40 protein-coding genes and 1 tRNA gene (1 of these 41 running past the window's edge) are annotated in these 57,671 nt (G+C 33.2%); 28 read left to right on the forward strand and 13 right to left on the reverse strand.

Annotation, left to right across the window (positions count from 1 at the left end):
- The 4 genes from ACFX5D_RS14955 to ACFX5D_RS14970 form a co-directional block, all read right to left on the reverse strand.
- Positions 1-4,232, reverse strand: a 4,232-nt coding sequence (locus tag ACFX5D_RS14955) for a beta strand repeat-containing protein (RefSeq protein ID WP_379859011.1), incomplete at its 3' end; no start/stop codon positions are given.
- A 662-nt stretch (positions 4,233-4,894) separates the two neighbouring features.
- A complete protein-coding gene (locus tag ACFX5D_RS14960) occupies positions 4,895-6,913 on the reverse strand; it encodes a protein-disulfide reductase DsbD family protein (protein WP_379859012.1) in 2,019 nt (672 codons plus the stop codon).
- Positions 6,913-8,223, reverse strand: coding sequence for a tRNA lysidine(34) synthetase TilS (tilS, locus tag ACFX5D_RS14965; protein WP_379859013.1), 1,311 nt, complete (start codon positions 8,221-8,223; stop codon positions 6,913-6,915). The genes ACFX5D_RS14960 and tilS overlap by 1 nt, the downstream gene beginning before the upstream one ends.
- A gap of 27 nt (positions 8,224-8,250) precedes the next feature.
- A complete protein-coding gene (locus ACFX5D_RS14970; protein ID WP_379859014.1) occupies positions 8,251-9,537 on the reverse strand; it encodes an anthranilate synthase component I family protein in 1,287 nt (428 codons plus the stop codon).
- 363 nt (positions 9,538-9,900) lie between these two features.
- Here ACFX5D_RS14970 and ACFX5D_RS14975 point away from each other — a divergent pair, with 363 nt between their 5' ends.
- Positions 9,901-10,278, forward strand: coding sequence for a DoxX family membrane protein (locus ACFX5D_RS14975; RefSeq protein WP_379859015.1), 378 nt, complete (start codon positions 9,901-9,903; stop codon positions 10,276-10,278).
- 78 nt (positions 10,279-10,356) lie between these two features.
- Here ACFX5D_RS14975 and lpdA read toward each other — a convergent pair whose 3' ends face one another.
- Complete coding sequence (gene lpdA / locus ACFX5D_RS14980) at positions 10,357-11,760, reverse strand: dihydrolipoyl dehydrogenase (protein WP_379859016.1); 1,404 nt, start codon at positions 11,758-11,760, stop codon at positions 10,357-10,359.
- 345 nt (positions 11,761-12,105) lie between these two features.
- Positions 12,106-12,564: an Lrp/AsnC family transcriptional regulator gene (locus ACFX5D_RS14985; RefSeq protein ID WP_379859017.1), complete on the reverse strand. Its 459-nt coding sequence runs from the start codon at positions 12,562-12,564 to the stop codon at positions 12,106-12,108.
- A gap of 303 nt (positions 12,565-12,867) precedes the next feature.
- On the opposite strand from ACFX5D_RS14985, the gene ACFX5D_RS14990 reads away from it, so the two are divergent.
- Together ACFX5D_RS14990 and ACFX5D_RS14995 are read left to right on the forward strand one after the other, a co-directional pair.
- Positions 12,868-14,094, forward strand: a complete 1,227-nt coding sequence (locus tag ACFX5D_RS14990; protein WP_379859018.1) for an aminotransferase class I/II-fold pyridoxal phosphate-dependent enzyme — start codon at positions 12,868-12,870, stop codon at positions 14,092-14,094.
- Between the two features lie 361 nt (positions 14,095-14,455).
- Positions 14,456-16,612, forward strand: coding sequence for a prolyl oligopeptidase family serine peptidase (locus tag ACFX5D_RS14995; protein WP_379859019.1), 2,157 nt, complete (start codon positions 14,456-14,458; stop codon positions 16,610-16,612).
- Between the two features lie 138 nt (positions 16,613-16,750).
- On the opposite strand, the gene ACFX5D_RS15000 is transcribed toward ACFX5D_RS14995, so the two are convergent.
- Both ACFX5D_RS15000 and ACFX5D_RS15005 read right to left on the reverse strand, forming a co-directional pair.
- The gene (locus ACFX5D_RS15000) at positions 16,751-18,682 is read right to left on the reverse strand and encodes an amino acid permease (RefSeq protein WP_379859020.1); all 1,932 of its coding nucleotides are present in this window, start codon (positions 18,680-18,682) and stop codon (positions 16,751-16,753) included.
- Between the two features lie 304 nt (positions 18,683-18,986).
- On the reverse strand, positions 18,987-21,902 hold the full coding sequence (locus ACFX5D_RS15005; RefSeq protein ID WP_379859021.1) for an FAD-binding and (Fe-S)-binding domain-containing protein: 2,916 nt from the start codon (positions 21,900-21,902) through the stop codon (positions 18,987-18,989).
- A gap of 249 nt (positions 21,903-22,151) precedes the next feature.
- Between ACFX5D_RS15005 and ACFX5D_RS15010 the strand changes: the two genes are divergently transcribed.
- From ACFX5D_RS15010 to ACFX5D_RS15120, 23 genes are all read left to right on the forward strand, one after another.
- On the forward strand, positions 22,152-23,684 hold the full coding sequence (locus tag ACFX5D_RS15010; protein ID WP_379859022.1) for a glycoside hydrolase family 10-like protein: 1,533 nt from the start codon (positions 22,152-22,154) through the stop codon (positions 23,682-23,684).
- A 29-nt stretch (positions 23,685-23,713) separates the two neighbouring features.
- Complete coding sequence (locus ACFX5D_RS15015) at positions 23,714-24,991, forward strand: MFS transporter (protein WP_379859023.1); 1,278 nt, start codon at positions 23,714-23,716, stop codon at positions 24,989-24,991.
- A gap of 158 nt (positions 24,992-25,149) precedes the next feature.
- Positions 25,150-26,760 (forward strand): glycoside hydrolase family 3 protein, encoded by a 1,611-nt coding sequence (locus ACFX5D_RS15020; protein WP_379859024.1) that lies wholly within the window; start codon positions 25,150-25,152, stop codon positions 26,758-26,760.
- 126 nt (positions 26,761-26,886) lie between these two features.
- Positions 26,887-27,525: a peroxiredoxin gene (locus tag ACFX5D_RS15025; RefSeq protein ID WP_379859025.1), complete on the forward strand. Its 639-nt coding sequence runs from the start codon at positions 26,887-26,889 to the stop codon at positions 27,523-27,525.
- Positions 27,526-27,603: 78 nt separating this feature from the next.
- Positions 27,604-27,912, forward strand: a complete 309-nt coding sequence (locus ACFX5D_RS15030) for a thioredoxin family protein (protein ID WP_379859026.1) — start codon at positions 27,604-27,606, stop codon at positions 27,910-27,912.
- A 125-nt stretch (positions 27,913-28,037) separates the two neighbouring features.
- Entirely contained in the window at positions 28,038-28,295 is a 258-nt protein-coding gene (locus ACFX5D_RS15035; RefSeq protein ID WP_073211635.1) for a DUF6952 family protein, read from the forward strand.
- Positions 28,296-28,520: 225 nt separating this feature from the next.
- Positions 28,521-29,018: a thiol peroxidase gene (tpx, locus tag ACFX5D_RS15040; RefSeq protein WP_379859027.1), complete on the forward strand. Its 498-nt coding sequence runs from the start codon at positions 28,521-28,523 to the stop codon at positions 29,016-29,018.
- A 9-nt stretch (positions 29,019-29,027) separates the two neighbouring features.
- Positions 29,028-29,402, forward strand: coding sequence for a diacylglycerol kinase family protein (locus tag ACFX5D_RS15045; protein WP_379859028.1), 375 nt, complete (start codon positions 29,028-29,030; stop codon positions 29,400-29,402).
- An 18-nt stretch (positions 29,403-29,420) separates the two neighbouring features.
- Positions 29,421-31,868 carry a DNA translocase FtsK gene (locus tag ACFX5D_RS15050; protein ID WP_379859029.1) on the forward strand — a complete coding sequence of 816 codons (2,448 nt, stop codon included), beginning with the start codon at positions 29,421-29,423 and terminating at the stop codon, positions 31,866-31,868.
- 49 nt (positions 31,869-31,917) lie between these two features.
- A complete protein-coding gene (lolA1, locus tag ACFX5D_RS15055; RefSeq protein WP_465254661.1) occupies positions 31,918-32,562 on the forward strand; it encodes an outer membrane lipoprotein periplasmic chaperone LolA1 in 645 nt (214 codons plus the stop codon).
- 7 nt (positions 32,563-32,569) lie between these two features.
- Positions 32,570-34,003: an LptF/LptG family permease gene (locus tag ACFX5D_RS15060; RefSeq protein ID WP_379859031.1), complete on the forward strand. Its 1,434-nt coding sequence runs from the start codon at positions 32,570-32,572 to the stop codon at positions 34,001-34,003.
- A gap of 9 nt (positions 34,004-34,012) precedes the next feature.
- Positions 34,013-35,146 (forward strand): 3,4-dihydroxy-2-butanone-4-phosphate synthase, encoded by a 1,134-nt coding sequence (gene ribB / locus ACFX5D_RS15065; protein WP_379859032.1) that lies wholly within the window; start codon positions 34,013-34,015, stop codon positions 35,144-35,146.
- 166 nt (positions 35,147-35,312) lie between these two features.
- A tRNA-Ser gene (locus ACFX5D_RS15070) sits at positions 35,313-35,397 on the forward strand.
- 249 nt (positions 35,398-35,646) lie between these two features.
- Positions 35,647-36,894: a site-specific integrase gene (locus tag ACFX5D_RS15075; protein WP_379859033.1), complete on the forward strand. Its 1,248-nt coding sequence runs from the start codon at positions 35,647-35,649 to the stop codon at positions 36,892-36,894.
- A 99-nt stretch (positions 36,895-36,993) separates the two neighbouring features.
- A complete protein-coding gene (locus ACFX5D_RS15080) occupies positions 36,994-37,845 on the forward strand; it encodes an RteC domain-containing protein (protein ID WP_379859034.1) in 852 nt (283 codons plus the stop codon).
- A gap of 303 nt (positions 37,846-38,148) precedes the next feature.
- Positions 38,149-38,451, forward strand: coding sequence for a helix-turn-helix domain-containing protein (locus tag ACFX5D_RS15085; RefSeq protein ID WP_379859035.1), 303 nt, complete (start codon positions 38,149-38,151; stop codon positions 38,449-38,451).
- Positions 38,452-38,550: 99 nt separating this feature from the next.
- Positions 38,551-39,531 carry a transcriptional regulator gene (locus ACFX5D_RS15090; RefSeq protein WP_379859036.1) on the forward strand — a complete coding sequence of 327 codons (981 nt, stop codon included), beginning with the start codon at positions 38,551-38,553 and terminating at the stop codon, positions 39,529-39,531.
- The gene (locus ACFX5D_RS15095; protein WP_379859037.1) at positions 39,515-40,174 is read left to right on the forward strand and encodes a P-loop NTPase family protein; all 660 of its coding nucleotides are present in this window, start codon (positions 39,515-39,517) and stop codon (positions 40,172-40,174) included. Before ACFX5D_RS15090 ends, ACFX5D_RS15095 begins: the two co-directional genes overlap by 17 nt.
- A gap of 135 nt (positions 40,175-40,309) precedes the next feature.
- On the forward strand, positions 40,310-41,674 hold the full coding sequence (gene dndC / locus ACFX5D_RS15100) for a DNA phosphorothioation system sulfurtransferase DndC (RefSeq protein ID WP_379859038.1): 1,365 nt from the start codon (positions 40,310-40,312) through the stop codon (positions 41,672-41,674).
- Complete coding sequence (gene dndD / locus ACFX5D_RS15105; protein ID WP_379859039.1) at positions 41,671-43,770, forward strand: DNA sulfur modification protein DndD; 2,100 nt, start codon at positions 41,671-41,673, stop codon at positions 43,768-43,770. The genes dndC and dndD overlap by 4 nt, the downstream gene beginning before the upstream one ends.
- Positions 43,754-44,146 (forward strand): DndE family protein, encoded by a 393-nt coding sequence (locus ACFX5D_RS15110; RefSeq protein ID WP_379859040.1) that lies wholly within the window; start codon positions 43,754-43,756, stop codon positions 44,144-44,146. The genes dndD and ACFX5D_RS15110 overlap by 17 nt, the downstream gene beginning before the upstream one ends.
- A gap of 22 nt (positions 44,147-44,168) precedes the next feature.
- Positions 44,169-44,699: a hypothetical protein gene (locus tag ACFX5D_RS15115; RefSeq protein ID WP_379859041.1), complete on the forward strand. Its 531-nt coding sequence runs from the start codon at positions 44,169-44,171 to the stop codon at positions 44,697-44,699.
- Between the two features lies 1 nt (position 44,700).
- Entirely contained in the window at positions 44,701-45,933 is a 1,233-nt protein-coding gene (locus ACFX5D_RS15120; protein WP_379859042.1) for a DGQHR domain-containing protein, read from the forward strand.
- Positions 45,934-45,987: 54 nt separating this feature from the next.
- Here the strand turns inward: ACFX5D_RS15120 and ACFX5D_RS15125 are convergent, their stop codons facing one another.
- Genes ACFX5D_RS15125 through ACFX5D_RS15145 form a run of 5 tightly spaced genes read right to left on the reverse strand, consistent with a single transcriptional unit; the run spans position 45,988 to position 55,575 of the window.
- On the reverse strand, positions 45,988-46,941 hold the full coding sequence (locus tag ACFX5D_RS15125) for a hypothetical protein (protein ID WP_379859043.1): 954 nt from the start codon (positions 46,939-46,941) through the stop codon (positions 45,988-45,990).
- Positions 46,942-46,983: 42 nt separating this feature from the next.
- Entirely contained in the window at positions 46,984-52,164 is a 5,181-nt protein-coding gene (gene dptH / locus ACFX5D_RS15130) for a DNA phosphorothioation-dependent restriction protein DptH (protein ID WP_379859044.1), read from the reverse strand.
- The gene (gene dptG, locus ACFX5D_RS15135) at positions 52,136-53,608 is read right to left on the reverse strand and encodes a DNA phosphorothioation-dependent restriction protein DptG (RefSeq protein ID WP_379859045.1); all 1,473 of its coding nucleotides are present in this window, start codon (positions 53,606-53,608) and stop codon (positions 52,136-52,138) included. The genes dptH and dptG overlap by 29 nt, the downstream gene beginning before the upstream one ends.
- Entirely contained in the window at positions 53,605-55,347 is a 1,743-nt protein-coding gene (gene dptF / locus ACFX5D_RS15140) for a DNA phosphorothioation-dependent restriction protein DptF (protein ID WP_379859046.1), read from the reverse strand. The genes dptG and dptF overlap by 4 nt, the downstream gene beginning before the upstream one ends.
- A gap of 15 nt (positions 55,348-55,362) precedes the next feature.
- Complete coding sequence (locus ACFX5D_RS15145) at positions 55,363-55,575, reverse strand: helix-turn-helix domain-containing protein (protein ID WP_379859047.1); 213 nt, start codon at positions 55,573-55,575, stop codon at positions 55,363-55,365.
- An 803-nt stretch (positions 55,576-56,378) separates the two neighbouring features.
- Between ACFX5D_RS15145 and ACFX5D_RS15150 the strand changes: the two genes are divergently transcribed.
- A complete protein-coding gene (locus ACFX5D_RS15150) occupies positions 56,379-56,717 on the forward strand; it encodes a hypothetical protein (protein WP_379859048.1) in 339 nt (112 codons plus the stop codon).
- Positions 56,718-56,726: 9 nt separating this feature from the next.
- On the forward strand, positions 56,727-57,671 hold the 5' portion of the coding sequence (locus ACFX5D_RS15155; protein ID WP_379859049.1) for an AAA family ATPase. The gene runs 1,425 nt beyond the window's last position; the window shows 945 of its 2,370 coding nt (coding positions 1-945); the start codon lies at positions 56,727-56,729; its stop codon lies off the right edge, out of view.

Raw genomic sequence — 57,671 nt, forward strand, 5'->3', positions numbered from 1 at the left:
CCTGTATAAGTGAATGGTGCTCCTGCAGCGATAGTAACCGTGGTAACACTTGGCGCTTTTGCGATGGCAAAGTCCTTGGTGTCCGTGCTGCCTTCATGGTTCGCATCACCTGTGTAGCTGTAACTTGCATTGGCCGTTCCAACATTGATGTTGTTGGTATAAACCGGAGTTGGTGTCAAACTCAATCCGCCTGCACCTGTTACGCTAACCGAAGCTTGGCTAATAGCCGAACCTGTATAAGTGAATGGTACGCCGGCAGCGATAGTAACCGTGGTAACACTTGGCGCTTTTGCGATGGCAAAGTCCTTGGTGTCCGTGCTGCCTTCATGGTTCGCATCACCTGTGTAGCTGTAACTTGCATTGGCCGTTCCAACATTGATGTTGTTTGCATAAACCGGAGTTGGTGTCAAACTCAATCCGCCTGCACCTGTTACGCTAACCGAAGCTTGGCTAATAGCTGAACCTGTATAAATAAATGGTGCGCCGGCAGCGATAGTAACTGTGGTAACACTTGGCGCTTTTGCAATTGTTACCTGAGCTGTTCCACTTGCATCATTATAGTTTGTTCCTCCTGTAAATGACCAGCCAGTGGAACCTCCAAGTACATTCGTGTATGAAGTGGCAAAGCTTAATCCTGATGATAAATTTACAGAACCAACACCCGTTGCTGTTCCGCTTGCAGTGTGTGCTGCAGCATCATAAACCCCACTGTAATCTGTTATGGCTATCAAAGCGGTTGCTTTATTTACAGTCACCGCTGTTGAAATATCTTGAATTAAACCAAAGTTATTGTCACCATTATATTCGTACTTAATGGCATAAGGAACCGCACTAGCATTGATTGAAGAAGTATTAAAAATTAAATTGAATGTTCCCACAACGTTTGAACCGCCTGTTTGCTTAATTGCTACCGAAGAAGATATTCCATTAATTGAAATAATTATTGACCCAGTTGGTATTGAAGAACCCGCACTTATTTTTCCGCTTAGTGTGATAGTACTTGTACCATAAGTAATGCTTTGGCTTGCGGTAATAGCAGAGAAACTCGGTGCAGCTTTATTAATTACCAAAGTTCCTGTAGTTGTGGAAGCAGTATAATTAATATTGGTTAAAGTAGCCGTCACATCATAACTACCTACATTGGTAGGAAATGGTACTGAAGAGCCACTTTGGCTATAAGAAATATTTACAGTATTCAGTCCACTAGGACTGGTACTTGCAGTTGCAACTTTCCCGATACCATCATACGTATGCGACAGGCTTCCTAAAGTGATAGTAGCGGTGGCTTTATTTACAGAAAGAGCAGTTGAGTTATCTAATTTTGCATTGAAATTATCAGTAGCTGAATAATTATAATTTATACTGTAAGGAGCGGCAGTGGCAGTTATTGCCGAAGTATTTACAAGTAAGCTAAATGTGCCATCGGAAGAGTTTATACTTCCTGTTTGACCTGTACCATCTACAGTGACACTTACCGATCCGGTAGGAATCAAAGTTCCTGCAGTAATCTTACCTGATAAAGTAATTGATGCAGTACCATAAATAATGTTTTGACTTGCGGTAAGATTCGAAAAAGTTGGTGTTGCTTTTGAAACTAACAATGTCCCTGTTGCATTTGCTACCTGATAGTTAGCATTGGTTAATGAAGCAACTATTGTATAACTACCTGCATTAGTAGGAGGAGTTGGCGATCCGTTGTAGGTTACCGATATTGCACCAAGACCAGAAGGGTTTGTAGTAGCAGTTATCACCCTAGCAGATCCGTCATATGTTTGATTAAGCGTGCTAACATCCAATGTTAAGGTAGCTGTCGCTTTTGCAATTAATAATATACCTGTTGCATTTGTGGCCTGATAATTAGCATTATTTAACGAAGCTATTACTGCATAAGAACCTGCATTTGTAGGTGGAATTGCCGAGCCGTCATAAGTAATGGACACTGCTGTGAGTCCGTTTGGAGAGGTGGTTCCCGTCGCTGATTTAGCAGACCCATCATAAATATGATTCAAATTGCTGAGCGAAATAGTAGCCGTAGCTTTATTTACAGTTAACGTTTTTGTGGCATCATTGATGGCATTAAAATTATTATCGCCCGGATAGGAATAGGTAATTGTATATGGTGAAGATGCCGCACCAAGTTCAGAAGTATTGTAAGTTACACTGAAGTCAGCAGTATTTGAGCCTGTTCCTCTTGAAGTATTATGTGCCGCTCCGTTAATAGTTGCCGTGATAGTACCTGTAGGCACCGTGCTTCCATTAATAGTACCAGATAAAGAAACCGATGAATTACCATACGTAATGATTTGGTTGACCGAAAGATTGCTGAATGTTGGGGTAGCCTTGTTGATTACCAATATACCCGTGGCATTTGTTGCCTGATAGTTAGCATTATTTAACGAAGCTATTACAGCATAAGAACCTGCACTGGTAGGTGGAGTCACTGAACCATTGTAAGTAATGGATAGAACATTCAATCCTCCTATTGGAGAAGTGATGGCTGTAGCTGATTTGGGACTGCCATCATAGGTTTGGCTTAAATTACTTAACGTGATCGTTTGGTCTGCTTTATTGACATTGATCTGTACTGTTGTAGGACCAGCTGCATTATAGTTTGGAGTCAACGCAGCATTTGCACTTAAAGTTTGATTCAATCCTGCATTTAATAAAGTACCTGATGCCGGAGTATAAGTTAATATACCTTGCGCTGTTGCGTTCAATTGTGTGGCACCCAATAATGTACCATAAGTGATGTCGGCTGGGTTTGACCAGTTAATAGTTTGGTTAGCCTTATTTACTACAAGTGTTACTTGCTTACTAGCTGCATTATAGTTTTTAGTTTGTGCTGCATCTACCTGCAGTAGCTGGTTTCCTGCATTTAGCAAGGTACCGGATATTGGGGAATAGACCAATGCACCAGGTACTGAAGCCCCTACTGTAGCAGAACCTGCAACCGTTGCATTCAGTTGCGTAACATTTAATGATGCGCCATAGATAATGGCGGAAGGAGCTACCCACGTAATGGTTTGGTTGGCTCTATTCACATTGATTAAAACCGTTGTCGGACCAGCAGCTTCATAATTTGCAGTTGCAGCAGCACTTACGCTTAAAACTTGACTTGTTCCTGCATCAAGTAAAGTGCCCAATGCCGGCGTATAGGTTAATACACCTTGGGCAGTAGCATTCAATTGTGTTGCACTTAATACTGTCCCATAAGTAATCGCGGCAGGAGTTGACCAGCTTATGGTTTGGCTGGCTTTATTGATAGTTCCGGTTGTATTTGTTTGGAACGTATACGCATAGTTATTTCCACTATTGCCATCTGAAACTGTTCCTGAAGGTGTTAAGGTCTTGTTATTCCCTACGTTATTGGTATCATATGTTTCAATGAAGTTTGCTACATCAGTTCCTGCCAAACTTCCCGAAGTAATTGCTGGCGTAGCAACTGCACTTGTTGTTCCATCATATGCTTTAGTATTTGTTTGTGCAGAAACAGTTAATGAACGCTTGTTGACCACATAAGCGGCATTGTTTGATGTTTTAGCTGGGGAACCCGAAGTTCTAACTGTAATTCCATTGATAGTTCCTGCTGTAGTCGTAATAGCATTAATTATTGTTAGTGTGACAATAATAGGCACATTACTTCCTGATGGTAAAGCAACGGGATTAGTTGAAAAAGAAGCATTAACACCAATAGGTAGAGTAGTTCCTGCCAGGCTAAGTGTAGTATTACCTGTGCCATTTGTCCCATTTGGAGTAATTGTAACTGTATATGTTGCATTATATGAGGTTCCGTAAGTAACAGTACCTGTCTGTGATGCTGCAACAGTAACAGTTGCTACGTCATTCGCCGCATCCGTAAACGTCCATTCTGCATGCGCGCCATTTTGTCCATCGGCAGTTAAAAGAAAAGTTGCCCCTAGAGCATCTCCTTCCGCAACTGTCGGAACATACCACGAAGTTGCAATATTTCCAATACTATCAGCAACAATTGTCCACGGCTGATGGTATTGGGGGTCAGTTCCAGCAGGTTCGACCCCAACATGTTCTACAAGTAAAATAACTTTTTCACCAGCCTGAAATCCAAAGCCCGTAATAATAGCCGTTGATCCAGGAGGATAATCCAATAAATCAGTTGAAACAGTCGCCTGCCCAAAAGCCACACTTGCAAAAAACAAATTGGCTAGTAAAAAAACAATCGATAAAAGTTGGGATTTGTGTAAAAATGTCTTCATAACTAATTGAATTAAAATAGTAAAATAATGAATTAGGGCTGCTTTACTTAGAAATCTGAATGGGAAGGAACTTTTTGAAGTGGTATGTATTTAACATAATTTTATAAAATTGATATCTTTTTTAAACAAAAAATCTTACAATAATCAACTAAATTTCAAATACTTACAGACTAAGTTAAATAATTAAGAATACATTAGTATTCTTTTTTTTACATTTCCGATTAACAGAGGAAAAAAAACTATGAACTACCTATTTTATGTTTTTTAGAAAAAAAAAAAAGTAAATCACAGAGGAATTTATCAACTTTTGAACCCTTCTTTCGATTCAAAAAAATTGAAATCTATTTTGATAATTAAATTAATACTACTTTTTTACTTCAAAATGAATGGTTTGTTATTAAAATCTATACTTTAATTTAGAGATTTAAGCATAAAAAAGACAGGAATACTGCTGTAAAGAAGAAATAAAGACAGTAGTTACGAATAAGAACAATACCATAAAAAACAGTCAAGATAAAGTTGCTGTAGTACTTCTTTTAAATCGTTGAAATAACATTTAAAATAGGGTGTGTAATTATCTACATCGCAAAAAAAAGAAATAAAAAAAACCTGTCCAGAGAAGTGAACAGGTTTTGAATATTTAAAAAAAATATTTTAAGATACTATTTTTTGAATTGGGAGATTCCGGTTTTTAGCCAACTTGCATATTCATCCACGCCTACATAACTAATCGTTGGTTTATCTACATTTAAACTATTCCCTTCCAGATCTGTTAAAACATACAAAGGCTGGGTATTGGTTTTATACTTCGAAATCATAAAATCAGTCCATTTATCCCCTATGGTTTCAATATCAGAGCCCGTTGTTTTAGAAACAAACTGTCCTTCTTTAGGTAATTCCCGTTTATCATCGACATACAATGAAATTAATACTATTTCATTTTTTAACTGGGATAAAACGCGAGTATCTGACCAAACATTATTTTCCATTTTTCTACAATTCACACAAGCATAACCAGTAAAATCTAGCATTATAGGTTTGTTTACCGTTTTGGCGTAAGCCAAGCCTCTCTCATAATCATCAAAAACTACCAAACCATGTGGTCCACTTTTTGCCCCTTCCGGTAAAGTACCTGCCGATTCCGTAACTCCTGAACCCCCAAAACCCATTGGACTCTCGCTGTATTCCATTGGTGGCGGAAAAGCATTAATCATTTTTAGTGGTGCTCCCCAAAGTCCGGGTATCAAATAAATGGTAAACATTAAAACAACCAACCCAAAAGATAATCTTCCCACCGAAATATGCGGCAAAGGACTATCGTGCGGCAAAGTAATTTTTCCGAATAAATAAAAGGCTAAAGTTCCAAAAATGGCAATCCAAATGGAAAGAAAAACTTCTCTTTCCAACAAATGCAATTGCAAAACCAAATCAGCATTCGACAAAAATTTGAAAGCCAAAGCCAATTCCAGAAAACCCAAAACTACTTTCACCGTATTAAGCCATCCACCTGATTTTGGTAAAGAATGCAACCAACCCGGGAACATGGCAAATAGCATAAAGGGTAAGGCTAATGCCAATGAAAAACCGAACATTCCTATAATTGGAGCGATACCTCCCTTAGAGGCGGCTTCTACCAATAATGTACCTACAATAGGTCCCGTACAAGAGAACGACACTATGGCCAATGCCAATGCCATAAATAAAATTCCAACTATTCCCCCTCTGTCTGCCTGACTGTCTACTTTATTAGCCCATGATTGCGGGAGCATGATTTCGAATGCACCAAGAAAGGAAAATGCAAAAACAATCAATAAAAGGAAGAAAATAACATTAAACCAAACATTGGTAGACAACGCATTTAATGCACCGGCACCAAAAATCCAGGTCACTAAAAAACCTAATACAACATAAATTAATATAATCGAAACTCCATATATAACAGCGTTTTTAATCCCTTTGGCCTTCGATTTACTTTGTTTGGTAAAGAAACTTACCGTCATAGGAATCATCGGAAAAACACATGGCGTAAGTAAAGCGGCAAATCCAGAGAAAAAAGCGATAAAAAATATCGACCACAGTCCTCTTTTAGTCACGGAATTAGCATCCGGCACACTAACTTTTGCAGGAATAACAGTTGTTTTTTCTACTTCAGTTTTTGCAACTGTTGAATCTGATTTTACAGTATCTGTTTTTATAGCAACTGTTTTAACAAGTGCAACTGAGGGTTTTATAAGTGAAGGGATCGAAAAAGTGAATTTTTTTTCTAAATTAATACACGCTTCTTTACAAACCTGATAATTCAAATCGACTTCAATTGTAGTAAGCTTTGGATTTGTAATGTTAACCTGTTGCTGAATTTGGGCCTTATCGTGAAAAAAAGTTTCATTCACTCCAAATACATCATTAAAAGCGGTCGTAGTTTTGCTTTCTTTGGCTTTGCCAACTAAGATAAAATTACCTTTTTTATTTTTGAAAATAACTTCTAATGCCAGCGGTCCTCCATCTGGTGTAAACTGTGAATACATATGCCAGTCTTTTTCGATAACTGCATTAAAAGTCAACAAATAATTGTTCTCCGATTTTTTCTCAATTTTGGTTGTCCATTTCGCGGGATCAAGAATTTGCGCATTTCCTTTGGCGGAAGCCAAAAAAACAAGTAGTAAAAAAATAATTTTCTTCATTATTCTAATTGTATTTTAAGTATATTTTTTGTTTTATTTTCTTTTCTAAAACGATCATCCTGACGAATTCCAATAACCCAAACTATTTTATTATTGGAGTATAAAAGCCACGCATTTTCTTTATCGATCAACGACAATTTTTCATCTTTAAAGAGCTTGCTCACCTTCTTAGATTTACCTTCCATCCCAAAAGGCTGAAAAATAGCTCCTTGATTCCAACGTCGCAAAACCAAGGGGAATTGTAATTTATCCGCATCAACAAATATAGTTGTATTTGAAACTAAACTTATGTCTGCTACTTTACAAAACGAAAGATTTATGGGAATCTTAACTTCTTGCTGATTTTCTTCAATTAAATACTCTTCCTCTTTATTTACGAAATTAATCGGACTTAGGATTAAGGAATCCCGGTCTTTCAACAATCGAAACTCGGAAGAATAAACCTGTTTCCCTGATTGGCTTTCGACCAAATCATAAATATCATCCCATGCGGCAAATCCAAATTCATTGAGCCATTGGTACAAATACGATTTATAATTGGGCAATTTCTTCAATTGATCCAAATCAAAATGAATTTCGTCCCCTTCTGGTTTTGCGACTTGCTGATAAACCATTATTGATGCATCTTCAACCATGTCTTGCGCTTCCTGTAAATAGGTTTGTGTTTTTTGAAAAGAAGTTATGAAATTTGGATTTAAATCTTTTAACATCGGAACTAAATGATGCCGGATTTTATTTCGAAGGTATTTATCAGATGCGTTACTGCTGTCTTCTCTCCATTTAATATTATTTTCTTTTGCATAATTTTCAATTTCTTGTCTTGAAAATTGTAAAAGTGGCCGAATTACATTTTCATTTTGCTCCGGAATTCCGGTCAAACCTTCTAATCCTGTGCCACGAGTAAGATTAATAAGAAACGTTTCTAAATTATCATCCGCGTGATGTGCAGTCAGAATATAGTTGTAATTTTCTGTTTCCAAAAGCTCGTAAAACCAATTGTACCGCAATTCACGAGCAGCAACTTGAGTAGATAATTTATAGTCATCGGCAAAAGCTTTAGTGTCAAATTGAGTTACAAAAAGAGCAATAGTATTCGCATCAGCGTATTCCTGAACAAATTTCTGATCTTCGAAACTTTCCATCCCCCGAAGTTGAAAATTGCAATGCGCTATGGCTACTTCATAATTTAGCTTATGAAACAAATGAGCCAAAACCATACTGTCTAATCCTCCGCTCGTGGCAAGAAGCAACTTTTTCCCTTTTAAAAACTGGAAATTATGATTCAGATGATCGAGAAATTTTTGCATCATTTTCAAAAGTAATTAATTCATTCCAATTTAGCTCAACACTTCAAGCATAGCTTTGGCTTTAAGCAAACATTCCTCATATTCTTTTTCAGGAACGGATTGTGCCGTAATCGCACTTCCCACTGAAAACGAAACGTATTTTTTTTCTTCGTTATACAAAATACTTCGGATAACTACATTGAAGTCAAAGTCGCCGTCTGGCGTAAAATAACCCACGGCACCGCTATACAAACCGCGTTTTGTTTCTTCCGATTCTTCAATAATTTTCAATGCCGAAATTTTAGGCGCTCCAGTCATGCTTCCCATAGGAAAAGTAGTTTTTATAGCATCTACAGCGGAGTATTGATTGTCTAATTTTGCCGTAACAGTGGAAATCATCTGATGCACTTGCATAAAAGAATAGATGGCACACAACTCAGTGACTACAACAGAACCTTTTTGAGCTGTTCGGGATAAATCATTCCGAACTAAATCAGTAATCATAATATTTTCAGCACGTTCTTTTGGGTCTGAAGCCAATTGATTTTTTGATTTTTCGTCTTCAATTGGATCTAAAAATCGTTTGCTCGTTCCTTTAATAGGTTGTGAAATTAATACTTCTCCTTGTTTCCTTAAATAACGTTCCGGTGAGGCTGATAGTAAAAAATGTTTATTGTTTTTAAAATAAATTGCAAACGGAGGCTGAGAAATTTCGTTGAGTTTTATAAATTTTTCTAATGGATTGATAATTGCATTTTCAGCAAAAAACTCCATACAAAAATTAACCTCATAAATATCCCCCTGATGGATGTGATCCCTTATTCTGGACGTTTTCTCAAGATAATTTTCTCTTGATATTCGCTGCTGAATTATTATTGTTTCTTCGGTTTCGATTTTCGACTTTCGACTTTCGATAATATTACCCAAATCTTCCTCTAATTCCTCATCACACATATTGAGATACTGAATTTCGAGTTCATTCCCTTTTAATAAAAATATTTTTTTAGGTTGAAAGAAAAACAAATCTGGAAAACCCAATCCATCAAAATTATTGGATTTTAAATGCTCCACATCATTTTTTAAATCGTACGACAAATAGCCAAAAAGCCAATCCTTGGTAATTTGCTGGTATTGTTTTAAATCCTCGAAAGCGTTATGATAGTCGGTTTTAACAGCAGTTAAAGCATCTACAGCAAGAATACAATCATAACTGGAATACCGTTGCGGATACTCATTGCTATCCATAAAAACGATTTCACGGAATTGTTGTCCCCAAAATAAAAGTTGTTGTTTAAACACCTTTGGATCCGAAATTTGCTTAAAAATTGAAGTTCTCAATTACTATATATCTTTAAAATTCAAAATTACAATAAAATATATCCTTCGATAAGAGATTACTGTATAAATTAGCTTCTTTTTTTGTAAATTTGTTATAGTACGTTGATCTTGAATACAATTATAATATCCATAAAAATACGAAAGTCTTTATGACCATTGATGCTTAGAGCAAAGAAAAGGTAGATGAATGTTAAAAACGCAATTGATATTAGTGGTACAATTTATAGAAAACGACAATCGGTGTCTAAACAGAAGGTATAGTTTGCTGATATAGACGGATTCCACTGGTCAGTTTTGTATAGGAATGAAAGTGCTATGTGATAATAGTATATTTTTAATGTGTAACCAATAAAACCATATATCATGAAAATTGCAATCATCATTATTCGATCTTTACTTGGCCTATTATTTCTCTACACCTCAATCAGTTTCTTTTTACACCTATCTCCTGAGGCCGAAACAACCGGAAACTTCAAAGCTTTTAATGTCGGTTTAATGGCGTCTACTTATTTGATACCTCTAGCAAAATCTTTAGAATTTCTTTGCGGAATTTCATTTATTACCGGTCGATTTGTAACGCTTGCTAACCTTATTATTTTGCCCGTTACTTTAAATATATTATTGATTAATTTTTTCCTAACCCCAGAGAACTTGCCGATTGCTTTATTTGTATTTTTTGGAAATATCTTCTTAATCTTTAGCCATTGGCAAAATTATAAAAGTGTATTTGTAGCTAAATAATTTAAGTCCAAATATTAAAAAAACCCTTCTTCTATTAAAAGGAGACGGGTTTCTTCATATTAAAATATACTTTTCTAGTTACACATGCAACGCTCTATTATCTGTAGCGGCAAGTGCTGCTTCTTTTATCGCTTCTGCAAATGTTGGATGCGCATGAGACATTCTAGAAATATCTTCGGCAGATGCTTTGAATTCCATTGCCGTCACTGCTTCAGCGATTAAATCCGCGCAACGAGCACCAATCATGTGTACGCCGAGAACTTCATCTGTTTTTGCATCAGCAAGAATTTTTACAAATCCGTCTAAATCTCCCCCGGCACGTGCACGACCTAAAGCTTTGAAAGGGAAACTTCCTGACTTGAAATCTACGCCAGCGGCTTTCAATTGCTCTTCTGTTTGTCCTACAGCAGCCACTTCTGGCCAAGTGTAAACAACACCAGGAATCAAGTTATAGTTAATATGCGGTTTTTGACCAGCTAATATTTCAGCAACCATTGTACCTTCTTCCTCTGCTTTGTGTGCTAACATTGCTCCACGTACCACATCACCAATCGCATAGATATTTGGAACGCTCGTTTGTAAATGATCGTTTACTTCTACCATTCCTCTGTCTGATATTTTTACTCCTGCTTTATCCGCATTCAATCCATCAGTGTACGGACGACGTCCTACAGAAACCAGCGCATAATTTCCTTCAAGTGTGATCGTTTCTCCTTTTGCATTTTCAGCTTGAACAGCAACGATATCGCCGTTTCTTTCTACTGATTTTACTTTGTGTGAAACGTAGAATTTCATTCCTTGTTTTTTTAATACTTTAGTCAATTCTTTAGACAATGAAGCATCCATTCCTGGAATGATACGGTCCATGAATTCTACTACAGAAACTTGCGCTCCCAATCGTAAATATACTTGTCCAAGTTCAATTCCAATAACTCCACCGCCAATAATTACCAAATGCTTTGGTACTTCCGGTAATTTCAATGCTTCAGTTGAAGTGATGATTCTTTCTTTATCAATTTTGATAAATGGTAAAGAAGAAGGTTTAGAACCTGTCGCGATAATTATATTTTTAGCTTCGATAGTTTCAGAAGTTCCATCTGCTTTTGTAACAGCAACGTGCGTAGCATCAACAAATGAACCCAATCCTTCGAGAACGGTAATTTTATTTTTGTCCATTAAAAATTTCACACCACCTGAAGTTTGATCAACAACCGCTTGTTTGCGTGCAATCATTTTTTCAAGATTCACTTTTACTTCCCCTGAAACTTCAATTCCGTGGTCGGCAAAATGAGCAATTTCGCTGTAATGATGAGAAGAAGCAAGTAATGCTTTTGAAGGGATACAACCTACATTCAGGCAAGTTCCTCCCAGCGTGGAATATTTTTCGATAATTGCTGTTTTGAAACCCAACTGCGCACAACGAATTGCTGATACATATCCGCCTGGTCCAGAACCTATAATGACTACGTCAAATGAACTCATAGTATATTTTTTTATGGTGTTTTTATAAAATGTTGCACAAAATTAAGGAATTAAGTTTTGTTTAAAGTTTAATTCAGCAGGTTTTTTGTTATGATTTTTCAGCAATTACGATTACATATTAATGCGAATTCATTTTTTGTACCGTTAGGCACTACATATAGGTAGTAATTAGATTTAAAATTCGTTAACGTGCCGTAGGTATGCGACAAAACGATAAATGTTACCTATCTACGGCACGCTAGATTCGTTCCGATTCATGTTTTCTACCAAAATTTAGTGCCTAACGGCACATTTCAACCCTTGATTCGCATCATTAATGAAATGCTTTCTAAATGTTTAATATTTCTAAATATCAACAATTGTAGTATTTTTTACTTCGCTAATCATAAAGGTACTGTGTGTGCTGCCAATATGCTGTAATGTAGTCAGTTTTGTAACCAAAAATTCCCGATAGGCTTCCATGTCTTTTACCACTATTTTCAGTATGTAATCGTAATCACCGCTCACATGATGGCACTCTAAAATTTCCTTTAGTTTCACTACTTCACTTTCGAACTTTGTAAGAAACTCTTTGGTGTGCTGTATTAATTTAAGGTGGCAGAAAACCACAAAACCTTTTTCTACTTTCGAACGATTGATTAACACGACGTATTTATCGATAATTCCTTCTCTTTCCAGTTTTTTAATTCGTTCGTAAACGGCAGTAACCGAAAGATTGAGTTTTAAAGAAAGTTCCTTAGTTGTTTTTTTACTGTCGGATTGTAATAAAAAAAGTAGTTTTTTATCGATGGTGTCTAGTGTCATTATTTTGAAGTATTTGAAGTGAAATAAAATCTATATAAATCTTATTTAGAAAGCTAATTTAGAAAATTAATTTACAAATACATGATTTTATAGTTTTAAAATCTAATGCCAAACAATAGTGTTGTTTATTAATCTACAATTATTTTATTTTGAAGTATATTTTATAAAGAGCGAAATTCCCTAGCCCTGATAAAATCGGCATCCTTTCTAGTCCTGACCTTGTTTCCCGATCCTAAAACAAGGTCAGGACTAGAAAGATACATCGGATAACAGGAATAGCTTCAAATAACAATAAACACAATTATGAAAAATTTCAATCCCGCAAACAACATTCAGGATTTACAGTATTTTGGAGAATTTGGTGGTGTAAATCCATCGATTTCTGATTCCTCAACGTACACTTTCCTTTCGGCAAAAACGATGTTCGATACTTTTGAAGGAAATATGGAAGGGTGTTACTTGTACTCCCGTCATTCTTCACCAAGTAATTTGTATTTAGACAAAGCCTTGGCCGCAATGGAAGGAACAGAAACTGCAAATGTTTCAGCCTCGGGAATGGGCGCGATCACTCCTACTCTATTACAATTATGTGGAACTGGTGATCATATTGTTTCGAGCAGAACAATTTATGGTGGAACGTATGCATTATTGAAGAATTTTACGCCTAGATTAGGTATCAAAACTACTTTTGTTGACATCACAAAACTGGATGTTGTGGAAGCTGCAATTATTCCTGAAACTAAAGTTTTATACTGTGAGACGGTGAGTAATCCTTTACTGGAAGTAGCTGATATTGAAGGATTGGCAAAAATCGCAAAAAAACATAATTTAACGCTTGTGGTTGACAATACTTTTTCGCCATTATCCGTTTCCCCTGCGCGATTAGGTGCTGATATTGTGATTCACAGTTTGACAAAATACATCAACGGAAGCAGTGATACTGTAGGTGGTGTAACTTGTGCGTCACAAGAATTTATCGACAATTTAAAAAACGTAAATAGTGGTGCCAGCATGTTACTTGGGCCAACAATGGATAGTTTACGTTCCGCTAGTGTGATGAAAAACTTACGTACACTACATATTCGTATGAAACAACACAGTCATAATACGATGTACCTTGCCCAACGTTTTGAAAAAGATGGACTAAAAACAGTGTATCCTGGATTAGAAAGTCATCCAAGCCACAAAATCTATAAAACCATGATTAATCCTGAATATGGTTTTGGAGGAATGATGACATTAGACGTTGGAACTTTGGCGAAAGCCAATGAATTGATGGAATTGATGCAAGCAAAAAATCTGGGTTACCTTGCTGTAAGCTTAGGATTTTACAAAACCTTATTTAGCGCACCAGGAACTTCAACATCTAGTGAAATTCCTATGGATGAACAAATAGAGATGGGATTGACTGATGGATTGATTCGTTTTTCTATAGGTTTAGACAACGATATTGAAAGAACCTATCAGATGATGAAAGCCTGCATGATGGAATTAGAAATTCTGAAAAGCGAATCTATTTTGATGGTATAATATTTTTTTAGTTTTTTTGTTAGAAGCCGTTTGAAGCCATTTCGAACGGCTTTTTTTTTATTTAAAATTCAGATGTTCCCAATTAAAAGCGAATTACATCTAATTTTAATAACAAGAATACCAAAAATACGCATTGTTCTTTTTTTACAAAAACACGATTATTCTTCCTAAATTTTAGTATATTTGATTATCCTACACTATAGATAATACCCTCAAAATCAAACCGATTCAAATTTTAAGTATTGTTACGAAAGTAGCGATGCACGAACCTACAATTAGGAGATAACTTCCCATCCCAAAAAAGAAGTTAATAACTAAAACACCTTAGAATTCTATTCTTAACCATAAAATTAATACTATTATGAAAAAAATCGCTTCCTCTTTGTTGTTATTAATGTTGAGCTCGACACTTTTTGCTCAATGGAATTATCCAAAAACTAAAACAAATGATACTACTGATACTTATTTTGGAGTGACTTACAACGATCCCTATCGTTGGTTAGAAGATTTAAAAAGCCCAGATGTCATCTCGTGGTTTAAAGAACAGGCAGATCTTACTAACAGTACAATGAGTAAAATTTCGGGTAGAGATGAACTTATTGCAGAATGGAAAAAATTAGACAAACTTCAGCCGCCAGTCTATTATTCTCCAATAAAAGAAAATGGGAGAATCTTCTATCAAAAAAGATTTCCCGGAGAAAAAGTAAGCAAAGTATATTATCGAGAAGGAATACAAGGAAAAGAACAGTTACTTTTTGACCCTCTAACTTTTATCCCTGGAAAAACATTATCAGTACAGCAAATCATACCCAGTTATGATGGTAAAAAATTAGTGATAGCCTATTCTGAAGGTGGTGCTGAAGTATCAACAATACAAGTTATGAATGTTGACACCAAGCAATTTCTGCCTGACATTATAACCGCAACCGCCGGACCGGGAAGTTGGACTTTTGATAATAATGCCTTCATGTATATGTGGATTAAATCAGCTGATAATGCAGACCCGACAGGCCGTTTAAACCCAAAAACAAAATTACATAAATTGGGTACAGATGTAAAAACTGATATTGATTTTTTTAGCAATGAAAGCTACCCTGCTTTAAACATTGAAGCTAAAGCCTATCCTTTTGCCTTTTTTGTTGAAGACTCAAAAGACTACATTTTTGCAGGAGAAGGCACAGTGCAAAGAGAAATGAAATTTTACTATGCTCCTATTGCTCAATTGTATTCTGGAAACATTCAGTGGAAATCACTTAGTGCTCTAGATGATAAATTAGTGCGCAGTGTGGATATGGCTGGTGATAACATATACTCAATAACATATAAGGATGCAAAAAACTATAAACTTATTGCTACCAATTTAAAAAATCCAAATTGGTCTACAGCTAAAACAATTGGAAGTGAGAAAGAATCTCAAACACTAGAATCTTTTACCCGTTGCAAGGATTTTCTATTGCTTAATTATAGCGATGGCATCAACAATCATGCATATAAGTACAATATTAAAGACCAAACAACTACAGAAATTAAACTACCTTACACCGGTTTGGTAAATATCTCTTGTATGGATACTAAAACCAATGATTGTTTTATATCCATTACTTCCTGGAACAAACCCTTTACTGAATTCTTGTACAATGCCAATACAAATACCTTTACTGAAAGTCCATTCAACAAACCTGCCGTTTACCCAAATTCCTATAAAGATTTAATAGTAGAAGAAGTAGAAGTTAAAGGGCACGACGGCGTAATGATACCACTTTCTATTATTTACAAAAAAGGGTTAAAAAAAGACGGTTCTAGCGTTTGTCTGATGCATAGTTATGGGGCTTATGGCATCAGCATGTCTCCTTGGTTTAATGTTTTTGAAAATTCATTAGCTGTAAAAGGCGTAGTGGTTGCTATTCCCCATGTACGCGGAGGCAGTGAAAAAGGCCAAGATTGGTACAAGGCAGGATACAAAACTACGAAACCCAATACTTGGAAAGATTTTATTAGTTGCGGAGATTATTTAGTAGCGAAGGGATATACATCATCAAAAAAATTGGCTGGAACTGGCACGAGCGCCGGAGGAATATTAATTTCAAGATCCATTACCGAAAGACCTGATTTATTTGCCGCCGCCATATGTAATGTTGGTGTTGCTAATGCGATGCGAGCAGAATTTTCTTCAAATGGCCCAGTCAATATACCCGAATTCGGCACTGTAAAAGACGAATCCGAATGCAAAGCCTTATACGAGATGGATGGAATGCAACACGTAAAAAATGGTGTTAAATATCCTGCAGTTATGTGTGTTGCTGGATGGAATGACCCCAGAGTTGTAGCATGGCAACCGGGGAAATTTGCAGCCGCAGTTCAAAACGCTTCAACTTCCGGCAAACCCGTATTGATGAAAGTGAATTATGATAATGGTCATTTCACAGAGGATAAAGATGTTACATTTGCCAACTTTGCTGACCAATTTGCTTTTGCATTATGGCAATGCGGACATCCAGATTTTCAGCTGAAGAAATAAACTTATAGTTTTTTTTTGTAAATTAAATGCAATTTACAATCAAACTATCCTTTCAATAAAAGCAATTGATTATAAAAAATAAAAAAGCGTTTTTGAAACATATTTTCAAAACGCTTTTCTATACTTGTTACTTAAAATTTAAACTTCTATCCTATTCAATTTACTGTTATTACGGCTGAAGCCAAAATAAATCACCAGACCTATTAACAACCATATCGTAAAGTAAATCCAGTTCCAAACACTTAGTTCTGCCATCATATACAAACAGCAAATCAATCCTAATAATGGAATCAATGATAAATTTTCTTTAAAAGACCACACGGATAATCCAACCAAAACGATCAGAAAAATCCACATTGGAATTTTATGTTTGAACAAACTAAAACCACTTTCATATTTAATGGAATCCTCAACTGGCAAATCAGAAATTACGGAAGCATATTTGGCATCATCTTGTTGGTATTGATTCAATAAAAGTTCTAAATCCGGCGTTCCTGTTGTCGCATTTTTAGCATCAACACTTACTAAATAATCATATACTTTTTGAGTTTCCTCTTTATTTAATGAGGTTATAATACCAGCTGAATTATTGATTTGAGTTTCATTAGTAATGAAATCCATTGTATTTTTTTTATTGTATCCAAAGGAAAAAACCAATCCGATAATCAATAAGACAGGCATGATAAATTTTGAATTCATGTAAGGTGTTTTGAATTTTCCTCGAGGAATATCCGTTCTGTTTTGCAAAGCTAAAACTCCTGCGCAAACCAAAACAAAGGCAAATAAAGTTCCTATACTGCATAAATCTGTAACCATCGTCAGATTCAAAAACAAAGCAGGAATTGCTACTACAAAACCGGTAACGATTGTAGCATAAGAAGGTGTTTTGAATTTAGGATGCACTTTCGAAAAACGTTTTGGCAATAAACCATCACGACTCATACTCATCCAGATACGTGGTTGCCCCATTTGAAATACCAATAAAACACTCGCCATAGCAATTACTGCACTTACTGCAATAATTCCCGACATCCATTTTAAATGCAATTTATCAAATACGAATGCTAAAGGATCTCCTACATTCAATTCGTTGTAGCTTACCATTCCTGTTAAAACTAATGCGATTGCTATATATAAAATGGTACAAATAATAATTGCCCACATCATCCCTTTAGGCAAATCACGCTGTGGATCTTTACATTCTTCGGCAGTTGTGGAGATAGCGTCAAAGCCAATGTAGGCAAAAAACACTGCCGAAACTCCTTTTAATACTCCTGTCGCTCCATTAGGTGCAAACGGATGCCAGTTATCAACATCTACATAAAAAATCCCAACAGCAATAACCAAAAGTACGATACATAATTTTACAACAACCATTATATTACTGGCGTTGCGAGACTCTTTCATACCGCGATATACCAGAGCAGTAATCAATACAATGATTAATAAAGCAGGTAAATCAGCCACTAGGTGAAAAGAACCAATAACCGGAGAAGTTGTCCATGCTGTATAAGCGCCTTGTGTTGCTAAACTTAAATTTTCAAATGTTTTTCCACCTTGCATCAAAGCAGTGGCGTCTTTAAAACCATTGGAAGCAGATAAATAATCCATTTGGGCATATTGTGGAAGATGAATTCCCATACTGTCGAGTAATCCTGTAAAATAATCACTCCAGGATATGGCGACCGTTATGTTACCGACGGCATATTCCATGATTAATGCCCAACCTATAATCCAAGCGATTATTTCTCCAAAAGCAACATAGGAATAAGTATAAGCACTACCAGATACGGGCACCATCGAAGCAAATTCCGCATAAGCAAAGGCTGCGAAGCTGCACGCTATGGCGGTAAATAAAAATAAAAAGATAACGGCAGGACCTCCATCAGCACTTGCTTTACCAATTGTACTAAAAATACCGGCGCCAACAATTGCTGCAATTCCAAAAGCGGTCAAATCGCGAGCGGTTAAGTGTTTCCCCAGTGCGTTATGTCCATCTGCATTATTCTTTTCAACTTGTTTTAAAATATCTTGTACTGTTTTCTTTCTGAATAAACCCTTTAATGCCATATTGTAAATTTTATCATTAAATATTAATATACCGTAATTTTTGAGCTTTAATTTTGCAAATAATGTAAATTTTATTCGAAAATCAAAAGCATTAAACAATTTTAATTACTAAATAAAAGTGCCCGATTTTTTAATTTGATTTTAACTTTAGTGCTAATTCAAAAATTTGACATTACCAAAAAGTCAAAACATTGTAAACAAATTGTTTGGAAATAACATTTTCAAATGTAATCTTATTTAAAAATAATCAATTGTAATTTTTATTTTTTTCGAGAAAAAAATTATTCACTAATTCCTTATCAATTTACTTCAAACAACTTTTTAGAATTGTAACCGGATGCAAGGCTTTTCTATTGGTCCCGTCAAAAATCTGATGACGACAACTTGTACCCGCAGCAGCAATTGAAATAGTCTCATCAGTAGCTCTTATTTTTGGAAATAAAGTATCTTCGCCCATTTGCATACTGATATCATAGTGTTCTTTTTCATAACCAAAAGAACCCGCCATACCACAACAACCCGAATTATAAATGGTAACGGAACTATTTACGGGTAAATTCAACATTGCAAAAGTCGCTTCAACAGAGCTCAATGATTTTTGATGACAGTGCCCGTGAATTTTTATGGTTTTTTTAATATCTGTAAATTGTCCGGAATGAATTTTATTTTTTGTGATTTCCTTCTTAAAAAACTCTTCTATAGTAAAAACATTCTTCGATAGTTTTTCAGCTGTTTCTTTATCATCTGCCAAACGTAAATACTCATCACGAAAAGTTAATATGGCTGAAGGTTCGATACCTATCAAAGGAATATCATCATTAATTACAGTTGAAAAAACAGCAACATTTTTATTTGCAATAACTTTTGCTTCTTCCAGAAAACCTTTGGATATAAAAGCCCTTCCACTTTCTTCATGGCCAATCAAGAGTACTTCGTAACCCAAATTTGTCAATAATTCATAGGCATCTATACCAACCAAAACATCATAATAATTAGTAAACTCGTCACAAAATAAATAGAGTTTTCCATTTGTAAAAGAAGTAGCTAATTGTTTGGACTTATTTTTCTCAATCCATTTCCGAAGGGTCATTTTTGCCAATAAAGGAACTTCCCTTTTTGCTGAAATTCCCATTACGCTTTTCACAAATGGAAGATTTACTATAAAATTAGTTACTGATGGAGCAATACTTCCTAGTTGATTCAATTTAGAATTGTAAGCAAATATTTTGTTTCGCAAAGAGAAACCGTTTGCTTTTTGGTATTGGTATAAAAACTCCGTTTTCAAAGCGGCTACATCTACATTACTTGGACACTCACTGGCGCAAGCTTTGCAACTTACACACAATTCAAAAACTTCGTACAATTCTTTATGGTTAAACTTATTGTCTTTTTCTGAATGCGTTAAATATTCTCTCAGCGCATTGGCACGAGCCCTGGTTGTATCTTTCTCATTGCGTGTAGCGCGATAACTTGGACATAAAGTACCGCCTGCAGAAGGCAATTTCCTGCAATCACCCGAACCGTTGCATTTTTCTGCTAATCTCAAAATCCCCATACTATCTGAGAAATCCTGAATCGTTTGAATATTCGGTTCTACTCTACCGGCTTCCACCCTCAGATTTTCATCCATTTTGAAAGCGTTAACTATTTTTCCTTCATTCAAAATAGTATTGGGATCAAAAGCGGCTTTTATTCGCTTTAATAATTCATAATTTTTTTCCCCAATCATAAATGGCAAAAACTCGCCACGGACTATTCCATCACCATGTTCTCCACTTAATGAACCTCTGTATTTTTTTACCAAATGTGCCACTTCAGTAGCAATGGCTCTAAATTGATATAGTCCTTCTTTTGTTTTTAAGTTCAATATGGGACGCAAGTGTATTTCGCCAGCACCGGCATGAGCATAATATATTGCGTCCTGACCGTGACTTTTCATCATAGCGGAAAAATCAGCAATATAATTAGGCAAATCGCTTAACTCAACAGCAGTATCTTCAATGGAATCGGCTGCCTTATCATCTCCAACAATACTTCCTAAAAGGCCAAGACCTGCTTTTCTTAACTCCACTGCTTTATCAATGTCTGCCCCGTAAATTTTAGGTAAAGCATATCCAAAATTATTATTTTCAAGATCAGCAATCAAAGCATTGGCTTGAAATTCTGCATCTTCCATACTAATAGCAGAGGCCACTTCAAGCATGATTACCGCCTTTGGTTCACCTTGTATAAAAAACCTGTTTTTGGCTTGTTCCCTATTAGTTTTGGTACAATTCAAAATGGTGTCATCCATCATTTCACACGTATACAAATGATGTTTCATCGCTGTAACCACTGCTTCTAAACTTTCCTGAATAGTATGAAAATGTGCCACGACCATAATATTATTTGTAGGCGGTAAATCATCTACTTTCAAGGTAATTTCGGTTGTAAAGGCTAAAGTACCTTCGCTTCCACAAAGAAGTTTTCCGAGATTTATCGTTTTTTCTGTACCTGAAAATAATTCCGATTTTAATAATAAATCGACTGCATATCCAGTATTTCTTCGGTGTATTTCAGGTTTTGGAAACTCTTTTACAATCTCTTTTTGGTTTTCTACATTCGAAAGTTCTTCATAAATTGTTTTATAAATTTTATTTTCGAGCGAATCGCCTTTTGTTTTCTCTATAAATTCTGATGTCGAAAGTTCCTTAAACACCACTTTCGATCCGTCGCTCAATACCACTTTTATTTCCACTATTTTATCACGGGTAACTCCATAACGAATAGAGGTTGTTCCGGAGGAATTATTTCCCACCATTCCTCCTATCATACATCGATTTGAAGTAGAAGTATTAGGTCCAAAAAATAAACCATGCGGTTTCAAAAACAAATTCAGTTCATCCCGAATCACTCCGGGCTGAACGGTTATTGTCTTTTTATCTGCATCAAAAGAAACAATTTTGGTAAAATTTTTAGATACGTCTACGATAATTCCGTTACCTACCGTTTGCCCCGCTAATGAAGTCCCGGCAGTTCTGGGCGTAAGCGAAATTTTATTTTCATTGGCAAACTGTATCAGTTTAATGATATCACTTTCGTTTTTAGGAAGTGCGACAGCGAGCGGCATAATTCTATAGGCAGATGCATCCGTTGCATAAATCGTTTTGTGAAGTTCGTCGTATAGAAGTGTTCCTTCTAATGACGCTGACAAATACTGTAATTGAAGAGCGGTCAACATGGTTGGTATATTGTTTAAAAAAACTGTTACTACAGCATTCTGTGACAAATATAAATATATAACGGATGAAAATTTTAAAATTCAAATAAGAAAAATCTAAATTTATGAATAGTGTATTTCATATAAATGAAAATTCAAAAAAAATGGCAAAGAAATTGCAGCACTAAAATAAGTCAAATTTTATCTGGATTTTAACGGGCTAATTTCACTAAAAAAACTATTTTTGAATACTTAATAAACACAACAATAATGAAGAATTACAAGCATATAGGATTATTAATTTTGTTTTTTTTACTTTCGGTCTTGAATGTAAAAGCACAAATGCAGGTTACAAATCCTAAAAATGAATTTAGAGCGGTTTGGATTGCTACCGTTGTCAATATTGACTGGCCTAAAAGCAGTATCGATAATGTCGCAAAGCAAAAAGCTGATTTTATAGAAATATTAGACACCTATAAAAAATTAAATTATAATGCTGTAATTGTTCAGATTCGAAGTGTTGGAGATGCTTTTTATCCTTCACAATATGCTCCTTGGTCCCGATTTTTAACCGGTAAAGAAGGAAATGCGCCAAAACCTTATTTTGACCCATTAGCCTGGATGATTGCAGAATCTCACTCCAGAGGTTTTGAATTTCACGCTTGGTTAAATCCGTATCGTGCCACAATGGATTTAAACACCGCTATTTTAAGTCCACAACATGATTATTTCAAGCATCCGGAATGGATGATTAAATACGGTGATAAATATTATTACAATCCGGCTCTTCCTGAAGTTAGCGATCGCTTGACAGCAGTAGTTGACGAAGTGGTTAAAAATTATGATATTGATGCCATTCATTTTGATGATTATTTTTATCCCTACAGAATAAAAGGCGAAGTTTTTAATGACATTGACTCCTACCAAAAATATGGAAATGGGCTAAGTATCGAAAATTTTAGACGAAACAATGTAAATAATTTGGTGAAAAACATTTCAATTTCCATAAAAAAAATAAAACCCTGGGTACAATTTGGCATCAGTCCATTTGGCGTCTGGAGAAACAAATCTGTAGATCCAAAAGGTTCTGAAACACAGGCTGGTCAAACTAATTATGATGATTTGTATGCCGATCCAATCGCGTGGATGGACAATAAATGGATTGATTATCTAGTTCCTCAATTGTATTGGAGCATTGACCATCCTAAAGCTTCTTATTCAAAACTATTGCGTTGGTGGTCAGAAAACTCAAAAAATACGGCAATTTACATTGGAAACGGTACCTATAAAATAAATACCGATTCGGACAAAAAATGGAGCAATCCTAATGAAATTCCAGATCAGATTAACATTACACGAACCTATAAAAATGTGCAGGGAAATGCTTTTTTTAGTGCCAAATCTTTTTTGAACAAAAATCAAAATGTCACTAAATTATTGCTGGAGAACCAATATAGATATCCTGCGCTACCTAATGTGGTCCCAAATTCGGTAAAAAAGATGGCTATCGTCCCTACAGCAAATAATATTCTTATCACCCCAATTTCTTCAAGCTTTAGTGTCAAATATCCTTTGTACAGTAAAGTGCGTTACGTAATGGTTTATGGCGCCAAATTTAATTCGAAAATTGATGTGAATGATCCAAGTCAAATTATTGATAAAATAGCATTTAAAGAGAATATTGATACCGTTGCAATTGTGATTCCTATTAATAAATTGGACAAAAACACAACCTGCGCCATTACATTCATTGATTTTTATGGTAATGAAAGCGAACCAACACTTGTAAACTTTACACTATAAAATCTGAATTGAAAAGTACCCCATCTTAAATGAGAAAAGACAGCAGCCCTTGGTTTTGGATTCCGTTATTAAATTTTGCATCTGGATTTCCGTATGCCATCATCATCTCCGTATCGGTGATTATGTACAAAAGTTTAGGTATCAGCAATGAAGACATCGGAGTTTACACGAGTTTATTATACTTGCCTTGGGTTCTTAAACCATTATGGAGCCCATTTATAGATTTATATGCAACCAAAAGGAAATGGTTTCTGGCCATGCAATTACTGATTGCCATTGCCTTTTTGATTGTAGGATTAACCATTCCTATGAGTAATTTTTTCGTGCTGAGTCTGGCAATATTTTGGGTAGCGGCATTTGCATCTGCATCAAATGATGTGGCTAGCGATGGCTTTTATATGTTGGCTTTAGCCAAAGAACAACAATCTTTTTTCCTAGGAATTCGAAGTACTTTTTATAGACTTTCCATGCTTACCGCCAATGGCTTAATCGTGATTCTAGGTGGTTTTTTGGAACATAAATACGGAGACAAAAGTAAAGCATGGTCCTACACCATGATAATTGTGGCTTTGCTTATGGTTTTTTTAACCATCTATAACTTTTTTACTACTCCAAAAGTAGAAGAAACTAAAATTACAACTGAAAGGGAAAACAATCAGAGTTTCGCAGTTGTTTTTAAAACCTTTTTTCAAAAAAAACAAATTGGGCTTGTATTAGCTTTCATATTACTTTTCAGATTGGGGGAATCCCAATTACTAAAAATGCTAACCCCTTTTTTAATCGATGAAAAAATTAAAGGTGGTATGGGATTAACGACGGAAGATGTGGGTATAATTTATGGAACATTTGGAGTTGCGGCACTGGTAATTGGAGGAATTCTTGGCGGAATTGCAATTTCAAAAGGAGGACTTCGCAAATGGATGTTACCTATGTTTTTAGCCATGCATTTACCTATTATTGGTTTTATTTTACTTTCCCATTTTCATCCTGAATCTATTTTTTACGTTTATGCGACAGTAATTGCGGAACAATTTGGATATGGTTTTGGTTTTGCTGCCTTTATGATGTATTTAATTTATGTTGCCGATGGTGAATCTAAAACGTCCCATTACTCTATCGCAACTGGATTTATGGCTTTGGGAATGATGCTTCCGGGAATGTTGAGCGGATTCATTCAGGAATATTTAGGCTACGCAAATTTCTTTATTTGGGTGTTTTTAGCAACAATTCCCGGATTAATACTTTCCCGATTCCTAATCTTTCCGGATGATTTTGGAAAGAAATCCGAACAAGAAAAAACAAACTAGTTTTTTTTAAAAACATATAAGTCATAGAAGTTTATTTAAGTAAGACCTCTACTAAAACAACTGTTTTTTTCTACAACCCTTTTTAAGTAACTATTTATTCTATATATTTTAACTTACATGACCTATCTGTTTAAAATTATTATCATATTCATCTCAAAATGACGTTAGAACAAAAAATAGGACAATTTTTCTTCCCAGCCGTTTTTATAAATGACACTGAAGAAAACATTCAGGAAACCGAACGATTAATCCGTGATTATAATATTGGTGGATTGACCTTTTTTCATAGTAGAGCCAGTGCTGCCACTAATTATGAAAGCAAGAAAAAAGTAATTCTAAACGACGATAGCTGCCAAAAGTTAAAAGAACTTATTGTTCGATATCAAAAGTGTGCTTCCACCCCATTATTAATGAGTATTGATGCAGAATGGGGATTAGCTATGCGTGTTGAAAAAACACCGCAATATCCCTATGCGATTACACTTGGAGCGTTGCCGTACAGTGAAAAACATTTGGTTTACGAGGTAGGAAAACAAATTGGTTTAGACTTAAGATCGGTTGGAATTCATTATAATTTAGCTCCATTGGCTGATCTAAATAACAACCCTAATAATCCCGTAATCGGATATCGCTCTTTTGGTGAGAATAAAGAAAAAGTGGCCGATTTTGCCCTTGAATACTTAAGAGGAATGTCAGACGCAGGCATATTAGGTTGTTTGAAACATTTTCCTGGACACGGCAATACAAATGTCGATTCGCATTTGGGATTACCTGTTTTAGAAGAAAATTTACAACAATTACTTGAAAATGAATTGTATCCTTTTATTAAAGGAATCGAAAACAATGTAGATTCGATTATGATTGGGCATTTGGCTGTTCCTTTGTTGAATAATGGCAAAAATACTTCAGCAACGCTATCAAAATCTGTGATTGAAACACTTTTGCGTAAGCAGTTGGGATACGATAGTTTAGTAATTTCGGATGCGTTGAATATGCGCAGTGTTTCGAGTTTATATGACAAAAAAGGACAATTGGAATGGGAAGCTTTTAACGCCGGAAATGATGTATTATGTTTTGCTGAAAACGTCCCCGAAGGAATTCAGGAAATCCTTAAAAATGCAACTCCAGCACGCATAGACGCAAGCTTTAACCGTTTAATGCAAAGCAAACAAAAAGCAGGAATTTTGGATTCGAAAGTTTCTTTGACAACTCTTTCCGAAAGCAATTTTGATTTTGAAACCACATCTATTTTAAACCAAAAAATAGCTCAAAACTGTATTACAAAAATAAAGGACAATAACAATACGCAATCTATTTTCGATGCAAAAAATAGCGGCAAACTTGCTAAATTGAGTCTCTATAAAAGCGCCGATAATACTTTTTTTAAAGCGTTGAATATCCTATTGTCTAGTCCAGAATTCGCTTATGAAAATGGTACAGATGTAGCAATAAAGGAATTAGGTAGAAGCATAAGCGAATATGACACTATTATTATTTCCTTGTTTGTTCCAAAAGCTAAGCCCTTAAATAATTTTGAAATCGAAGACAGTGTCCTTCAATTTTTAGGCAACTTATTTATTTCAAAAAAGTGTGTTCTATACGTTTTTGGAAATCCATATGCCTTGCAAGTTATACCTAATTTAGAATACACCTCAGGAATCGTTCAAATGTATCAGGATTTCGAAGAATTTCAAGAAGTAGCGGCGTTACAACTATTAGAAAATAGAGAATGTAAAGGCACTTTACCGGTACTTTTAAACTATATTTAATATAGTATCAGCATTATAGATCTATTCAATAAGAAAAATTTATTTATACTAAAAATTGATACAATAAACCTATTCTTTAAGTTACTTTTGCACGATCAAAAAAAAAAATAACTTAAAATAAAAAACATGTCATTAGTAGGAAAAAAATTCCCAAGTATTGCAGTTGATGCTATTTCAGAAATGGGTGATAATTTAAAAATCAATATTTTCGAAGAAGCTACAAAAAACAACAAAAAAGTACTTTTATTTTGGTACCCTAAAGATTTTACATTCGTTTGTCCAACTGAATTGCATGCTTTTCAAGCCGCTTTACCTGAATTCGAAAAAAGAAATACAATTGTTATAGGTGCGTCATGCGACACTAATGAAGTACACTTTGCATGGTTAAACACGCCTAAAAACAATGGTGGAATCGAAGGAGTTACGTATCCAATCCTTGCTGATACTAACAGAAATTTATCTAACATTTTAGGAATTCTTGATATTGAAGAAACGGGTTATAGCGAAGAAACAGATTCTATCATTATTGAAGGATCTAATGTAACATACAGAGCTACTTACCTTCTCGACGAAACAGGGAAAATCTTCCACGAAAGTGTAAATGATATGCCTTTAGGCCGTAATGTAAATGAGTATTTACGTATGGTTGATGCTTACACACACATTCAGGAAAAAGGAGAAGTTTGTCCTGCAAACTGGGAAGCTGGAAAAGAAGCGATGAGCGCTGACAGAATCAGTACTGCAGAATACTTAACACTAAACTAATAAAACAATAGCAATAGCAATTTCAATATTTTAAAATTGCCATTAAATTTTGTTATTGAATTTTAAAAAATAAAAACTATGTTAATCGAATTAAACGAAGATACATTAGCAGACTTAATTTCAAAAGACGAAAAAGTTGTAGTTCAGTTTTCGGCCTCATGGTGTGGAAATTGTCGTATCATGAAACCAAAATTCAAAAAATTGGCTTCAGAAAACGAAACAATTACATTTGCTTTTGTAGATGCAGAAAATTCTCCAGAATCGAGAAAGTTAGCTAATGTAAGTAATTTACCAACCTTTGCTACTTTCGTAAACGGAAAATTAGTAAACGAAACACAAACCAACAAACAAGAAGTGCTAATTGAATTAGTGAACGAAATCGTTTAATTTTTTTTTAGTTTAAAGCTGAAAGACTTGATAATAAAGTCAATTATTATACTTTATTACTAAATTTTCAACGACAATCTTGAAACCTTAAACTTTTTGAACATTAAACTTTAAACAAACAAATTATGAAATTACCCGTAATCAAGCATTTAACACAGTTTATAGAAGATAATGATCAAGATTATGTGATAGAAGCGATTGAAGTCCTGGAAGCAATGACTGAAATTTCTTCATTGAAAGACGAGGAATTAGATGTAATAGGTGAATTGATTTCTAATATGTATGGCGCATTGGAAGTTAACAAACTTGTAAAAAACGGAACGGATAAAAAAGAAGCTTTGAATACTTTTATGAAACGCGTTCTAGGTTCAATAGACAAATAATTATCCCGCGCAAACTATTAAAAATAGCATTCTAGGGACTCAGTAATTAAAATATTAGAAAACGTACTCGGTAATGAGTACGTTTTTTTTATTGGACTCCAATAAACGAGACCGTTATTTATTGCTGTTTGTTTTTGTTCCAAGACGGCAAACTTTATCCCAAATTTTCAGGACCAAATCTTAAATAATTTTCATACTTTTGAACCTCATTAAAAAACATCTATTATGGCTGCAATAACATTAGGCGGAAATCCAATACATACAACAGGAGAATTGCCACAAGTTGGCACAAAACTATCTGATTTTAAATTAATTAAAACTGATCTTTCAGTTGTAACATTAGGAGACTTTGCCGGTAAAAAATTAGTCCTTAATATTTTTCCAAGTGTCGATACAGGAACTTGCGCAGCTTCTGTTAGAAAATTTAACGAAAGTGCCAGCAATCTAAAAAATACAAATGTATTATGTATTTCCAGAGATTTACCTTTTGCCCAAAAACGATTTTGTGGTACTGAAGGACTTAATAACGTAGTTAATTTATCTGATTTTCCAGAAGGTAGTTTTGGCAAAGCAAATGGGTTGGAAATCACTGACGGACCTCTGGCAGGATTGCATTCAAGAGCAATAATTGTTGTTGATGAAAATGGAATAATTACGCATACGGAGCAAGTTCCTGAAATTGCAGATGAGCCTAATTATGAAGCTGCTTTAGCGGTACTTTAATATTTACGGATGGAATTTCAAAAAGATAATACTTTCGTTAGCGGAAGATTAAAAAGTGTCACTTATGCTTTTAAAGGAGCAGTAAAATTAATTACCACAGAACACAGTGTAATGGTCCAATTTTCCTTAGGAATATTGATGACTATTGCTGGATTTTATTTTGGTATTTCTAAAACAGAATGGCTTTTTCAAACTTTTGCAATTGGTTTAGTAATGAGTATTGAAGGACTAAATACTGCTGTAGAAAAAATTGCAGATTTCATTCATCCTAATTATCACGAAAGAATTGGTTTCATTAAAGATATTGCGGCAGGAGCAGTTTTTTTTGCGGCACTGACCGCAATCGCAATCGGTTTAATCATATATATACCACTATTCTTTTAGGTATCATAAAAATCAAGAATGGCAAAAACGACAAAAAAAGAACCTTTAGACAAAAAAAACAATTCTAAAACGGAGATAAATAAGACATTGCAACTGACCAAACAGCACAAAATAGTTTTGGGTTGCCTTTTGGTATTATTTTCTGTTGCTTTATTACTCGCATTTGTTTCCTTTTATATTTATGGGCAACAAGATCAAAGCGCAGTTGCGGAATTGAATGATAGATCTGAAATTGTTCGTAATTGGTTGGGGAAATTCGGTGCTTTTTTAGCTGATTTAATTGTGTACAAAGGCTTTGGTCTCGCTGCATTTATATTCGTCCGTTTGTTTTTCCTGACTGGAATATATATGGTTCTTGGATTGCCTTTAAAAAAATTGAAAAACATTTGGTTCTGGGATTTATTCGTAATTATTGTCCTATCCGTTTTATTTGGTTTTTTCGCCACTTCAGTTCCGGAGTTAGGAGGCACTATTGGTTATGAATTAAATTCCTTTTCGCAAGACTACATCGGAAAAACTGGAACTTTGTTAATTTTATTTTTCGGATTAATTATTTACGTAATTTTTAAACTAAAAATATCTCCTGAAAATATTCAGTCCTTTTTTGATACTACTAAAAAAGAAATCAAAGCTGAATTAGCGACTAATACAATCAGCAGTACTAAAAACGCTTACAATTTAGAAGAATTTGCAGTTGCTGAAGAGGAATTAGATGAAATACATTTAAAAACAAATGGTTCACAATTCGAAATTAACAAAGAAGCATTAAAACCAACAATCAATAATTCTTCGGAAATTAATTTAGATCCTATTGTAAAACCATTAAATATGGTGGTCACGCCCCCGCCATTTCCTGAAACCATTTCAACTCACAAAGAGGAATTTGTAATTGAAACTGCTCCTGACGAAGATATTATAGAAGAAAATCTAGCGTCAAGACTCGTTGCTGATTTTGGATTATTTGATCCAACTTTGGATTTGTCCAATTATAAATTCCCTACAATTGATTTATTAAAAGAATATTCAACGGGAGGAATTACTATAAACCAAGAAGAATTAGAAGAAAATAAAAACCGAATTGTAGATACACTTCGCAATTACAAAATAGAAATTGCTCAAATAAAAGCAACCGTTGGTCCATCGGTTACTTTATATGAAATTGTACCGGAAGCAGGAATTCGTATTTCAAAAATCAAAAGTTTAGAAGACGATATTGCACTATCCCTTTCGGCATTAGGAATTCGCATCATCGCTCCTATACCTGGAAAAGGAACAATAGGTATTGAAGTTCCTAATAAAAATCCCACTATGGTTTCTATGAAAAGCGTTATTGGCTCAGCCAAATTTCAAGAAGCCGAGATGGAATTACCGATCGCTCTTGGTAAAACTATTTCAAATGAAACTTTCGTTGTTGACCTTGCCAAAATGCCTCACTTATTAATGGCAGGCGCAACTGGTCAAGGAAAATCAGTTGGATTAAATGCCGTTCTGACTTCGCTTTTGTACAAAAAACATCCTGCGGAAGTTAAGTTTGTGTTGGTCGATCCTAAAAAAGTAGAGCTTACACTTTTTAATAAAATTGAACGACATTATTTAGCGAAACTTCCAGACATGGACGACGCGATTATTACTGATAACGCAAAAGTGGTCAATACGTTGAATTCCCTTTGTGTTGAAATGGATAATCGATATTCTTTGTTGAAAGATGCGATGGTACGAAACATTAAAGAATACAACGACAAATTTAAAGCTCGAAAATTGAATCCTGAAAACGGACACCGATTTTTACCATATATCGTTCTAGTTGTTGATGAGTTTGCTGATTTAATCATGACTGCCGGAAAAGAAGTAGAAGTTCCTATTGCCCGTTTGGCGCAGTTAGCACGAGCCATTGGAATCCACTTAATTATTGCCACACAAAGACCGTCGGTAAACGTAATAACAGGTTTGATAAAAGCCAACTTCCCAGCCAGAATTGCTTTTAGAGTTACCTCAAAAATTGATTCAAGAACAATTCTTGACACTCAGGGAGCGGATCAATTAATAGGACGTGGTGATATGCTTTACACTAACGGCAATGATGTAGTTCGCGTCCAATGTGCCTTCATAGACACACCCGAAGTTGAAAAAATTACAGATTTTATAGGTTCTCAAAAAGCATACGCAACCGCATATTTACTTCCAGAATTTGTTGGGGAGGAAAGTGGCATTAATCTTGATATGGATATCTCCGACAGAGATACTTTGTTTAGAGAAGCCGCTGAAATAATTGTAAATGCACAACAAGGATCGGCTTCATTGTTACAAAGAAAACTAAAATTAGGCTACAACAGAGCAGGCAGATTAATCGATCAACTCGAAGCTGCAGGAATCGTGGGCCCTTTTGAAGGAAGTAAAGCACGTAGTGTAAATATCCTAGACATGAGTTCTCTTGATCAATTTTTCAACAATGAACAAAACAATTAATACCATGAAATCAACGGATTCAGAATTCAAAAACAACAATATAAAAAACATGACTAAAAAGTACGTATTAATCACAGCCTTACTCTTTTTTAGCTTTTTGACTCAAGCTCAAGATAAAAAAGCGAAAGACCTTTTAGATCAGGTTACTGCTAAAGTTAAAAGCTACGACTCCATAATAATTGATTTTAAATATTCTTTAAACAATGCTAAAGAAAACATCAATCAGGACAGTAAAGGAAATGTAACCATGAAGGGCAATCAATATGTATTGAATTTTATGGGAATTACTAAAATTTTTGACGGAAACAAAACTTATACAATTGTACCGGAAGACGAAGAAATCACCATTTCTAAAGTAAATGAAAAAGACGATAATGCTATCACACCTTCAAAAATGCTTACTTTTTTCAACACTGGGTACAGATATTCGATGGATATTTTACAAGATATAAAAGGTAGAAAAATTCAATACATCAAACTTATTCCTACTAGCGGTAAAGACCAACGAAAAGAAGTATTATTAGGTATTGATGTACAAACAAAACACATCTATAATTTGATTGAAACGGGTAAAAAAGGTACTAAAACCACTTTAACGGTTAATTCTTTCAAAACGAACCAACCATTGTCAAAAAATCAATTTACCTTTACCCAAAATAAATATCCAAATTACTACATCAATAAATTAGATTAATTCTTAGGTGAAAATTCTTGATAAATACTTATTAAAAACATTTCTGACTACATTTACTACTGTATTTGTAATCCTTTTTTTCATATTTATACTTCAAACCATTTGGCTGTTTATTTCTGAATTGGCCGGTAAAGATTTGGATTTTCCAATGATTATCAAATTTTTAGCTTTTTCGATGCCAAGAATTATTCCGTTAGTATTACCGTTGTCTGTTTTATTGGCATCTATAATGACTTTTGGAGATTTGTCGGAGAATTATGAATTAGCAGCAATGAAATCCGCTGGTGTTTCGCTAAAAAGAGCGATGCAAAGCTTAACTGTTTTTATCCTCTTATTGAGTATTATTGCTTTTTTCTTTTCCAATAATGTAATTCCATTTGCTGAATATAAGTTCATCAATTTCAGAAAAAACATAGCACAAGCTAAACCTGCTCTTGCAATAACAGAAGGTCAATTTAGCGATGTTGGTTTTTATAATATTAAAGTTAATAAAAAATCCGGGGAGAATGGCAACACGCTTACTGGAATTACTATTCATAAAAAATCTGATCTTGGGGATGGAAGCAAAACGGTAATTAAAGCCAAAGATGGCCTGTTGATTAGCAATGAAAAATCCAGCATTCTACAATTAGTGTTGAATAATGGGTACTATTATGAAGACATTACTCCAAAAAAATATGAAGATCGCAGCAAAATGCCTTTTGCAAAAAGCACCTTCAAAAAGTATATCATTAATATCGATTTATCAAAATTGAATAAAACGGATACTAATGATGAAAGTATCGCTAATACAAACACGATGTTAAATGTAAACGAATTAAACTACACGCTGGATTCGCTTCATAAAACCTTCAAAGCTGATGTTATTTCGTTCTCTGAAAACATAAATCAACGAATTGGAATTCCAAAAGACAACGAGATACAGCCAGTCAAAAAAAATAAAAGACTTCCGGATAATATATTATCCTTATATACAAATGATCAGAAATTAAAAATACTGGACATAGCTATCAGTAATTTAGCGAGTACAAAATATTCAATTGATGCCAGCAATACTGAATTTAAACTGAAGCAAAAAAATATAAACAATCATATTTTGGCATTTTATGATAAGTTCGTAATTGCATTTGCCTGTTTTTTAATGTTTTTTATTGGAGCACCATTAGGAGCCATTATCAGAAAAGGCGGATTAGGACTTCCTATCATTTTTGCAGTTTTGATATTCATCACCTTTCATTTTATAAATACTTTTGGTAAAAGAATTTCTCAAGAAAATAGCTTGTCTCCATTTATGGGTGCATGGATGTCTTCTTTTATTTTGACACCATTAGCCGTTCTTTTGTCCTATCGAGCTACAAATGATATCGGATTAATAAATATGGATGTTATTTTAGCTCCATTTCAAAAATTAGTAAAAAAACTATTTCCATCTCAAAAATAAATACCAATCATGGTTACAAATAAAATACAACTCAATACTATAGAAGAAGCCATTGAAGATATTCGACAAGGTAAAATTATTATAGTTGTTGATGATGAAGATCGAGAAAACGAAGGTGATTTTTTGGCTGCAGCCGAAAAAGTAACCCCTGAAATGATTAATTTCATGGCAACACACGGGCGCGGATTAATTTGTGCGCCATTGACCGAAAGCCGTTGTAAAGAATTAGGTTTGCATGTTATGGTTAGTAATAACACGGATCCTATGGAAACTGCTTTTACGGTTTCGGTTGACTTAAGAGGAAATGGAGTTACAACAGGAATATCAGCAGCCGACAGGGCAAAAACTATTCTATCGCTGGTAGATTTGAAAACCAAACCACATGATTTAGCGCGACCAGGACACATTTTTCCTCTTATCGCTAAACAAGGAGGCGTGTTACGAAGAACAGGACATACTGAAGCTGCTATTGATTTTGCTCGATTAGCAGGTTTTAAATCGGCAGGAGTTATTGTAGAAATCATGAACGAAGATGGTTCCATGGCTCGCTTACCACAATTAGTAAAAGTGGCTAAAAAATTTGATTTGAAATTAGTTTCTATTGAAGATTTAGTAGCGTACAGAATGCAACATGATAGTTTAATTGTCAAAAAAGAGGATTTTGATTTAGAAACCCGTTTTGGCACTTTCAGATTGAGAGCTTATCAACAAACAACCAACAAACAAATACATATTGCATTAACAAAAGGAACCTGGAATTTGGGAGAGTCTATTTTAACCCGAATAAATTCATCACAGGTCAATAATGATTTATTAGGTACCTTAACAAATAATGCCGACCAACAACTTGATGATATGTTTAAAGTGATTAACGAGCAAGGAAAAGGTGCTGTTATTTTCATCAATCAGGATATGCAATCTGTAAATCTTCTTAGCCGCATTTCTGAATTAAAGAATTTACAGGCTGAAGGCACAATGAAAGCACCTAAAATTGTTATCGACAGTAAAGATTTTGGTATTGGAGCTCAAATATTACACGATATTGATATCTCAAAAATCAGATTAGTATCGAATGCTGAGCGAACCAAACGTGTTGGAATGATAGGTTACGGACTAGAAATAACCGAGTATGTAAAATATTAAACCCATTTTGAATTATTTTTTAAAAAAATTTTATTCTAAAGTCAAGTAAATGAAAGATTTAAAAAATAGCAATAAAAATAGATGCATTTTTTCTAAAAATACATTTGCATAACCAAAAAAGGTTCTTATATTTGCACTCGCAATCAGGTAATGAAAGCGACATACTGGAGAAATGGCAGAGCGGTCGAATGCGGCAGTCTTGAAAACTGTTGACTGTAACAGGTCCGGGGGTTCGAATCCCTCTTTCTCCGCTGGTTATTTCAAAATACCAACTAAAACCCTTTAAATCTTATGATTTAGAGGGTTTTTTAATTTACGGCCTATCCAAATTATTCATAGTTTCTCATTCTAAAGGGGTACAATTCGGTGCACTTTAAAATTTCAAAAACATTGTGCCCCGACCTTTGTCAACCCTTTTAAAATAAGAGGTTCATTCATTGAACATCTTGTTTTGAGTTGATAGTTTTTCTAAATTTCTATTAACTTAAAGGTTACCAATTATGGACACAACAATTTCAATCCTTTTTTATTTAAAAAGAGCCAAAGTCAATGCTCAAGGTTTGGCTCCAATTTTTCAAAGAATTACAGTCAATGGCAGACGACTGGACAACAGCACTGGCAAATTTGTAGACCCCGACAAATGGAACTCCGAAATGTCTAAAATGAGAGGAACTTCGGAAGAAGCTCGTTCAATCAATGGACATCTTGACAATTTAAAATCAAAGATCTTAAATGTGGAGAAAAATTTAATCAAAAAAGACATCCCAATAACCTTTGACTCCTATAGGAATGAGTTATCCGGGAAAAAAGAACGGGAACGAATGTTGATCCCCATCTTCCTGGAACACAATCGCAAAATCAAAGAACTGGTTGGGCAGGAATATGCAGCTGGAACATTGGAACGCTATGAGACTTCGTTAAAACACACCAAAGATTTTATTTCTTGGAAATACAACATTACCGACATCAATATCGAAAAAATTGATCATGCGTTTATTATGGAATATGAATTCTATTTGCGCAGCGAACGAAAATGCGCCAATAACACCGCTGTAAAATACATCAAGAACTTCCACAAAATCATCAACCAGTGTTTGGCCAATGGATGGCTGAACAAGGATCCTTTCGCCAATTACAAAGCAAAAGTCAAAGAAGTAGTTCGAGAGTTCCTATCTGAGACCGAAATAGAGCAAATGATGAACAAAGAATTTGTTTCCGAGCGATTGGAACTCGTTCGCGACATATTCGTTTTTAGCTGCTTTACTGGCTTGGCATATATCGACGTAAAACAATTAACATTGGACAATATTTCCTTGGGAATAGATGGCGATAAATGGATTTTCAAGAATAGGCAAAAAACAGATACAGCTTCTATAATTCCATTATTGCCAACGGCAAAAGATATCATCGACAAATATGCCGAGCATCCTGTTTGCAAAAATGAGAAACGCCTCCTCCCTATTTTAAGCAATCAAAAAATGAATGCCTATCTGAAGGAAATTGCTGATGTTTGTGGAATCAAAAAGGATTTGACCTTCCATATTGCCCGTCACACTTTTGCCACGACAATAACACTTTCTAACGGAGTTCCTTTGGAAACGGTCAGCAAAATGTTAGGCCACACCAGCCTTAAAACCACGCAACACTACGCCAAAATATTGGATAAAAAAATCAGTGAGGATATGATGATTTTAAAAACAAAATTCGCTTCCAAGGCACTAAATGAGAAAAAGTTAAGTGTTCATTAGGCTTAGGAGCTGTTAATAACTTTTTAGCGAATAGTATGACATATTATCAATACAAAAAGGTTTATTTTGATACTCTCAATTTAAACCATTTTGTATTTTATGGAACTCAATTATATCAGCTATTTTAACGAATTTGAAAAAGAATTTGAAAAAGAATTTGAAAGCCTTAGAAACGCTTCGGATGACATTTTAGTTATTGCAGTAGAAATAATACAATACATTGAAAACAAATTGAAGGAAATTTTCAAATGGCTAAAAAAACATGTTTTTAAAACCTTACAAGAAGAAATCTATTTTTTCAAAGAATTAAAACCAAGAATGGTTTCAAAACTGCTGTTCTATAAAGAGTTGTTAAAAGTAGAAACTTCATTACCTCCAAACAAAAAACATAAAAGAAAGCATTATGAGGAATCACTGACCAGAATTCATAAATATGTTGTAAACAATAAAGACTTTTATGAATACTATCGTTCGAGAACATCAGTCAGAGATGAAGATCTTTTTATAAGACGCAGTTACAAAGATATCTTCAAGTATGATTGTTATCTTATTAATTACGATTCAAAGCTTAGCACCTCACATGATTTTAATGTAGCAACTATTATTGCAAACGATATGTTATCCGGTCATTTAGAAAACAAGTTGGATGAGTTAAATGGTAATATCAAAACAAAATACAATCCAACTAATAACAAAATTACTTGGACAGGGACTAAAGTGGAATTTGCAGAGATGATCTATGGTTTATATTATAAAAAAATGTTGAATGGCGGCAACATTGATATAAAAGAAATTGCTAGAGGGTTTAGCAATGCATTTAATATTGATTTAGATGAAAAAGCGCTGTATCGATGTCTGCAAGACATTAAAAAGAGATATCCCCTTAACGCTATATTTCTTCAAAATCTCTCTGATGTCGCAAACAATAAATTTAGAGGGGAGGATTTTTAACCTTTCATAACCAAGTCTTCGACTTGGTTTTTTTATCACTAAAATTTATTTTGTAAGAATTTAGAACCCAACTTGGGTTCAACTTGGGTTTCCTTCGTCAAGCCCATATTTTCCGTTGAGTCTTCCAACAAATTAAAAACGGCGAAATGGACCATTTATGTTAAAGTTTGAAAAACAATCCCCTGAAAACAAAGGAATTATATCTTTTTTTTAGCAAAAAACAGCTCAACTTGGGTACACCTTGGGTTTAAAAAAGAATCAAATGAAGTTGTTTTGTACTATAACAAATCAAACACTTTCATTATGAACTTACATCCAAAAAAACTTTTCCCGGAAATCGACAACATCGAATTGTTAAACCATCAAGTAGTGACAAAAAGAGACTTACTCAACTTTGGCAATGCCCTACTACACGAAATCCAATTAGGCAAACCGGCAGCAGAACAACCTGCCCAATGGCTAAAATCTTCCGAAGTTCGAAAACTACTTAAAATTTCTCCTGGCACATTGCAGAACCTTCGCATAAACGGAACACTAGACTTCAACCGCATCGGTGGCATCCTTTATTACAAATACGAAGACTTGAAAAAATTAATGGAAAAATAAGATGAAAACAACCGATAACAACTGTAACGGCTCTTGTGAAGTCTGCGACTGCAAAATAAAAGTCTTAATACTTAAGTCAACCATCTTAAAACTCAGACAATGAATTACATCAAACACCTCACCGGCTTTTTCAATAAAATCCATAATGAAAACGCGATAAATCCAACACACATTTCGCTTTATTTGGCACTCTTTCAATGTTGGAACGTCAACAGGTTCAAAAATCCAACTGGTATTTCACGAGAAGAAATTATGAAAGCCAGCAAGATAAATTCTAAAGCAACCTATCATAAATGTATGAAAGAATTGGAAGCACTTGGTTTTATGGAGTACTTGCCTACCTACAACCCACATTCCTGCTCCAATGTCATTATGGTAAATTTCTCTGACGAGTTAAAAAGCAGACCAAAATTTGAACCCCTTACCAGTTCAAAAAATAAATCCGTTCAAAATTTGACCCATTCAAAAAGCGAACAAGTTGTTGAACAAGGAAATAATCGTAACATATTAAAAAACAGTAAATTAAAGTTAAATACAAACCAAAAACAATACGTTGAGCCCGTTCAAAATAAAACTAGGCTAAAAAATGAACAGCATATTGAACAGGTTGATGAACAGGTATATATAGATAATAATAAAACATATACAAACATTATAAACAAAGATATATATACCAAATCTGAAATTTTAAATTCTAAAAATTCAAATACAGCCCCGGAAAAAAATCAAGAAGAAATGCCTTTCGCATTCGCCGACACCGAAAAAAATCAAACTGAAAACGCTCGGCAAAAAAGTTGCGCCAAAAAAGAAGAAGAAAACAAAAACGGAATCACCCCATCTATTGAAATGATCCTGGAATATTTCGCTTTTAAAGAAAGTTCTGAAACCGAAGCCAACAAATTTTTCAACTACTACTCCAGCATTGGATGGTTAGTAGGCGGAAAAACTAAAATGAAAGACTGGAAAGCTTCAGCGCGAAACTGGATAATGAACCAAAACAAATTCCAACCAAAATCAAACATACCTCAACCCAATCACCTGCAAACTTCAAATTATAAGAATTATGCTGAACCATTGTAAATTAATTACCGACACTTACGAAATTCAAAATGGCCACAAAGTCTATGATTTCAACAAAGGCCTAGCCTTTATTGAATCCCAAGGTAAAATCCATTACGGTCAATCCTTTAAAATAAACATCCTCGACATCCCGACAATTTATAAATTGATAATCTATGTGATCAAAGATCAAAACACGGCCTTAAAATTGCAAATCGACCTCTCCAAAGGCATTTTATTGTCGGGTCCAATTGGTTGCGGAAAAACATCAATAATGCACCTCATAAGGCCATTTGCAAATCCTTTGTCCGACTATAAAATCAAAACCTGCCGGGAAGTCTCCTTCGAATTTGCCAAAAATGGTTTTGACGCCATCAATAAATACACCCTAAAACAAAATTTCCAATCCCGCCTTTCCGGCTATTGCTTTGACGATTTGGGTGCCGAACAACAAATAAAACATTTCGGAAACGATTGCAATGTAATGGCTGAGGTACTCATAAGCCGTTACGAACAGTTTGTGGAAAATAATTCCATCACACATCTCACCTCCAACCTATCCGCTACAGAAATCGAAATGCTTTACGGCAACCGGCTGCGTTCCAGGATGCGGAATATGTTCAACCTCATCAGTTTTAATGTAAACTCTAATGATAAAAGATGATATTTACTTCTTTAACAAGCATTTGAAAAATAAAAAAATGCACAAAACATTTTTAATAAGTTGTGTATAATAATAAAATAAATTTGCCTAAAACAAATAATAAAAATATATTTTTATAAATTCTAAAAATTGACAATGACTCCAATAAAAAATAAAAAAGTTGAAGGAATAATAGCCGAAATCATAGATCAGTATGCCTATGCTGATCAATCAGATAGACCTTGGATTATTGGTTTTAGTGGTGGTAAAGACTCTACCGTTTTGTTAATGCTGGTTTGGATTGCGCTTCAAAGAATAAGGCAAGACTTACCATTTCCTTTCCAATTAAAAAGAAAAGTCTATGTTGTTTGTAATGATACAATGGTAGAGAATCCAATTATTGCCAACTATGTTGAAGATGTTTTAGCAAAAATTACGGAGGCAGCAAGAGATCAAGATTTGCCAATATTTGTTCAAAAAACCACACCAAAATTAGAAGAAACTTTTTGGACTAACGTAATTGGAAAAGGATATCCAGTTCCAAATAACGCCTTCAGATGGTGTACAGATAAACTAAAAATAAGACCAACCTCAAACTTTTTAGTAGAACAAATTGATGAAAAAGGAGAAGCAATCGTTTTACTTGGGACTCGATACGAAGAGAGCGCTACTAGGGAGCGTTCGATGAGAAAACATGAAGTAACAGGAAGCAGATTATCCAAACATCAAACAACAGTAAATACCTATGTTTATGCTCCAATCAAAGAAATGATTGTGGATGAAATTTGGTATATCATTAATGCGGTTAAATCACCTTGGGGATTTGATAATTCCATTCTTTTCAAAATATATTCTGATGCAAGTGCCGACGATTATGAATGTCCAACTGTAGTGGTAGATAAAGAACACAGTTCATGTGGTCAGAGTCGTTTTGGATGTTGGACTTGTACGGTTGTGAAAAATGATAAATCAATGACATCATTAGTGAACAATGGCCAAAACTGGATGGAACCTTTAATGTCATTTAGAAATAGATTAGTGGAAGGAAGAAACATTTCTGAAAATCGATCTGACACTAGAAGAAATGGTCAAGAAGCAGTTAGAGAAGACGGTACGTTTAATGGTAATTATACTTCTGAATACAGATATCAAATATTAAAAGATTTATTAGAAGTTCAAAAAGGGGTTCAAATTGAAAGACCTCACATCACTTTGATCAATAATCAAGAGTTAATTGCAATTCAAGTAACTTGGAACAGAGATGGTTATTTTGAACATACTGTAGGTGATTTATACAAAGAAATCTACAATAAAGAAATTAGCACCAATAACATCAAATCACTTGATGATACAGAACGTAGAATCTTGCGTGAAGTTTGTGAGGAAGAACCAGGATATTATCATTTAATTGATAACTTAATTGCATTACAGGAAACTAAAACATTGATGATTTCAAAATACGGTCTTCACAATGATGTAGAAAAGCGAATCGAAAGTTTTGTAAATGAGAATGGACTATGAAAATAAATAAAATAAAATTCCAAAACTTTAGGATTTATAAAGGAGAAAACGAAATACTTTTTGCACCAAACCCATCCAAAAACATTAGTATCGTAGCGGGTAAAAATGGTTTCGGTAAGACCACGTTTTTGACTTCCCTTATCTGGGTATTCTACGGAAAAATGATGAGCGAGGTGGAGGATAAATATAAGAAGGACATCAAGAATGCTGGTGGCTATGAAAAGTTTATCAAAACACTTTTAAATAGAGAAGTAAAAACGGATTATGAAAACAATGGAGAAGGAAACCCTACCCTTTCAGTCGAAATAGAATTAAAAGACATTCTGATTCCTTCAATACCCTGTAAATCGGTGGTGATAAAAAGGTCCTACGATTTGAAAACAGATTCGGAAGATCTAAAAATAATAATTGATGGTTTAGAGAACGAATTAACCAAAGATGTCGGTTTTGAAGTCTTTATTAATGATTTTATTTTACCTCGTGAAATTGCTAAATTCTTCTTTTTTGATGCTGAAAAAATAGTTTCCCTTGCGGAAGCTAAATCAAAAGCCGAATTAAAGAACCTAAGCAAAGCATACTCCGAAGTTTTAGGGATTAAGAAATACGAAGATTTAAAAAAGAATCTAGAAACCTTATTAACCAAGCTTCGCAGAAGTGGTGCTTCACCAATGCAACAAACCAAGTTGTTGGAACTAACTGATTCAGAAGCTGAACTTACTGAATTAATTGATTTCAATCAAGAAAAGCAAGCTAATATTGATCGTGAAATTACAAATCACAAAATAAATAGTGATAGTCTTCAAGAGAAGTTAATTCGTGAGGGTAATGGGATTACTTTGGCAGAACTTCAAAAAATGAAGTCCGAAAGAGACATTTTAAAAGAGGAATCAGCGGAGATAAAAAGCAAACTAAAAAAACTAATGGACATTGCACCATTAGTAATTGCAGGTAAAAAATTATCGCAGCTAAAAGAACAATTAGTTTGTGAGCAAAGCACAAATAATACTTCAGTTGATAAAGCAGTTTTAGTTGAAGAATTGAATTCATTTTCAAACATTTTACTAGAAAAATTACAAGCTTTAAACTTAGATAGCAAAGCTAAATCTAAAGTGGAAGAAGCTCTTAAACAGACCATTTCAGAGAAAAAAAATTCAAAACAACCTAATACTTCCGGCGTAGTCCTTTTAGATTACACCACAGAACAATTTAGAAACTTTGAAGCAGTTTTCAATAATATCAAAGGAGCTTTTTCAAGCCAATTCACTGCAGTAGTACAAGAAGAAAAAAACAATAGAATTTATTCTTCTAAAGTGTACCAACAAATTAAACAAGCGGAAGCTAGAAAAGACAATCCTTTAGCGCAAAAGTTACGAGAGGAGAAAATTGAAGCTGAAGATAAAATCACTGTTTTAACGCTGAATAAAGGAAAATTGATTGAAGAATTTAATAGTTTAAATACTAGATTAACTTCTACAAGAAAAGTATCATCTGAATACATAAAAAATTTCAAAATGGTTGAAACGGACAAAAAGAAATACGAAGTAACAGAAAAGCTACTAGTCAAAATCAATACGATTATTCACAAAATAAAAGAGGATAAAAAATATTCATTGCAAAAATCAATCCTGTTAGGTTTGAAAAAAATCATGCACAAAAACGACTTCATTTATAATGTTCGAGTAAACGTAGTTGATGACGTAATGGATATTGATTTGTTAGATAAAAACGATGAAATAATAGATAAAGATTCATTATCTAAGGGAGAACAACAATTGTATGCTACAGCGTTGTTAAAAGCGTTAGTGGATGAATCTGGAATTAAATTTCCGGTGTTTATTGATAGCCCATTACAGAAATTTGATAAATACCATTCCAAGAATATCATCAAAGAATTTTATCCTGCCATTTCAGAACAAGTAGTTTTATTCCCATTATTAGAAAAAGAATTGTCGGAATTGGAATATGACTATTTAAAACCAAACGTGAATAAGGTTTTTGTGATTGAAAACCACAATAACGGTTCTAGCTTTAAATCCTTTGCAGTAGACCAATTATTTACACATTTAAAACAAGAGCAAGATGTTTACGCAAATTAAAACCAGTAAAGAAAATAAAGAAGTGGTTGCCTTGTTAACTCGCAAACTGGGTTTAGGAACCGAGAATGTAATAGCTCGTATTGCCTATACTTATTCTTTATCTCAAGACAAAAAACTAGACCTAAACGATATCAAAGATGCTGGCGGTAAGGAGTACTCTAAGTCAGTCCTCTTTGGTGAATATTATGATATATATTTGGGATTACTTTGTGTTCACTATGGTTTATACAAAACTGACAAAGATATTGGTCGCTATATCAAGATGCACATAGATGAAGGCTTACAACTTTTAAACGAAGAAGTAAACGAGCGTTCTAATATTGATGGTTTTGATTTTTTGAGCGAGAAGATTAATTTAAGTTTGAATTTAATTTAATAACTATACATTGTAAAATTTTATGCCTTATCTAACAGAATCAGAGGTCAGAGATGCTTTTCCACATAGTGCAGCTCCTTTGAAATTAAGTGTTTATCATAGAATAGAATGGTGGGATGAGATCATTTTACCAGTGCCTCTACCAGCTCCAATAAGACTTACTTTTACTGATACAATTAGAAATACTATGCCAGTAAACATAAGAAATGGTAAAGGTCTATATTTCTTTTTCCTTGAGCCAGAACATCCTATTAATTTGAATATTTCTCAATTAGTATATATTGGAAGAGTTTTGGGAGGTGCCCTTGACAATCATAATTTTTATCTTCGTTTCAGAGAATATGTTAATGCAATTGGCAATAGAGCTGTTAAGAGAAACACAATGAGGATGACTAATTTATGGCCAAATAAAACGTATGTTTATTTTTTTGAGTTAAATCATTTTACTGATGCTCAAATAGTAGTTTATGAAGATTTATTAATACAAAAAATAGTGCCAGCTTTGAATGAAAAATTAAGTGGTATTGCAAGACAAACTAGATTATTACATTAATATGAGACATTTAGCATGTATAAGAGGAGTAATAGGTTATTGGATTTATTATTCTACAGTAATGAAAATCAAAGACATAGTTGAAAACAATACGATAATTACTGTTCCAGAATCGGAAGAATTATTTGCACATACAATTAATGAAATTCTACAACGAGAAGTTAATTCTAAAAGAACAAAGCAAATTTCTAACTATATTTCTAACAATCAAGAACGTTTTTTTAGTAATTTAATTGTTGCTTTTCATAAAGGTGAGCCTAAATGGACAGAAGTAGAAATCAGTAATAATTTTGAAGTTGATAATACTTTGATAGATTCAGATTCTATTTCTTTTTTAAGCAATAAATTTGGAGTATTGACATTAACGGGCGATGAAGAAATGTTTGCTTTAGATGGACAACACAGATTACTGGGATTAAGAGCTGCATATAGTGAAAATCCTGCTATTGGCGATTTAGAAGTAGGAATAACATTTGTAATTCACAAAAACGAGTTTTTAGAAAAAACCAGAAGATTATTTACAGTACTAAATAAATATGCCGAAAAACCTAAAGGAGCTGAATTGATAATACTTGATGAAGATGATGCTGCAGCAATAAATTCTAGAAAATTAGTTACAGAGCATCCTATATTATCGATACCAAATGCACTATCAAATTCTAAGTTAGGTGGATTAACAAATAATGATTTAACGAGTTTTACAACTTTAGTAACAATAAATAAAATAAATAAAATACTTTATTTAGGAATTGATATTGATTATAATACTAGACCAAGTGACGAAATTTTACAAGACCTTTACACTTTATCTACTAATTTTTGGAATCTTATTTTTGAGACATTTCCCGAACTTATTCAATTTATTAACGGTGAAGAAAATATTTTAATTAATGACATTGCTATTAATCGCGATAATGAAACTGGGGGCAGCTTATTGTTGCGTCCTACCGGACAAGAATTATTAGCAATAGCATATACCAAATTTAATCTTGAAGAAAGAGAAATCTTAATTAACAAACTTCGTTTAATCGATTTCGATCTGTCAAGTGAAAATTGGAAGTACATTTATTGGAATGAAAAAATGTTAGGAAAAGAAGCAAAGCTTAAAAATGACTTAATCCTTTTTTTATTAGGCAAAAATGTTAATGCAGTAAATATTCACAACAATATGAATAGGGTTTATCAATCTTATGGCCAAGATTATCATAACCACATAAGTCAAATTGAAATTTAAGTTAAAGTTAGATTTTATTAAATAGTTAAAAACGAAGTTTAAAACCTTCGTTTTTTAATTTTTAGGAATAAATTTTTCTTTACAATATTCTTCTATTTCAGTATCATTTAAAAAATAATTATCACAAAATTCATCCAGTTCTTTCTCCGTCGATTTATAATATTTATCACTAGCAGTCATTAGTTTTTCAATTTGTTCTATAAATTTTTCGAAATCTTTGTTGATTTTACATAATTTATCAATTGTCTTAAAATCTAAATCTTTATATTTTGCAGAAAATAATATTTTGCTTTCATAAGGATTAGATTTTAACTGAATTATTCCAATTCCAAAAGATTGATTTAAACGTTCCATTTCTTCACTCAAACTATCACTAATTTCGAAAGCTACAAGATATCCGTAATTAGCCCAACTTGAATTTGAAACTGCCTGGAAAAATGTTTTTTTTAATTCATAATCTGAATTAATTTCTCTTTTAATTTCAAAAGAAGATATTTTAAATGTATCTAATCTGTTTATTGCCTTTAAAAAAGTTTGATTGATTTTTGATTGAAGATTTAGAAACTGTATTCCAACTACATCAGGATGAATCCATTTTTGATGATTATCTTTAGAATTTGATGACTGTTCGTGAAAAATAGTTTTTGAATAAGTATTTGTATTTTTTAAAAAACTGCTTAATAATTTATGCAAATCTCTTTCTTGATAATCATTCTTTTTAGGTTTTATTTTATCAGGTTCTAAATCAGAAGCTAATTGCTCTATTAATACTGTTTTCTCAATTTTACTTAAATAATATTTGTATGTTTCTCCAGAAGTTTTACTTCTTTTAATTCTAGAGTCTCCATTTTTTATAAATTCTCCAAGCATTGCAGAAACTATGGCAGTGGGGTTTTTTGCTCCAAACTCATAATAACCTTTATTCACTATATGTTTGTAAATCTCCGACGCGTTTGCAAGCCCATTGATGTCTTCTAAAGTTTTTAATATTGATTCTTTAATAGTCATATATTGGTTTCTTATAAAATTAATGATTAATAAAAACTAGAATTATTCTTCTTTCAACAACTCCCAAAAAGCCTTATCCTTAATCAATATTGGGTCAGAACCTGCCAAGTTTACAATACTTTGGTGCTTGTCTAATCCCTTAATGGTTTTGATGAGGTTTTCTTTTTGTAATTTGTTATCTAATGAAAATAAGGATTCTACTTCCTTCATTTTAATTTCATTCACGCGATGAATTACCCAGGTTAAAATATAATTGGAATATTCATTTTCGCTAGTCGCAAAATGATTCAAGAATTGAGTAGATAGTATGGTTCCAACTCCAAATTCCCTACCCTCTTTCAATATTTTACGGATAGAATTAAAGTTTTTACTTAGAAAATTATCGGCTTCATCCACCAGTATCATTTTCTTGATTTGGCGTTTATGTCCTTTTATTTCACTATGACCATGACGTTGCATTTGAGTATAAAAAGCATCCAGTGTAATAGCCACAATTAAGTTTTGTATAGATTCATCATATCCTGATAAATTAATCACTACAACACCTTCAATCAAAGAATATAGCGATTGTGTTTTAGTAGCATCAGGCTCAAATATCTCAAATTCAGAAAGATTAGAAATAGCGGCATACAAACTATCTTGTGAGTTTTTTTCACTACCTAAATAAATATTACAGACATCACCTAATGTTGGCGGTGTTCTTGTCCAGGAATCTTTATTGGCTTTCTGTATTCCTTTGTCTTCGTATGCTTCAACAATTACATCTCTCAATCGTTGTTTCTGAACGTTACCTAAATTAAAAGCATTGGCAATAGTCTCCTTTAAATCATTTGCAGTATGCAATGGCAACATTGGTTTTGATGTTTCAGTTGCGTCCAAAGCCAATGGATTATAGGGTAAATGGAACGGGTTTAAAACAGTAGCATTAGTTTTAGTAACAAAATCCTCTTTAATATAATCTCCTTTATAATCAAAGATTAAAATTCCCAGTTTTTCATCTCCTATATTTTTGTCAGCATTACCAATTAATTGAGTGATCAGTGACTTGGTAAATTGTGTTTTTCCTGTACCCATTGTACCAATGATACCAGTATTGGTATGCATTACCTTATTGGTATTATTCGGTTCCCAAACAATGGGTTTGGAACTATTTAAATCAGTTCCAAAAACAATTTCAATTCCTTCCCCACTATTTTGGTTTATCTGTGCCGCTTTTAACTCTTCTTTAAATACTTCTGTTGGTTCAATAGGTTCTTCGTCTGTAGTAGCATCATCTAATTCGACCTCAACCAAAGGTTCAATAGGCACAAATAAATCTAGATTGGCATTCAAAAAAGTATTAATTAACAGGCTGCTTTTCTCGATAGTAGTTTCAGTATTGTGAAAAAGATGAATTAAATCATCAATTGATTTTACTAAAAAATTGTAACCATCTGCTTCTTGCAAATCAACCCGCATAAATTCTTTAGAAATACTGATTTTTCGCTTAAATATATCATTCCCAAAATAAACTAATCCAAAGGTCCCAATAATATTGTTTAGGCGATTACTGATTGTAAAATTATTGTTCAATAAATCATTGCGGTAGTCCTGGGTAATTTTATTCCAGTCTTGTGTGTCCCATACGTGAAAAAGTTTCATTTTTTCAGCATTGGTTAGAGCTATTTTGGCAAAGAAGTTTTTGTAAAACTCGCTTAAGAAACCTTCCTTATTGAGGTGCTCATAAAGTAAATGAGCGGTACGTTTTCCTTGGTCAAGTCCTTTCTTTACAATACCTGATCCACCTATTTTTAACTCAACTGGGTATAAGTGCATTAATAATTGTCCTTCTAATTGTTCCAATCCAATAAACAATAAATCGTCACTAAAAGAGCCTATGGCACCAAGGTTTTTAGTGGAGAACAATCCGTCTCCCATATTCAAACCTGCATTCCCGGAAACTCTTAAGATTTCCTCTAAGGATATTGGTATCCAAATAATATTTGGATGATGTAAAAAAGTTAATGATGATTTAATTCCAGACAAAAGACTGAGCTTTTCTCTAGGAAATTGACTGTGTTGTCTAATTAATTTCAAAAGCCAATCACCATTAATGGCATTGAAAAAATTAATTATATTGATAGTGTCAGTTGCAGCATCAAACTGAACTTGATGTTTTTCTAAAAATTCTTTAACAACAAATTCATATTGACTGGTCTTTCGGCTTACAGTTATAGCATCATAACCATTAGAATTATTGTATTGGTCGCTATAATGAATGATAACTAATTCTTTATTTTCTTTAAAAAAGTCTAAATCAACTTTAGGATCAATATAAGTTACCCATTGTGAATCATGATATAATTTTTCTAATTGTTCCTTTATATCATAATTAATAGTAGTACAAAGGGCTTTATTTCGTTCATAAGGATCGCCATTGGCAGCAACACGAGCAAATGAATTAAATAAACAAGATAGTTTTGTTAATTCATTTGGATGTTCCGGTAAATCTAGGATTCCAAAACCAGTTCTATAATTTTGAACTCTTGGAGTAGAAGCAACATCTGCCATTAATCCATTAAAAGAAATACCAGTTTTTACTAAACTCATTTCATCATAAGATTTTTCAGTTTTAGTTACATCAAACTGATAAAAAGTAATATGAGCATACTCGTAATTCTCTGATTTTTTTGGTTGTCTCTTGGAGTAGAATTTTACTCTTTCAAGAAAGACATTCAAAAGGTCTTCCTTTTCAAAATTTTTCGTTTTCAATTCTATTTCCAAATGTTTTTGGATATCATCAACTTTTTCGTAAAAAGTGAGCTCTTCAAATTTGGTAACTATTTTGTCAGAGCCATAAATACTTACTTCAATAGGTATTAAGTCGGACAATCGTTTAGTTAAATTATTATTCAAATATTTTCTATAATATTCAAAAATCCCTTCTACAACTTCTTTACAATCACCAAGATTTATTACATTAATTTTTATCGGTGATTTTTTAGAATGGTCAAATAGGAATTCAAAATTTGTGGTAAAATCCTTGATTTTATCCGTGACTAAATCAGATACAAAAGTCTTTGGAATAGCTTGTTTTGAATTCAAATAAACGGTGTAATACAACCATTCCGGTGAATGACTTGATTCAATTGGAATGTAAATTTCATTTGGTTTTCCTTCGATGTAAGGGATTAAATTATAAGGACTTAAACGTTTTAAAATAGCATTATAAACTTCTTCATTTTTTAAATCATCGTTTAATTGAAGTTGATAAGCAACATTAAGAGGATGTAATGGACTAAATTTTATTTTTTCTTCGCCATCACGTTCTTTAACAACTCCTAACCATAAAAGGTTTTTCTGTTTATGTGTTAATGGCTTGTTTTCCTCAAACTGCTCCAATTGATTTATAAAGCAGGCAACATATTCTGAAGCGATTTGCTTCAATTCATCATTTAAATAAACCAAACTTGGTTGAGTTTGTTTAACTTTATAGAAAGACTTAAGCTTATCAAAAGCAATTTTTATGTCATCATTCAACTCCAATTCATTAGTGTAGATAGCATTCTCACTCCCTAAATACCAGGAATAACCTTTAGACTTAATAAGCTGCTCCTCTTGAATTAAATTGGCTCTGAATTCACCACTTACTGTTTTCTCATTGTTTTTGAACAATAATTTAATGATGGCCCCTTCTTTTATAAATTTAAAATCAAGACCATTAACTCTTTTTTCTTTCCATACATCAATCCCAGATATTGGTTTTGGTATTTCGAAATCAGTTTTTATGGCTATTGGAATTACAACATCAAACAAATCAATTTTAAAATGAATTAAATCCTCTTGTGCCAGAGAATAATCATAGTTTAATATTAATTTTTGCTCTTCACTTATTTTGAAAGTAGTATCTAAACTTAAAATATCATTGGTAGGTATTTCTCCATCGGGATTAAAAACCAAAGCTTGACTTTCTTTTATTTGAAGATAAGAAGATAATTTTTGAACATTTAATTGAAAGTTTCCTTCAAATTGGGAGATAATATTTGGTTTAAAAGGCAAATGCAATACCTTGATAACATATCTTTTATCAGTTTCAGAATCACGATATTCAATTAAACTAAATAAATTATCTGCATCGAATTCTATAAACTCAATAACTATGTTGAATCCGCTATTTGTAACACTAATGTTTTTAGAACCCTGCTTAATGTTAAGTCCTTCCTTTTTTATAAACTGATCATACTTTACATTTATTTTAAAAGGAAGTTCCAGAGAAGGATTAAAAACAATAAGATTTACATTTCGTTTTTTAGAAACAGAATCACCATCAGTTCTATACCATAAGGTTTGAAGTAAATTATCGCCTTCAATTGTTTGAAATACTGGAGGAGCTTTTTCTTTCTCCTTATCCATCCAAGTTACAATTTGCGAATAATCAAATTCGTGCCAGTCTTCTTTTATAAGTTTTGTCAGAGCTGAGCTTGGTAAATCTTGTTCTAAATCAGAAGCCGGATTGCCATTTAAAAAAATGTTTTCAAATTTTTCATAAAGATTAAAATTACTAGTCAAATCTTTTGAAAGGTCACCATGTTTACTGCTTAATTCTTCCTGGGGGAAAAGCCCTAATAATCTATAATCTTTTAAATCAACCGTGCCTTTTTGTAATGAATTGATAACTTGTTCATAATCAAAAATGGAATTATTGTCTTCAACAACACTTTTAGTTTTTCTGTCTAATACCGATTTTAAAATTAATTTTTCATATTTTTTTAAAGTAGTTGTGTGGTCAATGTCATGTTCAATTTGATTTTTAAATCTTGAATAGTGTAGAGGCATTCCTTCCTTAATTAAACTGCCACTGCCACCCAATAAACTATCCAATTTTCCACTAAACAAAATTAAAAAAGCAGTTCCTTCAAAAATATCACTTTGGTCAGCTACTTTATTTCTAAGCATAGTGAAGTAATCTTCAGATGCAAAAACACTAGAAGCAATAATTACTTTAGTGTCACCAATTAATAAGCAAAAAGTGGTATATACTTCGCCTCCTTCTGGATGAGTATAGGCGAATTGTTCAATATTTACTATTGAATTCTGTTCTAATGACTCATAAAGGCATTCAATATTCTCTCTATCTTCAAGGTATAGATTAAAACGATCTCCTGGCAGAATTTTTTGGGATTTAAAATATCCAATTATTAAATTCGAAACGTATTTATATAGTTGACTTGACGTATTGTGCATCTCCGCTATCACTTTTTTTCTCTATTAAATTAATTTTCTCAAACAATTTGGTAATCTCTAGTTTAGTCGTTTCATCAAAGACAATTCCTCTGTCTTTAAATTTATCCCATAATGTTTTTAATCTGATTTTATCATCGACTCCAATACATATTCTTGTTAAGAACAGTAAAAGTTCTTGTGTTAAAACAGTAGTATTACCCAATCGCCCTCTGTTTTTAGTATAATTTACTTTACCAAATTGAGAGTACCATTTTGAATAATCACCGTAAGGTTTGCTTCTGGAAGAATTTTCAAATTGATATTTGATTTTAAACCAAAGCGTATAAATATCTTCAAGAATTTTGACCTCAAAATTTTTATTAACTAAATCAAGTTCTAAAATTCGTTCACAATCTTCCCAATTTTTTCCGGTATCAAAAACGGTTATATTTTCGATGTAGAAAGCGATTAATTCATTAACACAATCTTGAACTTTTTCTTTTTCACCGGAATTCAAGTTAGTATATATAATTGCTATGTTTTGATAGTCTTCAATAGGTTTTCCATCAACATAGATATAATTTAATAATTCTAAAGTATTTACATGTGCAAAAATGGATTCTGAATATTTGTTCAATTGTTTCCAACCAACAGTATGACTTGATAGTCTGGTTTCTGAAAGAGTTTCCCAATCCATTGTGTAATAAATGGGTTTTATTTTTCCGGTTACAGTACCAAAATCGTTGAAGCGAAGTGTCAGTTGGCTTAAATAATGGAAATAATAATATTTAAAAAAGTCTTCAGCGTGTTTTAGGAGAAAGGAATTATTGTTTGTTAAAAAAACAAAGTCTTCCATAAACTGTTCCTTTATTTCGGGAAATAAATTATAATAAGTTGAAACCTTTGATTTAGAAGATACATCTGATAACTCAGGCAAACATTGAATTATTAATTGATGTAATAAGTTTTCATGACTTGTGTCTTCATTAAAACTATTTTGGTTAAAATCATCAGTTAAAAAAACATCAAAAATAAATTTAGAAATCTCTTTTATGGCATTATTTGAATTGATAAAATTCATATATGAAAGAGTCTTAATGTTGAATTTTATTAGCCCATGTTCTTCATCAAAGAAAAGTTTGGTAAGCATGTTTTTTAATTCCTCAACATTTTCAGTATCAACTTTCTCTATTGCATTTTTCAGGATAGTTTCTTTAAGGTCAATCTTGTATGAGCCATTGGCTTTACTTAATTCAACTTGTGTTTTGTTATTAAAAATCCTAAACAATTCACCAATAACACCTTGAAAAGATTTAAAATCTTCACTAAATGAGTCGCCGCTAGGATTAGTTTTAAAAGGCAATAACTTTATTTGATTTCCAGTGACATGGCTAAAAGTTTTATTTTTAAAATATCGTTTTTCAAGACCGTTAGCGCCAACTTTATTTAATTCTATTTGCATCATATCACTTGGAATTTATAACCGCTAAAGGTGTCTTTTGAAAATTTATAATCAACGGCTTTTCCTATATTGACTTCATCAATATACAATGGGGCTTTATTGTTGTTTTGATTGATTAAAACATTTATAGAATTAACAAAATACACATAGTTGTTATTGTCTTTTTTATTGGGTCTGTATCCTTGAGATATCATTTTTAGTATTTTATACAAACTGAAATCAACATGAATTTTCACAAAATCAGTTTCATTATTTATTTTAAAGGATAAAGTAAATTCTTGTGTGAATTTATTAATTAGGGTATCGTTTTTTTTCTTTAATAAATTCACATCTGGAATAACTTCAAAATCTTTAAATACTCTATATTGAGTTTGTTTTTTTCCAACATTTATAATGACCTTACCATTTGTCTTTGGGTCTCCGTTCCAATTCCGAGCTGCATTTTCAACAAGTTCATATACTTTCTTTATGTAACTAGGATTGTAATTATTATAGTGGAAAAGCCAAACTAAATATTCATCAAAATCAGTGTCTTTCAAGTAATCATTTTTCAAATAGTTACTAAAATAGTTTAATCTCATAAAGAATCGAGATAGGTCAGATTTTGAAATTGTTGTTTTATTTAGTTTTGATTCTATTTTCTCCAAATAACTTTTTTCAATATGTTTTGAAAAAATATCAAATACATTTTCAGCATTTATCAAAGTCAATAAAATATCATCGGTAGTGGCATTTCTGCTAATACAAGGATCCAAACTCTCAATTTTTTCAAATAAACTGGAAAGTTCAGGGTGTTCAAATAAATAGTTTGGAATTAAATTAGAAATATATTCAGAACTATTCATCTTTTCGATTATTTTAAAATAGTCTGCTTCATTAATATTAGAAAGATCAACTGGGACAATTATGTCATGGACAAAATTGAGTAATGTACGAAGGGACACAATTTCTTTACTTTTAATTATTGCTTTAACTATAAGTTGTGATACAATAGTTCTATTGTTTTCATTAAAAAGAAATTCATAATTATATTGTATAGGACAATATACTTTATCAGCATTATTGTCTTTATAGTCCAGATATGCTTTATAAATTGTGTTTGCTTTATTATTAGAAACTATTTTTTCAAGTAAAGTAGAAATGATTTTAGATGTAGGCCCATTTTCAGTTAATGAATACATGTGGTAGTCTGTAAAATTAACATGATGAAAATTACTTTTGTTGTCAAATTCATCATCATGAATCAAATCAGTATCTAATATTTTTGTTGAGGAAATATATTCTTTTAAAATTTTAAATTCATCACCAAACTCTTCAATAAACTTACTTAAAGTACCTAAATTGATTGCTAAAATGATTTTGTCTTTTGAAGTATCTATTTTCTCATCTTTAAATCCTTGTAATAACTTATAAAGGGTAACATTACAGGATTCATTTGGATTATGAGATTCTGTTGCGTCATTATGGATTGTAAATTCAGAGATAATGTTTTCTAGTTCATCATGTAGATGAGAAAGTATATGTGATTTTCCGTCACCAACATTACCACAAACAAGCAATAACTGTGCATTATCACGTTCACTTGCTCTTAAAATGATATTTTTTAATTTTTTCTCAACATCACGCTCAATATGTAAATACTTTTTAAATCCATTTAAATTTGAATAAGTACCTTGTGCAACAGCATATTTTGATGATTCTCTTAGTTTTTTTAACTCTTCAAGTAATGGGTTTGTAGTCATTCTATAGTGTTATTTTTAGAGTTGATTTAAAAGTTCAGAGATTGTAATGTTGAAAGCTTTTGCAATTTTTTCGACTACCATCAAGGAAACATTTCTTTTTCCAGCTTCAATACCTGGAATATAAGTTCTATCTAAATCAGAAATCTCTGCTAACCTTTCTTGTGAATAACCCTTGGCTAGTCTCAATTCTTTAACACGTTGTCCAAATTTAACTTTAATATCTTCCATATTACGAAGGTGTAATTTAGTCGACAATTGTACAATAGACGACTGTCGACTTTCGATTATTTTTAGGAAACATATTCTTACATGCTTTAATTATACAGCAACATAAAATAATAACTTTTAATTCTTACAATAGACTATCGCCCAGCGGGCGCGGCTATCCCGCTACTTTAACCAGATGGATTTATAACCATTTAACCCCGTGTGCTAACCAAGCGAAGCCAACTTTCAAATTGGTTCTAATGATACTGCGCGCAATCGAAGGATCACTTTATCTAATTTTTAAGTTTTTTACTTAAAAATTGTACGGGAAGAACGTCTCACTAATCACCACACTTTACTTTAGAAAAATTATTTTTTATAATTACGGAAACCCGTAAAATACTTCCTTTCCGTTAGTCTAATTTTGAATTCCAACCTTTAAAATAAACCATTTTAAAAAACATAAGCGAAATATATTTTCAAAATAATAGATTCATTTTTTAAATAGGTTGTTACTTATTAAAATCATAGATTTACTTTTTCCATTTTTGCCTATAGGCGCGAATGATGCCCCATATAAAAGATTTATATATTAAGATAGACAGAAACCTACTTCATGAACCACTCTATAAACCAGACCGCATACAATAAGTTACTTATCGTAATTTGGTCAATTGCCCACGATTGGCGTCGCGATATTTACGTTCGAGGAGAACACCTCAATATAATTCTCATATGGTCATTTTACGCCATTGAGATGCGCTATTGAAGCCAACAAAATGAACTACTTAAAAAAATTTGCGATAAATTAAAATAGAAAAAATATGAAAACACTTGAAATATTAATTACCCCAAGCTATGAATCTACCAGAGATTCAATGGATTTTTCAGAAGACGATGATTATGACGGTGACGCTGTATTATTCCAACAAGGATACGATATGGATGTTATGGTAGTAGAACCTGGAGATGATTTTGAAATAGAAGAAGATTGTAAAGGTCAGGTCAACTGCGAAGAAACCCAATACAAATTCATAAAAATAAAAGAAGAGTGGGAAGAGGAATGGGATGAAGAGGATTATATCGCAGGTGAACCCATAAGCTTACGACCGGGCAATTACAGGTTTTTGGAGGATGGGATAACTATTCAAGAAATAGCATAATAACAAAACATGAAATTTTACAAAATATCACTTGGTGTAACTTATATAGATAATACTAATTTTAATTTATTAAAGAAAAATAATCTCATAACTATGGGTTCTGGCACTTTAGCAAAAGGCCAAAGTAAGAAAACACAATACGAAACTTTTCTAAATGCTGAAAAAGGAGATTTATTTTATATCTGCCGTTCAAACGAGTCTATAGAATTAATTGGTATGTTCATTGACAATCGCCCATTACATTCAATAATTAAGGCGCATGAAGATGAATGGGTAGATCGAGAGTATATCACTATTGCAAATGCCAATAATTCTAAAACCTATAATAAAACATTAGATAAATGGTGGGCACCAAAAAATCTTTCAACTTTTATAGAGATTCCATCACATGAATTACAATTATTTGAAGATGAAATTCTTATTCCTGCTTTTGATAAAAAACAAAACGAAATAGAAACTTTAAGAAAACTGGCGTTAGAAAAAAGAAAACCTACAATTGAAAAATACCAGAAGCTTCAATTATTTTATGATGAGTTAAGCAAAAACGAAATAAGTCTTTTTTCTAAAATAAATAGCTTAGGTGCCCTAGAATTAAAAAAACTGTATTTTGAATACAACTCTAAAAATAATATTAACTCACAACCAGTAGTTTTATTGAGAAGTAAAATAATAGAAGAGTTAATCGACAATAAGATTATTGACAATGCTTCTATTGCCCTGCTCAAATCTCAATTAGAAAAAGATTTTGATAAAAATGTTTATCGAGCATGGACATCAAATTTTAGAATACTTTATACCTTAATTTTTGCCTCTGATAAATTTGAATTAGAAAAGTTTTTCAACAATCTAATAAAAAAGATTCAAAAAGATCTTGGAATAACAGAATTAACCAGTAAAAAATTAGTTCATTTTGATGGTGCACAAAATCAGGGATTTCATAGAATTTGGTTTGCC

It is taken from the genome of Flavobacterium fructosi, from assembly GCF_042787335.1.
In the GTDB taxonomy this organism is placed as follows: domain Bacteria; phylum Bacteroidota; class Bacteroidia; order Flavobacteriales; family Flavobacteriaceae; genus Flavobacterium; species Flavobacterium fructosi.

What these genes read in the sequence shown, in the direction of transcription:
- ACFX5D_RS15115 (WP_379859041.1), top strand. Translation starts at nt 44,169, where the DNA reads ATGCCTTATCTAACAGAATCAGAGGTCAGAGATGCTTTTCCACATAGT.
- dndC (WP_379859038.1), top strand. Translation starts at nt 40,310, where the DNA reads ATGACTCCAATAAAAAATAAAAAAGTTGAAGGAATAATAGCCGAAATC.
- lpdA (WP_379859016.1), bottom strand. Translation starts at nt 11,760, where the DNA reads ATGAGTTCATTTGACGTAGTCATTATAGGTTCTGGACCAGGCGGATAT.
- ACFX5D_RS15110 (WP_379859040.1), top strand. Translation starts at nt 43,754, where the DNA reads ATGTTTACGCAAATTAAAACCAGTAAAGAAAATAAAGAAGTGGTTGCC.
- tpx (WP_379859027.1), top strand. Translation starts at nt 28,521, where the DNA reads ATGGCTGCAATAACATTAGGCGGAAATCCAATACATACAACAGGAGAA.
- ACFX5D_RS15020 (WP_379859024.1), top strand. Translation starts at nt 25,150, where the DNA reads ATGACGTTAGAACAAAAAATAGGACAATTTTTCTTCCCAGCCGTTTTT.
- ribB (WP_379859032.1), top strand. Translation starts at nt 34,013, where the DNA reads ATGGTTACAAATAAAATACAACTCAATACTATAGAAGAAGCCATTGAA.
- ACFX5D_RS14995 (WP_379859019.1), top strand. Translation starts at nt 14,456, where the DNA reads ATGAAAAAAATCGCTTCCTCTTTGTTGTTATTAATGTTGAGCTCGACA.
- dndD (WP_379859039.1), top strand. Translation starts at nt 41,671, where the DNA reads ATGAAAATAAATAAAATAAAATTCCAAAACTTTAGGATTTATAAAGGA.
- ACFX5D_RS15000 (WP_379859020.1), bottom strand. Translation starts at nt 18,682, where the DNA reads ATGGCATTAAAGGGTTTATTCAGAAAGAAAACAGTACAAGATATTTTA.
- ACFX5D_RS15005 (WP_379859021.1), bottom strand. Translation starts at nt 21,902, where the DNA reads ATGTTGACCGCTCTTCAATTACAGTATTTGTCAGCGTCATTAGAAGGA.
- ACFX5D_RS15015 (WP_379859023.1), top strand. Translation starts at nt 23,714, where the DNA reads ATGAGAAAAGACAGCAGCCCTTGGTTTTGGATTCCGTTATTAAATTTT.
- ACFX5D_RS15025 (WP_379859025.1), top strand. Translation starts at nt 26,887, where the DNA reads ATGTCATTAGTAGGAAAAAAATTCCCAAGTATTGCAGTTGATGCTATT.
- dptH (WP_379859044.1), bottom strand. Translation starts at nt 52,164, where the DNA reads ATGCACAATACGTCAAGTCAACTATATAAATACGTTTCGAATTTAATA.
- ACFX5D_RS15120 (WP_379859042.1), top strand. Translation starts at nt 44,701, where the DNA reads ATGAGACATTTAGCATGTATAAGAGGAGTAATAGGTTATTGGATTTAT.
- ACFX5D_RS15150 (WP_379859048.1), top strand. Translation starts at nt 56,379, where the DNA reads ATGAAAACACTTGAAATATTAATTACCCCAAGCTATGAATCTACCAGA.
- ACFX5D_RS14985 (WP_379859017.1), bottom strand. Translation starts at nt 12,564, where the DNA reads ATGACACTAGACACCATCGATAAAAAACTACTTTTTTTATTACAATCC.
- ACFX5D_RS15030 (WP_379859026.1), top strand. Translation starts at nt 27,604, where the DNA reads ATGTTAATCGAATTAAACGAAGATACATTAGCAGACTTAATTTCAAAA.
- ACFX5D_RS14975 (WP_379859015.1), top strand. Translation starts at nt 9,901, where the DNA reads ATGAAAATTGCAATCATCATTATTCGATCTTTACTTGGCCTATTATTT.
- ACFX5D_RS15085 (WP_379859035.1), top strand. Translation starts at nt 38,149, where the DNA reads ATGAACTTACATCCAAAAAAACTTTTCCCGGAAATCGACAACATCGAA.
- ACFX5D_RS15045 (WP_379859028.1), top strand. Translation starts at nt 29,028, where the DNA reads ATGGAATTTCAAAAAGATAATACTTTCGTTAGCGGAAGATTAAAAAGT.
- ACFX5D_RS15080 (WP_379859034.1), top strand. Translation starts at nt 36,994, where the DNA reads ATGGAACTCAATTATATCAGCTATTTTAACGAATTTGAAAAAGAATTT.
- ACFX5D_RS15035 (WP_073211635.1), top strand. Translation starts at nt 28,038, where the DNA reads ATGAAATTACCCGTAATCAAGCATTTAACACAGTTTATAGAAGATAAT.
- ACFX5D_RS15145 (WP_379859047.1), bottom strand. Translation starts at nt 55,575, where the DNA reads ATGGAAGATATTAAAGTTAAATTTGGACAACGTGTTAAAGAATTGAGA.
- tilS (WP_379859013.1), bottom strand. Translation starts at nt 8,223, where the DNA reads ATGATGCAAAAATTTCTCGATCATCTGAATCATAATTTCCAGTTTTTA.
- dptG (WP_379859045.1), bottom strand. Translation starts at nt 53,608, where the DNA reads ATGATGCAAATAGAATTAAATAAAGTTGGCGCTAACGGTCTTGAAAAA.
- ACFX5D_RS15125 (WP_379859043.1), bottom strand. Translation starts at nt 46,941, where the DNA reads ATGACTATTAAAGAATCAATATTAAAAACTTTAGAAGACATCAATGGG.
- ACFX5D_RS15010 (WP_379859022.1), top strand. Translation starts at nt 22,152, where the DNA reads ATGAAGAATTACAAGCATATAGGATTATTAATTTTGTTTTTTTTACTT.
- dptF (WP_379859046.1), bottom strand. Translation starts at nt 55,347, where the DNA reads ATGACTACAAACCCATTACTTGAAGAGTTAAAAAAACTAAGAGAATCA.
- ACFX5D_RS15095 (WP_379859037.1), top strand. Translation starts at nt 39,515, where the DNA reads ATGCTGAACCATTGTAAATTAATTACCGACACTTACGAAATTCAAAAT.
- ACFX5D_RS15090 (WP_379859036.1), top strand. Translation starts at nt 38,551, where the DNA reads ATGAATTACATCAAACACCTCACCGGCTTTTTCAATAAAATCCATAAT.
- lolA1 (WP_465254661.1), top strand. Translation starts at nt 31,918, where the DNA reads ATGACTAAAAAGTACGTATTAATCACAGCCTTACTCTTTTTTAGCTTT.
- ACFX5D_RS15050 (WP_379859029.1), top strand. Translation starts at nt 29,421, where the DNA reads ATGGCAAAAACGACAAAAAAAGAACCTTTAGACAAAAAAAACAATTCT.
- ACFX5D_RS15075 (WP_379859033.1), top strand. Translation starts at nt 35,647, where the DNA reads ATGGACACAACAATTTCAATCCTTTTTTATTTAAAAAGAGCCAAAGTC.
- ACFX5D_RS14990 (WP_379859018.1), top strand. Translation starts at nt 12,868, where the DNA reads ATGAAAAATTTCAATCCCGCAAACAACATTCAGGATTTACAGTATTTT.
- ACFX5D_RS14960 (WP_379859012.1), bottom strand. Translation starts at nt 6,913, where the DNA reads ATGAAGAAAATTATTTTTTTACTACTTGTTTTTTTGGCTTCCGCCAAA.